The sequence below is a fragment of the Acidocella sp. C78 genome (assembly GCF_907164655.1).
Genome location: NZ_CAJQZK010000006.1, coordinates 54,616 through 108,761, shown reverse-complemented (window position 1 = coordinate 108,761; position 54,146 = coordinate 54,616). Strand labels below are relative to the sequence as shown.

Sequence of the window (54,146 nt, the reverse complement as noted above, 5' to 3'; positions counted from 1 at the left end):
CATTCGGAAAGCATACGATCACCGATCCGCCCGGATTGAGGTGGCGAAGATGCCTTGACAGCACCGCCCAGGGATCGGCCATGTGTTCGAGCACGTCGCCATAAACCAGAACGTCGACGCCATCTGACAGGTCGAAAGGAAAGTCTTCTGTCTCGATGTCGCAGAGGGCAACATCGGTCAGCCGTGTGCGGGCCAGTTCGAGCGCCGTTGCGTCGGCGTCGACACCGAGGACACGGGCGCGCGGGTTGAGCCGGAGGTAGGCGGCGCCGAGAGCGCCGCCACTGCAGCCGACATCGACGACCGTTCGCGCATCCAGCGGGATGGCGGCAAGCAACTCGGGATTGGCAAAGTCCGGATAGGCGCCAGCCATCGCGATTTCCGGCTGCGCGGCCGCGGCAGGGGCCGCGGCGATCAATTCACTCATCAAAATACTCCCTGTCCCGCTCAAATTCCGGACCGGCGGCAAAATGTGAAACGCCGCCACGGCCCACGCCATGATAAACAAAGCCGGCGGCACGAATTGCCTCCGGATCAAAAATATTCCGCAGGTCGACAATCAGTCGTCCCTGCATCCGCGCCGCCAGCCAATCTGGCGAGAGGGCACGGAATTCGTTCCACTCGGTCAGCACGACCAGAATCGCGGCACCGTCAATCGCCGCGGTAGCAGTTTCGGCATACCGAACCGAGCTTGGCAGCAACGGCTTCGCCGCTGCCATCGCTGCGGGATCATAGGCGATGATTTCGCCGCCGTCATCTGCCAGCGCCTCGATTGTGGGAATGGCGGGCGAGTCCCGCATGTCGTCGGTCTCGGGTTTGAAGGCGAGGCCGAGCACGGCGACGCGCATGCCGCGCACCGAGCCGCCGGCGGCATCGAGGATGCGGCGCCCGAGCCCGGCCTTGCGCGCCTCGTTCACCGCGACCACGGCCTCGGTCAGCCGCGAGGGGGCGCGGGCGTCCTGCGCGATGCGAGCTAAAGCGAGCGTGTCCTTCGGAAAGCAGGAGCCGCCGAAGCCGGGGCCGGGATGCAGGAATTTCGGGCCGATCCGCCGGTCGAGCCCCATGCCGCGGGCAACGCCGTGGACGTCTGCCCCTAGAGCCTCGCAGAGATCGGCCATTTCGTTGATGAAGGTGACCTTCATCGCAAGAAAGGCGTTGGCCGCGTATTTGATGAGTTCGGCGGTCTCGAGGGTGGTGATCAGGATCGGCGTCTCGATCAGGTTCAGCGGGCGATAGAGTGCGCGCAGAACCTCGCGGGCGCGCTCGGTCTCGGCACCGACGACGACGCGGTCCGGCCGCATGCAGTCGCTGATCGCGCTGCCCTCACGCAGGAATTCCGGATTCGAGGCGACGTCGATCGTGAGGTCGGGGCGGCGGGCCGCGGCGAGGGCGGCAAGGCGGCGGCCGGTGCCCACCGGAACGGTCGACTTCGTGACAAGCACTGTCGGGTGGTCGAGTGCTGCCAGCACCTGCTCGGTGGCGGCAAAAACATAGGACAGGTCGGCATGGCCGCCGCCGCGGCGGGCGGGTGTGCCCACCGCGATGAATACAGCCTCGGCTCCGGCGATGGCCTCCTCAATGTTGCCGGTGAAGCCAAGCCGGCCAGCGGCGCGGTTGCGCGCAACCAGCGGATCGAGCCCGGGTTCATAGATCGGGATCTCGCCGCGATGCAGCCGGTCGAGCCGCCTTGGGTCGGTTTCCGCGACCATCACGCTCACACCGAATTCGGCGAAACAGGCCGCCGAAACCAGGCCAACATAGCCGCCGCCGATGATCGCGATTTTCAACACGTTCAGCTCTCCTGACTCGCCTTGCGGTTGTTCTGGCAATCATGCGCGCGTGAGGCAATAGGCCGTGCCGTGCGGAATCAGGGCGGTGCCACGCCACGTTCCCAGTAGGGCGGTGTGCCGAGATAGGCGGCAAAGCCGTCGATGAAGGCGCGGACCTTGGGTGGAACCACCCGCTTGGGCGGGTAGACCGCCCAGATGAAGCGCTCGCCGGGCCAGAACATCGCCAGGTGATCGGGCAGCAGCCGGACCAGTTCGCCGGTGCGCAGCGCCGCCCCCGCGATCCAGCCCGGCAGCAGCGCCGCGCCGAGCCCGGCGCGGGCGGCGGCGAGCAGAGCCTCGCTGTCGTTCAGGCGGAGGCGACCGGCAAGCGGGATGTCGTGCCGTTGTCCTGCCGGATCGGTCAGCAGCCAGCGGTCATGCTGCTGCAGGGCGAAGAGGAGATGCGGCAGGCGGGCGAGATCGTCCGGGGTGGCGATCGGGCCGTGCCGGGCGAGCAGGGCGGGCGCGGCGCAGAGGACCCGGCGGTGCGGCGCGAGCTTGCGGGCGATCAGCCGGCTTTCCTCCAGCGCGCCGATGCGGATGGCGAGATCGGTTCCGGACTCGATGATGTCGACCACCGTATCGCTCAAGGTGATGTCGATCCGGATGTCCGGCCAGGCGGCGGCGAAGCCGGGCATGAAAGGCATGACGTGCAGCCGGCCGAAGGCGGAGGGAACGTTGAGGCGCAAAAGGCCTTGCGGTCTTGCGTTGAGATCGGCGGCGACGGCGCGGGCCTCGTCGAGTTCGGCGAGCACGCGGCGGGCGCGTTCGAGAAAGGCGAAGCCGATCTCGGTGAGATGCAGCTTGCGGGTCGAGCGGTTGAACAGCGCGGCGCCGAGCTCGGCCTCAAGCGCCGCGATGGCGCGCGAGACCGAGGAGGGCGGCAGCCGGGCCTCGCGCGCGGCGCCGGAAAAGCTGCCGAGCTCGGCGGCGCGGACGAAGGCGCGGAGGCGGGCGAGTTCATCCATCGGGCGGGCGGGCGGGCTTGTGCTGGAGGGACAAAAATGAATTGCGATTTCTGCCTCTACAGCACGGACGGCGGCGGGCGCAAATGGAATCGGGCGATGAGGAGTGAGGGACATGCGCCGGATTTCGGAATTTCGGACGAGGGGATTTGCGCCGGCGGTGCGGCTTGCGGCGGGATTCGCGGTTGTGCTCGGCTGTCTCGCGGCGGGAGGCGCCGTGGCGCCGTTGCTGCCGGTGAAGCTGCCGGGGGCGCTGGTGGGCATGGTGATGCTGGCGGCACTGCTCGCCGCGCATCGCGGATGGGTGGCGGTGGCGGCCGGTGAGGCGGGGGCGCTGCTGCTGCGCCGCTACGCGCTGTTCTTCGTGCCGGCGGGCGTGGGAGTGATGACCAGCGCCGGCGCGCTGCGGACGGCCTGGCCGGCGGTTTTGGCGGCGCTGGTCGTCTCCTCGCTGCTGGCGCTGGCTGTGACGGGGCTGACGATGCGGCTTCTGATCGGGTTGCGGGCTTCGGTGCCGCGGGCGGCGTTGCCGGCGGGGTGCGGCCATGAATGAGATATGGAGCGGCACCTTGTCGGGACTCGGGTTTGCCGCCGCCACGGTGCTGGCCTTCGAGGCGGCGCTGTGGCTGGCGCGGCGGGTCGGGCACCCGGTGCTGAACCCGACTCTCGTGGCGATCCTCGCCGTGATGGCGGGACTGGTGGCGGGGCACGTACCTTATCCGGTCTATACGCGCGGGGCGGCGCCGGTTTCCTGGCTGCTCGGGCCGGCGACAGTGGCGCTGGGCGTGCCGCTCGCGCGTAATCTCGGCGCGATCGCGCGGGACAGCCTGGCTGTTCTCGTCTCGCTCGCCGCCGGTGCGCTGACCGCGGCGATTGCGGGGCCGCTGGTTCTGGTTGCATGCGGCTGTACCGGCGCACTGGATCTGGCGATGGCGCCGAAGGCGGCGACAACCCCGATCGCCATGGCGGTGGCGCGCGAGATCGGTGTGGCACCCGCGCTCGCGGCGGTGTTTGCGATCGCCGGCGGGGTCATCGTGGCAATTGCGGCCCGGCCGCTGCTGGGCTGGCTCGGAATCGAGGATCATCGGGCCTTCGGTCTCGCGGCGGGGGTGGCAGGCAGCGGAATCGGCGCTGCGGAAGCGGTAGCGCGCGATTCGGAAGCAGGCGCTTACGCGGCCCTCGGCGTCGGGCTGACGGCGGTGGCGACCGCGCTGGCGGTGCCTGCGCTGGCGGCGTTGGGGGTGGTCTGAGCGGGCGTGGAAAAGGGGGGGGCAGGTTCCCATTTGTCGTGGCGGTACCGGCGGTTAGGCAGCGTGGACAAACCGCGGGGGGGGGGATTCCCACGACACGGTGAGAGCCGGACCGAAAAAGATAGTTGAGCGATTTCAGTAAGTTGTGATTCAGTTCGTTTGCGAAGACGGACGGAGACACGATGACCTGGACTGAAATCGCTCGGCGACGATATTGCCGGGCCGGATTGCGCTACGCAAGCGACCTCACCGACGCTGAATGGGCCATGATCGAGCCGTTCATGCCCGCTCCGCAGCATCGAGGCCGACCCCGAAGGGTGGCGCTTCGAAGGATTGTGGAGGCCATCTTCTACATGCTGGCAACCGGCTGTCAGTGGCGCCAGATCCCGAAGGAATTCGCTCCGTTCACCACCGTGCAGGGGTATTTCTACCGCTTCTGTCGTGACGGCACGTTCGATCGCATCAATCACGTCCTAGTCATGCAGGCGCGGGAAATGGCCGGACGCGAGGCTTCGCCCACAGCCGGTGTGATCGACAGTCAGTCGGTCAAGACCACCGAAGCCGGCGGGCCGCGCGGGTTCGATGCCGGAAAGAAGATCAAGGGCCGCAAGCGCCACATCATCACAGATACAATCGGCCACCTCGTCGGTGCCGTCGTTCATCATGCCGGTATTCAGGACCGCGACGGGGCGCCCGACGTGCTCAAATCCGTCAAATCCCTGTATCCCTGGTTGCGGCACATATTCGCTGACGGCGGTTATGCCGGTCCTAAACTCAATGGACGCCTCGCCAAAATCGGCAAATGGACCATACAGATCGTAAAGCGCTCCGACGCCGCGAGCGGGTTTGAACTCCTGCCGCGGCGCTGGGTGGTAGAAAGAACCTTCGCCTGGCTCGGCAGATGCCGACGTCTCGCAAGGGATTTCGAGGCCACCGTTACCAGCGCCACCGCATGGCTCTTCCTCGCCCATATCCGCCTGCTCACACGAAAAATCGCCCGTCACCGATAGTCGCACTACCATTCAGATTCGGGCTCTGAGATGTGATTCGACACTGACTTCTGGAGCGGAGGTCAGGGTTGGTTCGTGGATTGATGAGTGACGAGGAATGGGCGTTTTTCAGACCGTTTCTGGCTGAGCCTGGAGCGGCAGGGGGCCGACCGCCGTACGACCATCGCCGTGTGCTGGACGCGATTTTCTGGATTGCCCGAACCGGCGCTCCGTGGCGGGATCTGCCGTCGGAATTCGGAAGATGGAACTCCGTGCACCGACAATTCCGGCGCTGGACCGCAAGCGGGGTCTGGGACGTGATGCTCGAAGCCCTGGCCGATAGCGGTGGGCCGGCGGATACCTTGCAGATGATCGACAGCACCATCGTCCGGGCGCACCATTGCGCCGCCGGCTTAAAAAGGGGACTCAGAGCCAGGCTCTTGGTCGTTCTCGAGGTGGCTTCTCGACCAAAATCCATCTCCGAGCCAACGCCGAGGGGCTGCCCATAGGCATCATCCTGAGCCCCGGCGAGGCTCACGACAGCACGGCTTATGCCGACCTGATGGATGAGCGCGACAGTGATCCCGGCATCCTGCTGGCCGATCGGGGATATGACAGCGACGCGATCAGGCAGGACGCACGCGACCGCGGAACAATCCCCGAAATCCCGACCAAGAAAAACCGTCGTATCCAGCATTCCGTCGACCGCCCCCTCTACGCACTACGAAATCGCATCGAGCGCGGCTTCAACAAACTCAAGAATAGCCGCCGGATCGCCACCAGATACGACCAAACCGCCAACAGCTTCCTAGGTTTCACTCTCCTCGTCTCAATCCGCCTCTGGTTCAGGTTTGTCCACGCTGCCTAGTATATCAGTATTTATTAAAATTTTTCATTAAAATAAAATCTAACATAATTTTAGTACTTTGTTCCCATTTTAAAAAATTTATTTTAGAAGAATTGGGCAAAGACCCATGCTCGTAATCATGAGTCCATCTTCGAATTATATTTTCTAATTTAGAAGAATTACTTCCTGAAAAATAGAAGGCATTATCGCCTGCAACCTCTCGGAAAACAGGTATATCACGTGCAATTATCGGCATATCACGCATAGCTGCCTCAATTAAGGGCAACCCAAATCCTTCATTTATACTTGCCGCGATTAGACAATCGCAAATTTTATATATATTTTCTAATATATTATCGTCTGGTGATTCTATCCAAATTAGACGACGTTGAAATTCAGGGTGTTTACGTATGCGCACGGCAGGAATGTCGGTCTTCCAGTCAGGCCTTCCAACTATGACAAGTTGAATGTCCATTCCAGACGCCCAGAGATGCTCAAATGCATCAATTACTTGCCCATGCGCTTTTCTTAACTCAATTGTACCAACCATTAAAAATTTTAAATTCTTTGTATTTAAATTGTATTTTTGTAAAATATTAAAAATTTCATATCGATTTTTCTTTAATGAATGAATATTTGCTCCAAGATGCGCCCAACCTAATTTAATTTCATGATTTTTTTGAAAATGAAATAAATTTAACCAGTTACGAAGATCGTTCATTACAGTCTGTGATATAGCGAGCAAACCATGCGCATTTGATATAGTTTCAAGCCAAACTCTATGATTTTCAGTGACAATTGGCAATGTCGTTTCAGGGTGAAGCACCGGCATCAAATCATATACAGTAAATACAATCTTAACACCTATTTTTTTCCAACTAAAAATTTGATTTTTATTTAAAATAGTCGTATATGTTGATAAATCAAGACCCCAGAATACATCATTTTTCCAAACTTCTACTGGATCATCGTAAAGTGAACCTGGATCAAAACCAAGAAATTTTGCTGTAAAACGGCGAGCATAGCGATATCCGTGCGATGATCCTGCATATACTGGCTCAATTCGATATCCAAATAATTCATTTTTAAATAGTTCTATAAGAACTTCACGAACAACTCTTTGTATTCCTGTGTTAATATCTATACGACAGATTGCCGATACATCGACAAGAAGCTGACGATGTCTGATTTTATTTAAATTTTGTGAGAACGGAAATTTTGATGACATTTTTACCATTTTATATAAATTATTATCATTTTTTATGGTGGATTGGGAGCATAGAGAAAATTTTTAATCCAATACTCTAGATATAAGAGACGCCGCTAGTATCTCAATATCTGCCTGCTTCGCTGACTGCAAAGCCAAATCACGCATCCGATATCGGTCTCTTTCTGACAGTTCAATAGCCTTAATCATGGTTTCAAGCATACTTTCTGTATCGCCAGCATGATAAACAAGTGAATTTTCTTCTGGTCTAATAAAATCAAGAAGGGCGGGCAGATCAGGAACGATTGTAGGACGACCAAAACCATGCGCTAGAGACAAAGTTCCCGATGTCAACGCGCGCCGATAAGGAAGTATAACAAAATCAGCTGATTTTATTACATATTGCATGACCGCATCTTCAATAAATCTAGGTATAATGTGAATACAATTCTCTATAGTTATGTAACGTTCTTCAAAATATCCACCTCTTCGTCCTGCAACAACCAGGCGCGCTTGAGGAAATATTGAGTTAAGAGCAATAAAACTATTAAATAATTTATCTATTTCTTTATTGTTATTATTATTTCCAACAAAAGAAAATCCAATAGTTGATTCTTCAAATTCAAAATATTTTTTTGCTGCACTTTCATTAATATCGTTTGGATACGCTACCGCGATATTTGGAAAATATGAATTAATTATTTTTTTTTCATTTGCGCCAATATTTAATACTAAACTTTTAGCGGTGTAAGAGTGCACATGAATAGTATCAACAATTTGCGCTATTGCTTCTCTCAAGCGCGCGTAAAGATTAGGAAACCTGCCATCATGTGGTACGTCGTCATGCACAGTCCATACGATATGGCCGCCTTGTGCTTGAAATGCAATAAATTTTTCTAAAATTTTAGATATTGCTGATGATGCTTCGATTTCGCTATCGATATCAAAATACAATAAATCTTCCCAATTCAAATGAAATACAGATCGATGGGATTTAATTATATTTAACGCAATATCAATTGATCCATTGTAAACATTCACTGTTTTTTTTAATGCATTTTCTAGTATCTTCTGATAAGGCTTGCTGCCACGATATTCAGACGAAAAAATCCAACTAAGTTTTTCATTTTTCATGGTAGAATCCGGATATTTCTGGTGGCTCAAAGTGATTGTGTATATTTATATAACTTGATAATTTATTTTTTATTAAAAAATTTATTTTTATAAATCAGCATAAAGACACATCAGCGGCCGACCCTTGATGCCTTTGATCCCCCGAATCTGAATGGTAATGTGGCAGTGAACCGCCCCGGGTTTACCGGAGGCCATTTGGGTTAAGCTAAGCGGCGATCTTCATCTGGTCGAGTGTGGCGAAATATCGTTGTTCGGCTTCGGCGGGCGGGATGTTGCCGATCGGCTCGAGAAGGCGCCTGTGGTTAAACCAGTCGACCCATTCGAGCGTTGCGAACTCGACGGCTTCCAACGATTTCCACGGCCCGCGACGACGGATGACCTCGGTCTTGTAAAGGCCGTTGATGCTCTCGGCGAGAGCGTTGTCGTAGCTATCGCCGACACTGCCGACGGACGGTTCGATGCCGGCCTCCATCAGGCGCTCGGTGTATTTGATCGAGACATACTGGCTGCCCCGATGGCTATGATGGACGAGACCGCCGCTACGTACCGGGCGTCTGTCGTGAAGAGCCTGTTCCAGGGCATCGAGGACGAAACCGGCATGCGCGGTGCGGCTTACCCGCCAGCCAACGATACGCCGGGCGAATGTATCGATGACAAACGCCACATACACAAAGCCTGCCAGGTCGCGACATAAGTGAAGTCGGAGACCCAGAGCATATTCGGCGCCGGCGCCTGGAACTGGCGGTTGACGCGGTCCTGTGGGCAGGGTGTCGCCCTGTCGCTGATCGTCGTCCTGACCGGCTTGCCGCGGATCACGCCCTGCAGGCCGATGATCCGCATCAACCGCTCCACCGTGCAGCGGGCAACAGCGCATCCTTCCCGCTGCAACTGCCGCCAGACCTTGCGAGCACCGTAGACCTCGAAATTCTCCGCGAACACGCGCCGGATATCCGCCTCGAGCGCCTCATCCCGCCGGGCCCGTTCTGACCGCCTCTCGGGGTTGGCCCGCTTCGCGACATGCTCGTAGTAGGTCGATGGGGCGATCGGCAGGACCCTGCAGATCGGCTCGACCCCATAAGCCCCGCGGTGATCATCGATGAACGAGATCATGGTTTGAACCGGCGGTCGAGCTCCGCCTGGGCAAAATATGCCGACGCCTTGCGCAGGATCTCATTCGCCTGGCGAAGCTCGCGGTTCTCGCGTTCCAGTGCCTTCAGCTTCACCGACACTTCCGACGGAACACCAGGCGAGCGGCCGCTGTCGCGATCCACCTTCTGCACCCATTCACGCAGCGTATGCGGTGAGCAGCCAAACCCGACTTAAACAGTCAAACCCGGAACGATACGGTATCGTAAGTTGAGATCTTTGATTTCACTCGAGATTTTCGTAGGCACGTCGGGATTTTGCAAAAACGTGGTGCTAAATAATTGCGCAAATTGCTTCTTTTAACTTGATTTATGATTGGTTTTCGGCTGCCAATTCGGCATGTTCGTGCGCGAGAAGCGAATCAACGGCTACAGCTACCTTTATCTGGTCGAGAGCGTCCGTGAGGACGGGCGCAGCAAGCAGCGCATCATCAAGAACCTGGGCCGGAAGGAAGTCGTCCTGGCCGATGGAGGTCTCGACCGCCTCGCCGCCTCGATCGCGCGCTATGCCGACCGTGCCTCGGTCCTGGCCCAGCTGGCGGCAGGCAATCCGGACGGGCTGAGCTGCAAGCGGATCGGCGCGCCGCTGTTGTTCGGCCGACTGTGGCAGGAGAGCGGGATCGCTGCTGTGTTCGAGGAGCTGCTGGCCGGGCGGCAGTTCGAGTTCCCGGTCGAGCGCGCGGTGTTCGCCACCGTGCTCCACCGGATCATGGTCTCGGGCTCGGATCGCGCCTGCGACAAATGGCTCGAGGATTACGACATTCCCGGCACCGAGGAGCTCGGCCTGCATCACCTCTACCGCGCCATGGCCTGGCTCGGCGAAGAGCTGCCGGACGAGGAACAGGGGGATGCCACGCCCTTTGCGCCACGGACGGTGAAGGATCTGGTGGAAGAGCGTCTCTTCGCCCGACGGCATGATCTGTTCACCGACCTCTCGGTCGTGTTCATGGACACCACCTCGCTGTATTTCGAAGGTGCCGGCGGCGAGACGCTGGGCGCGCGGGGCCACTCCAAGGATTACCGCCCACAGCTCGCGCAGATGATCCTCGGCGTGGTGATCGATCAGGACGGAAGGCCAATCTGCACCGAGATGTGGCCAGGAAACACCGCCGATGTCTCGGTGCTGGTGCCGGTGATCGACCGCCTGCGGTCGCGCTTCGGCATCGGCCGGGTCTGCGTCGTCGCCGATCGCGGCATGATCAGTGCCGCGACGATCGCCGCGCTGGAGGAGCGCGGGCTGGAATACGTGCTCGGCGCAAGGGAACGCACCGACCGCATCGTCCGCGAGGTGGTGCTGGCCGATGAGCGCCCCTACACCCCGCTCTGCCTCGAGCGCGCCGGTGGCGACGAGACCCAGCTCTTCATCAAGGAGGTCAAGGTCGCGGGCAAGCGCTATATCGTCTGCCGCAACGAGGCGGTGGCCATCGAAGAGGCCGAGACCAGGCGCAAGGTGGTCGCCGCCCTCGATCGTCAGCTGACGCGCGGCGATAAGGCGCTGATCGGCAACTCCGCCTATCGCCGCTTCCTGCGCCCGGTCAGTGACGCAAAGCCCGGCCGCAAGCACAAGCTGTTCGAGATCGACGCCGGCAAGCTCGCCGAGGAAGCCCGCTTCGACGGCGTCTTCGTGCTGCGCTCCAACGCCCGGATTTCACCGCTGCAGGCGGTGATCCGCTACCGGGACCTGCAGAATGTCGAACGGCTGTTCCGTGTCGCGAAGGCGACAATGCGCACCCGGCCAATCTACCATTCCTCCGACGCCGCCATCCGCGGCCACGTCTTCTGCTCGTTCCTCGCGCTGATCCTGCACCAGGCGCTCGACGAAAAACTCCGCCGGGCCGGCAAGCGCGTCGAATGGGCCGATCTCCTGCGTGATCTCGACCGCCTCCAGGAGGTCACCATCAGCAAGCGCGGGCAGCAGATCGTCCTGCGCACCCCAGCAACCAACTCGATCGGGCCGATCTTCAAGGCCGCCGGCGTCGCCCTGCCAGCCAACGTGCGAGACGCATCCGCTTCCTGATCCAAATCCTCCCGAAAGCCGCAGGGTGTGGTGCTAAGAAACCACGCGCCCACAATACATGGCTGTTTTCATTGGACTATTTTCAGGTCGCTGTTCAAGTCGGGCCAAACTTCGCGGCTATCGACACCATCGCCGCCCACCGCGAGGGATGTTCGCCCTCGTGCTCCAGCACCATCCGCACCGCCCGCTCGCGGACTTCAGGAGAAAACTTGTTCGTCGTCGGACTCGTCATGGCTCCATCCTATTTGGGAGTTGGAGCCTCCGGTAAACCCAGGGCGGTTCACGCATCGCCATGGTGGACAGCACCTCGGTTCGGGCACATCGCGCGGCCGCGGGCGGTAAAGGGGGGCGCAAAGCCAGGCTATCGGCCGGTCGAGGGGTGGACGGACGACCAAGATCCACGCCGTCGCGGATGAGCAGGGGCGCATCGCCGCACTCCTCCTGACGCCGGGACAGGCCTCCGACATCAGCGGCGCCAGGGCGCTTCTGCCCACAATACCGCCACCAGAAGAGCTGATCGCCGACAAAGCCTACGACGCCGATGACCTGCGCGCCTTCCTCACCCGCCAAGGCACCAGGCCCGTGATCTCGCCCATGCCCAACCGCCGCGCCATTCCGCCCTTCGACCCCGTCGCCTACAGAAAGCGCAATCTCATCGAACGCGCCTTCTGCAGGCTCAAGGACTGGCGCGCCATCGCCACACGCTACGACAAAACCGCACGAAATTTCCTCGCAGGTATCTGCCTCGTCCTCGCCGTCACATCTTGGATCAGTTGAGTCCAGAACCTAGTCGAATAGGCTCTTAACGGGGTAGTCTTTCAATCATCTCTGTAATCAACTGAGCATCTGCTGATACTGGAAGAAATGGAAAAAAAAGAAGTGGTAGATCACGCATCTTAGGATTATTTGCTTTATCTAAAGGTGATGGATATACGGTCGACGAAGCGCTTCTTTTGACCAAATTTGTGCGTATAAAACTTAGCTCAAGAACGCTAGCTATTGTAAATCCTTCCACTATATATAAAGGCATACAATTATTGCCATGTACATGAAAAAGTGTAAATTGTTCGTTTATTAATTGAAGTGATTTTCGAACCTTCATATTAAAATCTGGATTTAAAATACGCTCAAGAAAGTGAATTTCTAAAACAATTTGATCAAATATAGATAATATTTCATGACTAATAGTAGAGAAAATATCCCATTCACCACCTTCAATATCCATCTTTAATAGCATAGATTTTTTATTATTTGGAATATTATCAAGATGATCAATTAACGGTATACATTTTGGTATTTTTTCATTCTCACCACAAATTCCTATTCTTTTAAAATTGAATCGTTCATGAGTTTGCGGGCATTCGTTAACGGTATGGTCATGTAAAAAGACATTTGCGCCACGTTCTGCAAGGTCAAACTCAAAACTTACATCCGGCCCTACGCCAAATGAAATTACGTTTTCGTTTAACTCTCGATCAGCAAGGACATAGCCGCCATCTCGCTCATTGCCAAACCTCACTTTTTTCAAATCAATATCAAATGGACGGAGAAGAGATAGTGTATTAAAAATTTCATTATAATTATTGATTATAGAAAAATTATTTTTTATGAAATTATTATCATTCATAATACCATTGTAAAAATTATTATTATAATTTTCTTGATTTTTTTCTAAAGAATTGAGAAAAATGTCCCATTGTTTTGATATTGTATTGATGCTAAATCTATTTATAGCATCGCTACGTCCTGATTTACTAATTTTATTTGATAAATTTTGGTCATTTAATAAAGAATATAAAACATCACGGGATTCTCCAATTGTTCGACAAATAAAACCGTTGCTTCCGTGCTTAATAAATTTTTCAATCTCAAAATAGGGACCGCATCTTTCCGGGGGGGCATATACAACAAGAGGCACGCCCATCATCCAAGCTTCTATAAAATTTAAAGTGTAAGGAATATTAAGTCCAGATGCGTAAAGATATACTGCAGCACCTCGATAAAATTCGATTTGGTCTTTTGGATCTAAATATCCTATTGAGCATGGAAATCCATCATTATCTATTCCACCAAGAATATTAGGAAATCCATCTGTTATCGAAATGTAATCAGAAGCATCTAATGGATATCGTTGTTTATAATTATTTGAAAAACTTAAAATAAAACCATTTTTTCCATTCCAATTCGAGTATAAAAGTGGATCCTTGCCAAATCTTATTATTGCGTCTTCGCCACAATAATAAGGTACTTTTTTCTCAATTTCTGAATATCTAATAATTTTTAGACCATTTTCGCGATATTTACGAATTTTTATTTCAGAATAATCTAATTTTTGGCCTATAGTACGCCAAATAACTTGTATATTACTAAATAATTCCCAGTTATTTATAATAAAATCAACATCATCCATAACGATTACAACATCAAACAAATCAATAAATGATTTCTTTAATTTTGCATATCTTGTGAAAAAATTAAATTCACATCCCATCTCACGAAATTTTTTGTAAAAATCAAGTTCTTCTAAGTTAAATTCGATATGAGGACGAAAATTTTGTACTGCGCCACGATCATTATTGACGCCAAGGACGCAAACGCTATGCCCAAGAGATTTAAACATACGTACTTCATCATCTTCTAGGATATGATGAACTGAATAGTACAGAATTTTCATCTTCACTCCTTGAGATATATAGCATTTTTTAAACGTTAACAAATCATTTATTCGTTGTATGATTTTATCATGAATGTATGAACACAAAGATAAGAGTCGTGTGCATACTGAGGTGGACTCTTTGGTGTGGACCACTGGGGGCGGGATTTAAGATGGAAGCTGATTGTCCGTCGTCAGAACATTTGGCGCAGATTGCGGCGTAGATTAGCGGAGAGGGGGCCTCGTCTGGGGGTTAATGCTAGGCGGCAAGCTTGCGGTGTTGCAAGCGCCGATGTTCGATGGTCTTCCATTTAATCCTTTCGTGCTGCTTGATGATGGCCGGGGCCCTGCCGAAGTAGGCGTCTGCGGGCGTCACGTTGTTCAGGCTTTCGTGATAGCGCCGGTGGTTGTAGTTTTCGACGAAGGCCTTGATCTGGGCCTCGAGGTCACCGGGCAGGAAGTAGTTTTCCAAGAGGATGCGGTTTTTCAGGGTCTGGTGCCAGCGCTCGATCTTGCCCTGGGTCTGGGGTGGTCTGAGTGAACCGCCCTGAACCGCCCTGGGTTTACCGGAGGCTCCAACTCCCAAATAGGATGGAGCCATGACGAGTCCGACGACGAACAAGTTTTCTCCTGAAGTCCGCGAGCGGGCGGTGCGGATGGTGCTGGAGCACGAGGGCGAACATCCCTCGCGGTGGGCGGCGATGGTGTCGATAGCCGCGAAGTTTGGCTGCTCACCGCATACGCTGCGTGAATGGGTGCAGAAGGTGGATCGCGACAGCGGCCGCTCGCCTGGTGTTCCGTCGGAAGTGTCGGCGAAGCTGAAGGCACTGGAACGCGAGAACCGCGAGCTTCGCCAGGCGAATGAGATCCTGCGCAAGGCGTCGGCATATTTTGCCCAGGCGGAGCTCGACCGCCGGTTCAAACCATGATCTCGTTCATCGATGATCACCGCGGGCTTATGGGGTCGAGCCGATCTGCAGGGTCCTGCCGATCGCCCCATCGACCTACTACGAGCATGTCGCGAAGCGGGCCAACCCCGAGAGGCGGTCAGAACGGGCCCGGCGGGATGAGGCGCTCGAGGCGGATATCCGGCGCGTGTTCGCGGAGAATTTCGAGGTCTACGGTGCTCGCAAGGTCTGGCGGCAGTTGCAGCGGGAAGGATGCGCTGTTGCCCGCTGCACGGTGGAGCGGTTGATGCGGATCATCGGCCTGCAGGGCGTGATCCGCGGCAAGCCGGTCAGGACGACGATCAGCGACAGGGCGACACCCTGCCCACAGGACCGCGTCAACCGCCAGTTCCAGGCGCCGGCGCCGAATATGCTCTGGGTCTCCGACTTCACTTATGTCGCGACCTGGCAGGGCTTTGTGTATGTGGCGTTTGTCATCGATACATTCGCCCGGCGTATCGTTGGCTGGCGGGTAAGCCGCACCGCGCATGCCGGTTTCGTCCTCGATGCCCTGGAACAGGCTCTTCACGACAGACGCCCGGTACGTAGCGGCGGTCTCGTCCATCATAGCCATCGGGGCAGCCAGTATGTCTCGATCAAATACACCGAGCGCCTGATGGAGACCGGCATCGAACCGTCCGTCGGCAGCGTCGCAAACGGCAATCCGCCGCCGCCCGCCCCGACCGACGCCGAGCCGCCGGAACCGCAAGCGCCGCACCTTACCATGTCAGACGTTACGATTGAGAAAATCGCAATGACGCTGGCCGAGGCCGCCCCTAAAGGCGTCATCATTGCACGCGATGAGTTGAGCGGCTGGCTCTTGGGCTTGAATACCTACAACGACGCGGGCCGCCAATTCTGGCTTGAGGCGCATGGAGGCCGCCCCTTCCGGGTGGATCGGCAAAAGCTGGCAAAGCCGGTCATCATCCCGCGCCTTGCCGTATCCGTCATGGGCTCTACCCAGCCGGAGAAGGTGGCGGAGATGTTCCGGCAACCGGACGATGGGCTGTTGCCCCGGTTCTGCTGGTTCTGGCCGGATCAACGCCCGTTTCGCCTGAGCCGCGCCGCGCCCGGCATCGAATGGGCAACCGAAGCCCTCGACCGGCTGCGGATGCTCGACCTCGCCCGCGATGATGAAGGGATTGCGCGCCCGGTCTATGTGCCGCTGGCCGAGGCCGCCGTTGCCATGATGGAGCAATTCGGGCGGGACATGCAGGACCGGCAACAGGAGGCCGGTGGATTGCTTCGCTCGACCTTGGGCAAGGCGCGCGGCCTGGCGCTGCGCCTCTCCCTGGTGCTGGCGATGCTGCGGTGGTGCGGAAAGGGCGGGTTTGACGCGCCGCCCTCGACCATTTCCCCGGACGATCTGGCCGCCGCCTGTGACCTGGTGGCGGATTACCTCATCCCGATGGCCGAGCGGGTTTACGGTGACGCAACCGCGACCGAGCCGGAGCGGAACGCCGCCACGCTGGCCCGGTGGATACGCAAGGCCCGCCCCGAGGCCGTTCATGTCCGAACGCTACAGCGCGAAGTGAGGTTGTCCGGCCTGAACAACGCCGCCGCGATCCATGCCGCCGCCGAAGAGCTGATAGAGGCGGATTGGCTACGCCCGCCGCCGCCTCAACGTGGTTTCCAGACCCGTCCGAAGGCAATCTATCCGGTCAACCCGCCGATTGTGGACGGTGCATCGTGAGCCGGTGGAGCGCCCGATATCGCGCTCTCTCTATAGCGGACACAGTGGGCACAGTGGACACAGTGGACACAGTGGGCGCGGAGACCCGAAAGGGCCGCCACAGAGTCCACACAGTCAACAGTGTCACTAAGGGAGATATCGCGAACGATACCGAGCGACCGATCCCCTGCACCCGCTGCGGTGCCGCATCCGATCCTATCGAGGTGGTGAATTTCGATCTCTGGCTATGTGCTGCATGCTGGCCGGGCGATCCGAACGACGCCGCCCATGACGCGACCGAGCGCGCCGCGATCATGGCCGAGGCTGGGGGAGGCCCGGCGGCGGAGGTGCTGCATCATCTGCCGGTCTCATGGGCGGACCCAGCCATAGCCCAACACCGGGCGCGCGGTGCCGGTGCTGCCGGGGTGCGTCATGGTGGTGCGAGGCGGAGAGGCGAAGGGCTAGCTGGCGCTGCATGGCGTGCCACCCGCCGCACGGTGCCGGGCCGGTGCGGGTGATCGAGACGTGACCGGCAAGCGAGGCCAAGGGCAAGGGCCAGCGAAGGGACGCGGCACCGGCAACCCCGTCGCACCGCCGTTCGATAAGACAACGGGCCGTATCGCCACCCTCCGGCGTGCTGAACTCTATGAAATGACGCGCGGCAAGGGTGGCAGATGGGCCGGTATCCGCCCCGCGCTGCCCCGCGCGCGCGTTCTGGTCACGGTGGGTAATCCGCCCCACCCTTACCTGGGGTCAGGTTTCTAGCGCACCCCCAGCACCGCCGCGCGCGGGTCCAGCCCATGCCCCCCAGTGACGCCCGCCGAAATCGGGGCGATCCTGTCCGCCGCCGGGTGGAAGCATCTCCAATGGCGGGAGAGGCGCGGAAATCCTGCAATCCGGGTGCGAGGCTACAAGGCTGGATCACTGCGGTCAGTGATCGGGCCGCCGTGACCGATCACCGCCGCGCGCGGGTTCAGCCCATGCTCCCCGTGACGTGGCGATGAATGAAAGGCAACGCCCTACGCGCGCGTAGGGTCGCTGTTTTAACAGGGGAAAAGCAGGGGCCGCCGTCATGAGCGGGGCCGCGCCCGGTGCGGACTGCGGACAGGTTTTGCGGACCTGCGCCTAGCGAAAAAAAGAGCGGGCGAAATCCCCGCCGGGCGATTGGCTGGGGAGGGACCCAAAGTTGCCGGGCATGTGCGACCTGGCCCGCCTGATCCGCGACCGGCGAGGCGGCGAATCCAGAGCAGCGGAAACGATCACGCAACCGTGATGCTGAGGCCGAAAAAGCCTATGATCCGGGCTGGTAGTATCAGGCTGGTATCGGGCGGATTTTCCGGCTTGTAGGGAAGTCTCATAAGCCATTGAAAAACCTGGCGGACCCGGCGCGATTCGAACGCGCGACCTTTGCCTTCGGAGGGCAACGCTCTATCCAGCTGAGCTACGGGTCCAATGAACTTCGCATAGCGCGGATCGGCCTGGGGCTCAATGCCTGTTGGCGCTGAACTATGTGGTTGCACGGGGGCCACCTGTGGCAACGATAGGCAGCGGTGCATTTTGGCGATATTCTCTGTGTAACGGTTTGCTGTGCGAGAGGAACTCATGGCCGATACAAGAGATGCGACTAGCTTGGAGCCAATCCTCGTGCATGAGCGGGTGGTTGCGTGTGATGGCGGTGGTGGTCCGCTGGGACACCCCAGGGTCTATCTGAAGATCGAGGGCAGCGAGATCGCCTGTCCTTATTGCTCCCGCCATTACCGCCTGGCCGGAGATGCAAGACCGGGCGCCGGACATTGACGCAGCGGCTTGTCCTGGTTGACGGCTCGGGCTTCATTTTCCGGGCTTTCCACGCCTTGCCGCCGATGACCCGCGACGATGGCACACCGGTCAATGCGGTATTCGGCTTCTGCAATATGCTGGCGCGGCTGCTCAAGGAGCATTCCGGCACCCACCTGGCCGTGATTTTCGATGCTGGTCGCACCACATTCCGCAGCCAGATCGATCCCAGATACAAGGCGCACCGTCCTGAGCCGCCCGAGGAACTCGTGCCCCAGTTCGCGCTGGTGCGGGAGGCGACGCGCGCCTTCGCGGTGCCGGCGATCGAGCTTGAGGGGGTCGAGGCGGACGATCTAATTGCAAGCTATGCCGAGGCGATGAAGCGGGCGGGAGGGGAGACGGTGATCGTCTCTTCCGACAAGGACCTGATGCAATTGCTCGATGACCGCGTTTCGATGCTCGATCCGATCAAGTCGACACCGATCGGGCCGGATGAGGTAATTGCGAAATACGGCGTCAGGCCGGTGCAGATGGTCGATGCGCAGGCCCTGATGGGCGATACGGTCGATAACGTTCCTGGCGTGCCGGGGATCGGGCCGAAGGGGGCGGCGCAGTTGATTGCCGAATTCGGCAATCTGGAAGCCATCCTCGCCGCGGCGGCGACCGGAGCGATGAAGCCTTCCAAGCGGCGAGACTCACTTGTGGCCCATGCCGAGGAGGCCCGGATCTCACGCCGGCTTGTGGAGTTGCGGCGGGATGTTCCGCTCCCCGTGCCGGTTGACGAGCTTGTGGTTGCGCCGCTGCATGATGGCGATCTGAACGATTTCCTTGATTCCCAGGGTTTCAGAAGCATCAAGGCACGCCTTGGGCTCGATGGGGTGGCACGGCGGAACGGCGAGCGGCTCGCCGCAGCGGAGAGGGGCGATGCGCCCGATCCGCCCGCCGGACCGGCGGCTGCGCCCGTTGCGACCGATATGCCCTTCGGGCCTTATGTCACGATCGATGACGAGGCCGAGCTAGACCGCTGGATCGCCGAGATACGGCAGACCGGATATTTCGCCATCGATACCGAAACCACCGGCCTCAACCCCCGTCATGCGAAACTCGTGGGGATTTCAGTGGCCACCGCGCCGGGCCGGGCTGCCTATATCCCGCTCGGGCACGAGAATGGGGCGCAGCTGCCGCGGAGCCTGGTGATCGGGCGGATGGCGCCGGTGCTTGCCGATCCGGCGATCCTGAAGATTTTTCACAACGCAAAGTTCGACATTCACATTCTGGCCGGATGCGGGCTTGCGGATGCCGCGCCGGTCGATGACACGATGCTCCTCTCCTACACGCTCGGGGCCGGACGGCATGGGCATGGTATGGACGAGTTGTCGGTTCTGCATCTCGATCACCGGCCGGTGTCCTATGACGAGGTGACCGGCACCGGTCGCAACCGGATTTCCTTTGCCGCCGTCCCCATCGACCGCGCCACCGCCTATGCCGCCGAGGATGCCGACATCACGCTCAGGCTCTGGATGCTGCTGCGCCCCCGCCTGCGCGCGGAGGGAGCGCTCGGGCTTTACGAGACGATCGAGCGCCGGCTGCTCAGCGTGCTGCTCGCGATGGAACGTGCCGGCATCATGGTCGATCGCGGTGATCTCGAGTCGATGTCGGCCGAGTTTGCCCGCCGGATGGACGATATACAGCGTGAGATCGAGCGTCTCGCCGGCCGGGCGTTCAACCCAGGCAGCCCGAAGCAGCTCGGCGAGATCCTGTTCGACGAGATGGGCTTGCCGGGCGGCAAGCGAACCAAGACCGGGGCATGGGGCACCGATGCGGCAGTGCTTGAGGATCTAGCGGCGTCCGGCCACGACCTGCCGGCCCGCGTGCTGGAGTGGCGGCAGCTGCAGAAACTCAAATCCACCTATGCCGACGCGTTGGTGGGCGAGATCGATATCGGGGATCAGCGGGTCCATACCAGCTTTTCCCAGGCGATCACGACGACGGGTCGGCTTTCGTCCAACGAGCCGAACCTTCAGAACATCCCGATTCGCACGAGCGAGGGAGCGCGAATCCGCCGCGCCTTCATCGCCGCCCCCGGCAAGGCGCTGGTCTCGGCTGATTATTCGCAGATCGAGCTGCGCCTGCTGGCGCATGTCGCCGACATACCGGCGCTGAAGGAGAGTTTCGCCAAAGGTGAAGATATCCATGCCCGCACCGCGGCCGAAGTGTTCGGCTTGCCGATGGAGGGGATGGACCCGATGATCCGGCGTCGCGCCAAGGCGATCAATTTCGGCATCATCTATGGCATTTCGGCCTTCGGCCTCGCCCGCCAGCTCGGAATCGAGAACGGCGAGGCGAAGCGCTATATCGATGCCTATTTCGCGCGCTATCCGGAAATTCGACGCTACATGAATGAAACAGCCGAATTCGCGCGCACACACGGTTATGTCCTGACGCCGTTCGGCCGGCGCTGCTATGTTCCCGGCATTGCCGAGAAAAATCCGGCGCGCCGGGGTTACGCTGAGCGGCAGGCCATCAATGCGCCGTTGCAGGGCGGTGCTGCGGATATCATCAAGCGCGCGATGGTGCGGCTGCCAGCGGCGATTCGCGATGCCGGGCTGGAGGCGGTGATGCTGCTTCAGGTGCATGACGAACTCGTCTTTGAAATGCCGCTCGACCAGGCGCAGGCGACGGCTTCACTCGCGCGGGAGGTGATGCAGGGTGCTGCGGCGCTTTCTGTACCCTTGCTGGTGGAAACCGGGATCGGTTCCAACTGGTCGGACGCGCACTGAGTGGGGATGTATCTGCGCCTAGGCGCGACGCGCGTTGCGCCGTTGCCGAAGACCGCGATGCAGCCTGGCGAGGGCATCTCCCAGATCCCCCGATGGCAACCCGGCGGGAGGCGGTTCGTCGGCCGCGGCAACTGGTGTTGCCGGGCGAATGGGGGCGGGGATTGTCATGTCGGTGAAGCGCAGCCGCTGCACCGGCGCGCCGCCGAGGGCGAGATTGATCTTGCCGATCAGTACCGGCGCAAGGTGTTGCAGGGCCAGAGAGTCCGGGCCCGCACAACCAAGGGTCAGCGTTCCGGCGACGAATTTGGTTGGCTGGCTGCGAGATGCGAGTTCAGGCCCGGCGATGTCCGGCCAATCGGCGATCAGGGTTCCGAGAATTGCACCCCGCCGGGCGAGGACCGGCCGCAACACCGGCGCCAGCAGGGCCGAGATGCCCCGCGGTGCGCCGTGGCGCGGCGGCTCCGGCGCAACCGGGCGCGGCTTCGCCAGCGTGTCGCCACCCGCTGCCTTGCTTGCCGGTATTGGGCGCGTGCGGGTGTTGCGTGAGTATGTCGCTGCCATCAGCCGATTGCCTGCTCCGCTGGTACCATGTTCATCGGCGCGTCCTGCCATGGCGGGCCGCCCCCGGAAACCGTCCTGATCCGTATCACGTCTGGCTGAGCGAAATCATGCTCCAGCAGACCGTCGTCGCAACGGTAATACCGTATTTCCACAGGTTCATCGAGCGCTACCCCACGATCGTCGATCTTGCAGCGGCGGCGGATGAGGAGGTTCTCGGCCTGTGGGCCGGGCTCGGCTATTATGCGCGGGCGCGCAACCTGACGCGCTGCGCCCGCGCCGTCGCCGCCGCGGGAGGATTTCCGGCAACGCTGGAGGAGCTGCGCCGCCTGCCGGGGATTGGTCCCTACACGGCGGCGGCTGTCGGCGCCATCGCCTTCGGTCTGCCCGTCGTGCCTGTGGATGGCAATGTCGAACGTGTTGCCGCAAGAATTTTCGCGATCGAGACTCCGCTACCGGCCGCGAAGGTGGAGATCGCCACCGCCGCGGCCCGTCTCGGCGCGCAGGAGGCGGCCTGCGCGAGCCCGGGTGATTTCGCCCAGGCACTGTTCGATCTCGGTGCCACGGTATGCACGCCGCGCAGCCCGTCCTGCATGATCTGCCCCTGGTGCGAACGGTGCGCCGCGCAAGCACGGGCGATTGCGGCCGATCTGCCGCGCAAGGCGCGGAGGGCGGCGCGGCCAATGCGGCATGGCACGGTTTTTGTGATGCGCGACCGGAGTGGCGCGATCGGCCTGCGCCGCCGGCCGCCGCGCGGGCTGCTGGGCGGCATGCTCGAATTGCCGGGAACCGGTCTCGACGCGGCGCCAGGGGACACCGATCCGCCTTGCCCGGCCGACTGGGTGGAGGCCGGGAGCATCGGACACGTCTTCACCCATTTCGAGTTGCGGCTGTTGGTGCTGGCGGCCGAGGTTTCCACGCTGCCACCGGGCCTTGAGGCAAGGCCGCCGGAGACGCCATTGCCTACGGTCATGCGCAAGGCGCTGGTTGCCGGTCTCGCGGCGCTCGATGACGATGACTCTGGCAAAAAAAATCCCGGATCGTGAGATCCGGGGTAAGGTGACAGAACGGGTGCCGGCTCGCGCCGGCACCGCGGGGGAAGGGTTCAGCGGTCGGGCGAGCTGACCGCCCAGCTGTGGTGATGCACGAGGCCGTCGTCGTGATCGTGGTCGTGGCCCGCCGCATCGTCCTGATCGTGGAACTGCTCGGTCTCGGTGCTCCCCGCCATGGCCGTGGTCGAGGCCTTGCCAGCGCTGACCGCCATCGCCACCGCATCGAAATAGGAGGTGCCGACCTCGCGCTGGTGGCGCGTCGCGGTATAGCCATCCTTCTCGGCGGCGAACTCGGCCTGCTGCAGTTCCGAATAGGCGCCCATGCCGCGCTCCGCGTAGCCCTTGGCGAGCTGGAACATCGAGTAGTTCAGCGAGTGGAACCCGGCGAGGGTAACGAACTGGAACTTGTAGCCCATCGCGCCGATCTCGCGCTGGAAGCTCTCGATCTTCTCCGGGGAGAGCTTCTTGCGCCAGTTGAAGCTCGGCGAGCAGTTATAGGCGAGCATCTTGCCGGGGAACTGCTTGTGGATCGCTTCGGCGAACTGGCGGGCTTCCTCAAGGTTCGGCTCCGAGGTTTCCCACCACAGTAGGTCGGCATAAGGGGCGTAGGCGAGGGAGCGGGCGATCGCGTATTCGACGCCGATGCCCGGCTTGATGCGATAGAAGCCCTCGGGCGTGCGTTCGCCGCTGATGAAGGGGCGGTCGCGCTCGTCGACATCGGCGGTGAGCAGCTGTGCGGCGTGGCTGTCGGTGCGGCAGAGCAGCACCGTCGGCACACCTTCCACATCGGCAGCAAGGCGAGCCGCGGTCAGGGTGCGGATGTGCTGGGCGATCGGCACCAGAACCTTGCCGCCGAGATGGCCGCACTTCTTTTCCGACGCGAGCTGGTCCTCGAAATGCACGCCCGCGGCGCCGGCCTCGATCATGGCCTTCATCAGCTCATACGCATTCAGCGCGCCGCCGAACCCGGCTTCGGCATCGGCGATGATCGGAGCCATCCAGTATTGTGACGTATCGCCTTCCATCCGGGCGATCTGATCGGCGCGGCGCAGCGCGGAATTGATGCGGCGGACCACCATCGGCACGGAATTCACCGGATAGAGCGACTGGTCGGGATACATTTCGCCCGAGAGGTTCGCATCGGCCGCCACCTGCCAGCCGGAGAGATAGATCGCCTTCAGGCCGGCCTTGACCTGCTGCATCGCCTGATTGCCGGTGAGGGCGCCGAGCGTGTTCACATAAGGCTCGGTCTTCAGCAGGTGCCACAGGCGGTTGGCGCCCATTTCGGCGAGGGTGTGGCGCACGCGGAACGAGCCCGCGAGTTTTTCGACTTCGGCCGGGGTGTAATCACGGCGGATGCCATCGAAGCGGTCGGGCGCTACGGAGAGCCCGCCCGGCAGGCCTTCGGGGGAATGGGTCGGGGTGGGGAAGTTCGACATGGTCTCTCCTTGTCGCCTCGCGGCGTGTTGTGGCGGCGTCCGGAGGCGCCGGGAACTTGCAATCCGATAGCGTCGGTAGGTGAATTATTTACGCTGCACCCGCGAAAGTCACCGGTGAAAATGGCATAAAATGATGAAAGAGGTGGCCGTATTGACTGTAAAGTTTTACAATATGTAAAAGATGAAAAATACCGCTCGTTGTCATGGAGTGCCCGCATGTCCAAGCCGCTGATTGGCCGCATCGTCCGACGCCTGCGCCAGGAACAGGGGCTGACGCAGCAGAGGCTGGCGGCGCGGCTCGGGATTTCGACGTCCTATCTCAACCTGATCGAGCACGATCAGCGGGGCATCACCGCGGCGCTGCTGATCAAGCTGACCGAAACGCTGAACGTGGATCTGGCGGCGCTGTCAGGCTCCGATGAGCGGCAAATGGAACAGGCGCTGCGCGAAGCGTTTGCCGACCCGCTGATCGGCAGCGAGCAGGTGCCGGACTCGGAAGCCCAGCTCATCGCCGCTTCGGCGCCGGCGGCGGCGCAGGCGGTGCTGGGGCTTTACCGCGCGTATCAGGCGGTGCGGGAGGAGACCGGCGGCATCACGCTGCCCTCGGGTCGGAAGATCCTGCTGCCGAATGAGGAAGTGCGGGATTTCTTTCACGAACATGCGAACCACTTCCCCGAGATCGAGGCGGCGGCCGAGGCGCTGGGAGCGGAATTGCCGGCGGCAACTCTGGGCATGAACCATGCGCTGGCGGAGCGGCTCCGGCACAAGCACGGGCTCGTTGTGTCCGTCGCACCGCTGCCTGGTGCGCTGCGAGTCTATGACCCGGCGCGGCGGCAGCTTGTTCTCTCCGAGACGCTGCCGCGGGAGAGCAGGGGCTTCCAGATGGCGTTCCAGCTCGGTCTGATCGAGGCGCGAGAGCTGATCGAGCAGATCGTCCGGCGTGCCACGCTCACCACCCACGACGCGGGCGAACTGTTGCGAATCGGGTTGATCAATTATTTCGCCGGCGCGGTGCTGATGCCCTATGCGCCGTTTCTGGGGCAGCGTCGGAGCTGCGCCACGATGTCGAGCATCTGGCGATGCGTTTCGGCGTTTCGTTCGAACAGGCCTGCCACCGGCTATCGACCCTGCAACGCCAGGGCGCGCGGGGGGTGCCGTTCTTCTTTCTGCGGGTTGATCCGGCGGGGAATGTGTCGAAGCGGTTTTCGGCAGCGGGGTTTCCCTTCGCCCGCTATGGCGGAAATTGCCCGCGCTGGATCGTGCATTCGGCCTTTGCCACGCCCGGCAGCGTGCGGGTGCAGGTGGCGCAGTTGCCCGACGGTGCCACCTATCTGTGCTTCGCGCGGACCATCACCTCATCGCCTTCGCATTGGGGCGAACCACCGGCGACGCGGGTGGTGGCGATGGGATGCGATATCGGCCGTGCCGGAGAGGTGGTTTACGCCGACGGGATCGACCTCGACAGGGCGATGGTTGGAATCGGTCTATCGTGCCGGCTCTGCGACCGGCCGGACTGCCGCTCGCGCGCGTTTCCGCCGCTGGCCCATCGCCTCTCGCTCGACGTGTCGACCACGAGCGCCAGCCCCTATCGTTTCGAACCGGCCGGGGGCGGAGGCCGAATGTCGGGAGCCGGGAAATAGGCGCGGAACCCGGATTATCAGCCGGTTCCAGCCAGTTCGGCGTTCCAACTTCTTTTCAGGCCCGGCCCCATGCCGAATTCTGCATGCCGACATCTGGTTGCCATCCTGCGCCCGCGATGGTCCTAAAATTCCCGCAGCCGCAGTTCAGCGGGCGAAGAATGGCCGCGATCCGCCCGGATAGAGGTCGCGGCTGGCAGCAGCGGTTGCTCGTTCGGCGATGGGAGTGGCGGGGAAATGCGCGAGGATCGCCAGCGTCCGGCGCGGCGGAAGGGTGAATGCCGGTCCGCCTGCGGCGGTGAGGGCCGCTGTCCGGTCGCCGTGGCGAAGGTCGAGGCTGATCGTGACCAGCGCGTCGATGACGGTCTGCGAGGCGGCGCCTGGCCTGATCCGAGTTCCGCCCGCACGACCTTGCGGGCGCGCAGCATCTCGAGCTTGGTGAGGCTGTTCATGCCAAGCCAACGGCCGACCGTGGAGAACTGGCCCGCCATGGCGTCGAGCGAAGCGGCGGCCAGCGCCATTTCCGCAGGACGCCCCCGCATTGCCGCAGGATGCGAGAACGCCCAGCGCGCCTCATTGGTTGCGGCGATCGCGGGGTCTTCGCCGATCACCCGCCCATCGAACGCATTCGCGGGCAGATATCCTGTCGATGGCGGCGGGGTAACCATCGCGCAGCCGGCGAGGAAGAGGCCGATCACCACGAGGGCGAGGGCAGAACGGAACATGCGGTGAGAGCGGAAATTCTGGCGCATGGCAGTGCCTTGACAATCGCGCCGGCCGGATCAGGCCGGGCGCAACCCCTTGCGGAAGCGTTCGGCAAGTTCGACGTAATGCGGGGCGGTCTGGTCGAAGCGGCTGCGCTCCTCGTCGGGCAGGAGACGGACAAAGCGGGCCGGCGAGCCCATCCAGAGCTCATTGCGGCCGATTCGTTTGCCGGGGGCGAGCAAGGAATGCGCCGCCAGCACACCGCCCTCCTCGATCATCGCGCCATCCAGCACCACGGCCCCCATCGCGACGAAGGCCCTGTCCTCGAGCGTGCAGGCATGGATGACCGCCGCATGACCGATCGTGACATCGGCGCCAATGCGCGCGGCGAAGCGTTCGCCGGCATTGACGTGGACGACCGTGCCATCCTGGATGTTGGTGCGCGGGCCGACCGTGATGTCGTTATTGTCGGCGCGCAGGGTGCAGTTGAACCAGATATTCGCGCCGGCAGCGATCCGCACCGCCCCGATCAGGACCGCGCCAGGGGCCACCCAGGCATCCGGGTCGATCTCCGGGTGGATGCCGTCGAGTTCGAACAGGGCCGGTTGATCGTGGCGCATCGGGCTATCCTTCCGGTTCAGCTATCCGCGAGCGGCACCCAGGGGATTTTCGCAAATGCGATCCCCTCGTCCGCCAGCGCTTCGGATTCGGCCTCGGTCGCCGCGCCGTAGATTCCGCGCGCGGGGGCTTCGCCGCGGTGGATCCGGCGTGCCTCGGCGGCGAATTCGTCCCCCACGAAGTCGCACTGAGTCTCGACCTCGCGCCGCAACCCGGCCAGCGCGGCACGAAGCTCGTCCGGTATGCGGCCGGCGACGGCGGTCGTTTGGGTTGCCTTCGCGGGCGGCTGGGCGGGGGCGGTTTCCGCGGCCACGGCTTTGCCGATCCTCGGCGCCATCAATGCGCGGTTGACGTCGTCCCCGCCGCAGCGCGGGCAGTTCAGCAGGCGGCGCTTTGCCTGGCGGTCGAAACTCTCGCTGCTGGCGAACCAGCCATCGAATTCATGGCCGCAGGAGCAGCGGAGCTGGTAATGGATCATGCCGAAAGCAGCGGATCGAGCCGGCCGCTCCGCTCCAGCTCGACCAGGTTGTCGCAACCGCCGATCGGCCGGTCGTCGATGAAGATCTGCGGCACGGTGGTGCCACCGCCGGATCTCTCGATGGCTTCGCGGCGCGCGGCGGAACCGCGGGGCGCGTCGATCTCGGTGAAGGCGAATCCCTTCTGGCGCAGAAGGCTTACCGCACGGCTGCAATAGGGACAGAAGGCCTGGGTGTAGATTTCGATTTTCGGCATGTGATGTCTCCGATGCTTCACATACGCAAGACGGAGTTTAGTGCAAGACGGTCACGAAAGTCTTAATCATCGTCCTGCGTTGCGACGCGGGCGAGAGCCAGTACGTCGACCGCTGCGGCGCCGGCGGCGAGGATGGCCTCGGCGCAGGCGGACGCGGTGGCGCCGGTCGTCAGCACATCGTCAATGAGCAGCACCGTGCGCCCGGCGAACCGCGCTGCCCGCCCGCCGCGCACGCCGATTGCGTTCTTCATTGCCTGTTCCCGGCCGAACTGGTCGAGTTCGGAGAGAGGGGGCGTGGCCCGCAGGCGGACGAGGCCGTCGATCAGCGTATCTCGCCCGGCCATGCGGCCGAGTGCGCGGGCCAGCAATCCAGCCTGGTTGTAGCCCCGCCGGGCGAGCCGTGCGCGGTGCAGCGGCACCGGCACCAGCAGATCGGCTCGGGCGAGCAAGGGCGCGCCGGGACGCAGCAGCAGCCGCGCAAGCCCCGCGGCGCGCTCTGGCCGGTCGGCATATTTGAAGGGCAGGATCAGCCTTCGGGCGGCGTCGTTGTAGACAAGAGCGGCGCGCGCAGTGCGGAATGCCGGTGGCGCCCAGTCGCATCCGGTGCAGAGCGGGGCCGGTTCTTCGAGGGGCAGCCCGCACTGGCCACAGACCGTGCCAGTGATGAACTTCACCGCCGCGAAGCAGGACACGCAAAACACGCCCTCGCCCGACACGTCCTCGTCGCAGGCGAGGCAATGCGGCGGCAGCAGGAGATCAAGCGTCGCGCGGGCAAGATGCTTCAGCATCGGCGGCTCTTTGCCGGCTGGCGCAAAAGCGGCACAAGTGGGGCCATGAGCGATATCGATATATTCGACCGCAGGGCGGTTGCCTTGCACCGCACGCGTGCGGCGCGGCACCTTGAGCGGATCAGGCCGGTGCTTGACGAGCTTGCGGAACGGGTTCTCGATCGGCTGGACGATACCGGGCGGCAGTTTCGCCGCGCGCTCGATTTCGGTGGGCGCGGCGCCGTGGCCCCGCTGCTGGCGGCACGCGGGCTCGAGGTGATTTCCGCCGATCTCGCGCCCGCGCAGCTCGCCGGCGGAGGTGGAGTTGCTGCTGACCCCGAATATCTCCCGTTCGGCGAGGGGTGTTTCGACCTCATCGTCGCGCATCTCTCGCTGCACTGGGTGAATGATCTGCCAGGCGCGCTGATCCAGCTGCGCCGCGCGCTGAGCCCGGAAGGGCTGTTCATTGCCAGCCTGCCTTTGCTCGGCACGCTCGCGGACCTCCGGGCCGCGTTGATCGAGGCGGAGGACCATCTCGCTGCGGGGGCATCGCCACGGGTCTCGCCCTTTACCACGCTCGCCGATGCCGCGGGGCTGATGCAACGGGCGGGATTCGCGCTGCCGATCGCCGAGCGGGAGATCGTGCATCTCGAATATGCCGCGCCGCTCGACCTGCTTCGCGATCTGCGGGATGCCGGGGAGACCAACGCGCTGCGCGACCGCTCACGCCGCTGCCCGCCGCGCGCGCTGTTTCCGATGGCGCTGGCGGCGCTGGCGGATGCCGATGGCCGGCTGCGGCTCGAATGGCCCATGGGCGTCATCACCGGCTGGGGCTCATAACAGGCCGAGCCGCTTCAGGCTGACCCACCTGCCATTGCCGATGATCAGATGATCGTGCAGCACGACCGAGAGTGTCGCAGCCGCGAGCTTGATCTCCCGGGTCATCGCCACGTCGTCCTCCGAGGGGGTGGGGTCGCCGCTCGGGTGATTATGCACGAGGATGAGTGCGGTTGCGTGCAGTTCGAGCGCCCGGCGCATCATTTCCCGCGGATAGACCGGGGCATGGTTCACCGTGCCGTGTGTAAGTGCCTCGTCCGCGATCAGGCGGTTGCGCTGATCAAGAAACAGAACCCGGACCTGTTCGATCTTTTCGCGGGCGAGGACGGCGGTGAGGTATTCGATCAGCCGGTCCCAATGGTTCAGGACCGGCCGATAGGCGATTTCCGCCCGGGTGAGGCGAAGTGCCGCGGCCTGGACGAGCTTGAGGGCGGCGGCGCCGGCCTCGCCCAGCCCCTCGACCCCGCGCAGCGCCTCGGCCGGTGCGGTGATGGCGCCCGCGCAGGAGCCGAAATGCCGGATGAGCTCCTTCGCCACCGGCTTGGTATCCCGACGGGGGACGGCGAGAAACAGCAGCATTTCGAGAATCTCATGGTCTGCCAGCGCGTCCGGTCCCGCTTTCAGCAGGCGCGCCCGCAGCCGGGCGCGATGGCCGGCTGCGCCGTGAGCGGGAGGGGTTGTGTCCCCGGGCCGTGAGGGGTCCTCATCCTGTAGAAGATCCGGCTGGGCGGCCGGTTCGCGCGACACATCTCCGGAAGAAATCACAACCGGAGATTGTCATATTGAGGCGATTTTGAAAAGCCGCTTTCGGCCTTGCCGGTCAGATCGTCTCGCCGGCGGCGAGAGTGAACACCTCGCAACCGGTTTCGGTGATGCCGATCATGTGTTCGAACTGCGCGGACAGGCTGCGGTCCCTGGTGACGGCGGTCCAGCCATCGTCGAGAACCTTCACTTCCGGGCGTCCCGCATTGACCATGGGCTCGATGGTGAAGAACATGCCTGGCCGCAATTCGGGCCCGTCGCCCTTGCGGCCGAAATGCAGCACGTTCGGCGGCTCGTGGAAGTGGCGTCCGATGCCGTGGCCGCAGAAATCCCGCACCACCGAGAAGCGTTGCCCCTCGACATAGGTCTGGATGGCATGGCCGATGTCGCCGAAATGCGCGCCGGGCCGGGCCGCGCGAATGCCCTCCAGCAGGGAGTTGTAGGTGACATCGATCAGTCGGCGGGCCTTGGTCGGCGCCGTGCCGGCGACATACATCCGGCTCGAATCCCCATGCCAGCCATCGAGGATGACGGTGATGTCGATATTCAGGATGTCGCCATCCATCAGCACGCGATCGCCGGGGATGCCGTGGCAGACGACATGGTTGATCGAAATACAGGTCGATTTCGGAAAGCCGCGATAGTTGAGCGGCGCCGGGATGGCGCCGCGCGCGACGATGTAGTCATGGCAGATCCGGTCGATCTCACCTGTCGAGATGCCAGGGCGGACAAGCGCGCCGACCATGTCGAGCACCTCGGCCGCAAGCGCCCCTGCGGCGCGCATGGGCGCGAAATCCTCTGGCTTGTGGATCGTGATCTGCCGCTGTTCGGAACCGCCGTCCATCAGCCGCACTCCGCCGGGTTGACCGCTTTACGTTTCATCGCCGTTAAATGACCTCCGCGCGCAGCGATGGCAAGGTGGCGAGCCGGACCGACAGTGCGAGACCGGCGAGGAGCATTGCCGCGATCGTTGCCACAACGCCATTCCAGCCCGCTTCGCTCCAGGCGACGCCGCCAAGTGAACCCGCGAGGCTGGAGCCGAGATAGTAAAGGAAAAGATACAGCGCAGCGGCTTGCGCCCTCGCGCCGCGGGCAACCGCACCGACCCAGGCGCTCGCCGTGGCGTGGCTCGCGAAAAACCCGAGCGTGACCAGCGCGATGCCGAGAACGACCAGCCAGAGCGCGCCGGAAAGGGTCAGCAATGCCCCGGCCAGTTCGAGCGTGATCGCCGCGGGGAGCATTCGTGTCCTGCCGACCCGGCCGGCAAGCTGCCCGCTCCAGGCGGAACCGCCGACACCCACCAGATAGACCGCGAAGATCGTGCCGACTTCTGCCTGCGACAAGCTGAACGGCGGCGCAAGCAGGCGAAAGGTGATGTAGTTATACACCGTCACGAAGCCGCCCATGAACAGGAAGCCCTCGGCATAGAGCAGGCGCAGAGCCGGATCGGCGAGATGCGCCGCATAGCTGCGCGCGAGGGCGCCGATCGATAGCGGCCGGCGGATGAAATGGCGAGAGGCAGGCAGGCTTGCGGTGAACAGCAGGCCCGAGGCGAGGCCGATCGCGCCGACACCGGCAAGGGCGGCGCGCCACCCGGCGGCATCGGTGAGGATGCCGGCGATCAGGCGCCCGCTCATGCCGCCGAAGCCGCTGCCCCCGACATAGAGTCCCATGGCGAGGCCCATCGATTTCGGATCGATCTCCTCGGCCAGATAGGCCATGGCGACGGCGGGCAGGCCGGAGAGCACGAGGCCGATCAGCGCCCTCAGCGCGAGAAAGGTTCCCCAATCCGGGATGGCCGCCGAGATGAGGGTGAGCAGCGCGGCACCGATGATCGAGGCCGCCATCATCGGCTTGCGGCCCCAGGCTTCCGAGAGCGCGCTCGCAACGAGCAGCGATCCGGCAAGGGTGAGGGTTGTCAGGGAGAGTGCCAGGCTCGCAGAGACCGGGCGGACACGGAAATCCGCCGCAAAGACCGGCAGCAGGGGCTGGACGCAATACATCAGCGCGAAGGTCGCGAAGCCGGCGGCGAACATCGCGAGCGTGGTCCGGCGGAATTCGGGCGTGCCCCGGCTGATGCGGGACGGGATGGCGGCCGGCGGTGTCGGGTCGTTCATCCGTCCTGAATGGCGGCAGGGCAGGGCGGTTTTCCAGCCCGGCCCGCGCAGGTCAGCCTCCCTGCCGGGGCGGAGCGGCGCCTATTTCTGCACCCAGGGCAATCCATCGTGCTTCCAGCCCGCGACGAGGCCGCGATGGCCGCGCTGGTCGTGCGGGCCCTCGAACCCGTCCCGCACATTGTAGACATGCGTAAAGCCGTGCTCCTGCGCGATGCGTGCGGCGGCCATGCTGCGCCCGCCGCTGCGGCAGATGAAATAGACATGGTGTTCCGGCCGCAGGCCCGCCCGCCGCATCTCGTCGAGGAAATGCGGGTTGTGCTGCATGCTGGGGAAGGTCTGCAGCTCGATCGGCACAATCTGCTTGCCGGCCTGGGACAGGTCCGGCAGGCCGACAAAGGTCCATTCCGCACTGGTCCGCACATCGCACAGCATGGCGTCAGGGTTGCTCATCAGCACTTCCCACACCTGTTTCGGAGCCACATCGTCAACCATATCATCCTCCGGATCATCACCGTTCTGGCGTTGCGGCATTGTTGTCCGACGGCCGGATCTGATGCAAGACGGTTACACGGGAGACAGAACAGCGTGACACTGCAAGCAGCGACCTCGATCGCCGATGGATTTGTCGGCGCCATTGGCAATACGCCCCTGATCCGGCTGCGCCGCGCCTCGGAGGCGACCGGCTGCGAGATTCTCGGCAAGGCCGAATTCATGAATCCTGGCGGATCGGTCAAGGATCGCGCCGCGCTCGCGATCATCGAGGACGCCGAGGCGCGCGGCCTGCTCATCCCGGGCACGCCTGGCACGATCGTCGAGGGAACGGCCGGCAATACCGGGATCGGTCTGACGCTGGTCGCCAATGCCCGCGGCTATCGCAGCATCGTCGTGATGCCGGAGACGCAGAGCCAGGAGAAAAAGGATTTCCTGCGCATGATCGGTGCCGACCTGCGCCTCGTGCCGGCCAAACCTTATCGCGATCCGGGCAATTACGTGCATGTGTCGCGGCGAATCGCCGAGGAGGTCGGCGGTTGCTGGGCGAACCAGTTCGACAACACCGCCAACCGCGAGGGTCATCGCCGCACCACGGGGGCGGAAATCTGGGCGCAGACCGGCGGGCGGATCGATGCCTTCACCTGCGCCTGCGGCACCGGCGGCACCTTGGCCGGCGTCGCCATGGCGCTGAAGGCACAGGATCCGGCCGTACGAATCGTGCTTGCCGACCCGGAAGGCAGCGCGCTGCACTCATGGATCAAGACGGGCGAGATCGTGGCGACCGGCTCCTCGATCTCCGAGGGGATCGGCCAGGGGCGGGTCACCGCCAATCTGGAAGGCGCGCCGATCGACGATGCGGTGCGCGTGCCCGATACGGAGATGCTCGAACAGGTATACGACCTGATGATCCATGAGGGGCTTTCCATAGGCGGTTCCGCCGGGATCAACGTTGCCGCGGCGATCCGCGTCGCGCGTGAGATGGGGCCGGGCCACACGATCGTTACCATCCTGTGCGACGGCGCCTCGCGCTATCAGTCGAAGCTCTTCAACCCGGAATTCCTGCAGAGCAAGGGACTGCCCACACCGCCCTGGATTGCCTGAACGGCGACGGACGCCTTGCGGATCGGCCGAACCGCGAGGCGCCGATGCTGGCGGGTCAGACCCTTCGGTAGGTCAGCACCAGCACGTCGCGGAAGGCTGGACGCACGGGATCGAGCGGGATGACCGGCGTCACGCCGTGAAACACCCGCTGATCGTCAACCAGGGCCGCATCTCGCGCCGCCGTCAGGGTGAAGCTGCCGAGATCGTTGCCGTGCAGATCGTGGATGGTTGTGGTGCCCTGCTCAATGTTTTCGCGGCGGACCATCAGGACCAGCACGAAATCAACGCCGTCGCGGTGCATGCCCTCCGGCGTGGGCAGGCCTGCGCCGTCCGGATTCGCCTCGATCCTGAACTGGTGCGCCTCGATATGCCAGGCGATGCTGCCGGTTCGTTCCTCGAACAGGGATCGGGTGAAGCCGAGCAGGGCCTGGAACGTGTCGCCATTGGCAATGGCGTCGGGGATCGGCTCGAACCAGCGCTCCACCCCGCCATTCAGGGCGTTGTATTCGCGGGTCTGGAAATGCGGCTGGTGCGTGGCGCGGCGGATGGGCTGATCCGGCACCGCGGCGAACACGCCGAAGCGGCGCCGGCGGTAGCGGCCGCCATCGGCCATGTATTGATCGAGCGGCATGGCGTCCCAACTCGCCGCGAACGCGCCCCACGCGGCAGGGGCGATAGCCTCGGCGGGAAGCATGCGGTCAAACGCCGCCCCTGGCAGGAAGGCAAAGCCTTCGGCGACGAGGTTCAGGCCGAGTTCACTGCGAGTGCCGACGGGGTCCATGCATCAGAAATAACACGTTCCAGGCCGGGTAACAGGGCGCGCGGCGGTAAACTCAGCCATTCCCGGACGCGGGGTCGGGCGCCGGTGAGCTGGCGGGGCGAGGCGGCGTGCCGAATGCGGCGCGGAACTCAGCGGGATCGATGGTAAGCCGCTGATAGGGGAAGGGAATCTCGATCCCCTCGGCGTCGAACCTGTTCTTCAGTCTGCGGTTGAATTCGCGGCGCACCGCATGTTGCTGCCCGGCCGGGGTGCGCATCCGGCCGACGATGTCGAGCGAGGATGCGCCGAACTGGTCGAGCCCCCAGAGCTCGATGTCGCCGAGGATGTTCGGCGCCCAGTCCGGATCGGCGCGCATGGTCGCGAATTCGTCGCGGATCACCTGGAAGACCCGGTCGATGTCTTCCTTGTAGGCGACGCCGACGCTGATCGGCGCGAAGGAGAACTCACGCGAGAAGTTGGACACCGTGCTGACCGCGCTGAACGGGATGACATTCAGCGACCCGTCGCCGGCGCGCAGCCTGATCGTGCGGATTGAGAGTTTCTCGACACTGCCGGAAACACCCGCGAGCGTCACCCAGTCGCCCACCTGCACGGCGTCTTCGAGGAGCAGGAACAGGCCGGTGATGATGTCCTGCACCAGCTTCTGCGAGCCGAAGCCGATGGCGAGGCCGAAGATCGACAGACCGCCGAGCAGCAGGGTGACATTGACGCCGATCGTGTCAAGCACCACCAGCGTCACCACCACGAGGATTGCGCCCATGAGCGTTGAGCGCAGCATCGGCATCACGGTGCGGTAGCGCGCGGCCCGCCCGGCACGGCCCTGGCGCTCAAGACGCTCGGCATGCGCCTCCAGCGCCGCGTTCGCGGCTTCCCAGACGATGAGCGCCGCGAGAATTGCCGTGGCGATGGTGACGATGGCGGAGGCGATCTGCCGGCCGATCGTGGTGCCCGTGAACCAGGCGAACACGCCGATGCCCCAGAGTTGCAGGGTGACCAGCAGGCCAAGCCCGGCGATGAGAGCCGCCGCCGCCAGCTTGAAGACCGGCAGATAGGTTCGCAGCCGCGCGTGCATGCCGGGATGCTGGAGGTGCAGCGTGCCGCGCTCGTCGAACGCATGATCGAGGGCGGAGGCGATGCTCGCCGCAATTCCGCGCGCGATGATGGTCACCAGGCCGAGCACGATCACGATGCGGAGCATGATGAAGAAAGCGTGCGGAATGCCGATCGCCCAGGCGACCCAAAGGGCGATCACGTAGAAGAGTGCGAGTATGTGCCAGGTATGCGCGAGCCCGACGCGCAGTGTCGCGGTGAACCCGGTGGCGGCGGTTTCGCCGCGGATGAAGGCCGCGACCGGCCGCCGCGCCTGCAGGATCATCACCGCGAGCATCAGATGCACCGCCAGCGAGACGATCTTGATCATCACCCTGCTGGCTGCCGGATAGAGCCCGAACAGGCCGCCGGTGGCGATCGCGGCGTAGCCGAAGGCGACAGTGCCGACGATCGTGCGCAGCCAGCGATCGAGCCATCGCGCGCGTGCATCGTCAAGGCCGGTCAGGCGGAGTTCCGGCGCATGCGGAGCAAACAGCAGCCGCAGGCACTCCATGGCGACGCGGGAGACGATATAGGCTTCCAGCGCGGCGATGATGACGAGGCGGGAGACCCGATCGTCGGCGATGTCACTGGAGATGAGGGCAAAGCCGGCCAGCGCGAAGACAAGAACGGGCGCCAGTTCAAGGCCGAAATGGGCGAGAGCGCGCGGAACCCGGCGCAGCCAGTGCCGCAGCGGTTGGCGCCGGCGGCGATGTTCGGTTTCGCCGGCTTCCGCCGCGGCAATGCCGGCATTGGCTTTCGGCGGGTCGGGCTTGTCGCCACCGCGCGCGCTGGCTGGCCCGTGCGCGAGCCGCGTTCGCGGCTTCAGCAAGGCCCGGCGGGTGACAAATTCCAGCGCAAGGCATGTGGCCATGACCACGGCGAGGCGCCACGTGGCCTTCAGCACGGTGTGGCGGAGCCAGGAATCGGTCGCGACGAAAGTGATCCAGTGCCAGATCAGCGACACGTCGGTGGCATCGCTCAGCGCCCGGCCCACGCCCTGCAAGGTCTGTTTCGTCCAGGCCTCGGCCCTCTGGGTGATGCCCAGGCCGAGCGCGGCTGCGACGGGCGCGGGGCTCACGGCCTTGCCAGCCCTCATCGCCTCGAGCGTCGCGATGAGGGCGCTGCGCTGCGCCGGGTTCTGCAACGTGGTTATCGCGGTGTTGATCTGCGCCGGCGTGAGCGCCGCCGGGGCGGCAGCCGGCGCGGCTGTGGTCCGGCCGGCGGGCGCGGCGCTTCCCGCTGCGGCCTGTGGCATGGCGGCGACGAGCATGGCGAGGAGCGGGATGACGAGCGTCAGGACGCGGACCATGGTTCGGGAGAAACGGGTCATTGCGGCCGATGTCAACAGTCACCCCCTATCAGCATCGGGATTCCCCCATTATTATGATCGTCATGCGTGATATTCTCCTGATCCTGCTTGGTATCGACATGATCGCGGTGGTGGCCGTGCTGCTGGCGGGCGCCGTCGGCATGACCCGCGGCGCCGACCCGCGTCGGCAAAACCGCCTGATGCGCTGGCGCGTCGGCCTGCAGGCCGTCGCGGTCGCGCTCGTCGTCATCCTGATCGTGACCGGCTGACGCGCATGGCACAGCCTCGCGCCGTGCTGTTCGATGTATTTGGCACGCTGGTCGACTGGCGCGGCAGCGTCATCGCCGGGCTGACCGCTTTCGGCTCCGCCCGCGGCCGCAGCGCCGACTGGGCCGAGGTTGCCGATGCCTGGCGCCGGACCTATCGCCCCTCGATGGACCGGGTGCGCCGCGGCGCCATACCGTGGACGCTGCTCGATGACCTGCACCGCGATGCGATCGTCGATCTCGCCCGGCGGCATGGCTTCGGCCCGCTGGAGGACGCCGATTGCGAGCACCTGGTCAAATTGTGGCACCGGCTGGCGCCCTGGCCCGACACGGTCGCCGGGCTCACGCGGCTGCGGCAGGCGGCGATCATCGGTCCGCTGTCGAACGGGCATGTCGCGTTGCAGGTTTCGCTGGCGCGGCGAAACGGTTTTCCCTGGGATGTCACCTTCGGGTCTGACATTTTCCGCCACTACAAGCCCGATGCCGAGGTCTATCTCGGGGCCTGCGACTATCTCGGCCTCGCGCCGCACGAAGTGATGCTGGCTGCTGCGCACAATGATGACCTCGCCGCCGCGTCCAGCTTCGGCCTGCGGACGGCGTTCATCAGTCGTCCGCTCGAATTCGGCGCCGCCACGGGGGATCGCGCCAATCCGTCCGGGCCGTGGGAGATTGTCGTCAACTCGGTTGAGGCGCTGGCTGCCGAATTCGGCGTCTGACGCGGTTCAGCGCTCGTCCCGCAAGGCGCGGCCAAGCAGCCGGTGCATGCTGGCCTCCAGCGTGCTGCGCCCTCCGATCAGATCCGTCACCGCCTCCGTGACGGGCATTTCGCACCCGGCCGCCCGCGCGCGGGCGAGCAGTGCAGGAGCGGTCGCGAGGCCTTCGATCACGCCGCCCTCCGCTGCGGGGCGCTCGCCCCGGCCAAGGGCAAGCCCGGCGCGATAGTTCCGGCTGGCGCCGCCCGTCGCGGTCAGGATCAGGTCACCCAGCCCGGCGAGGCCCGAGATCGTCTCCGCAGCGCCGCCGATGGCCTCGGTGAGGCGGGCAATCTCGGCGAGACCGCGGGTGATCAGCGCCGCGCGCGCATTCTCGCCGAGTCCAGCGCCGATCACCGCGCCGGCGGCGATGGCGATGACGTTTTTCGCAGCCCCCCCGAGTGCTGCGCCGATCGGGTCCGCACTGCCATAGACGCGCAGGCGTGGTGTTGCGAGACGTTTGACGAGGTCGCGCCGGGCTACGGCATCCGTCATCGCCAGCACGGTGGCGGCCGGCAGGCCGGCGGCGATCTCGTGCGCGAAGTTCGGGCCCGTCAGGATCGCGCAGGGCCGTCGCGGCTCCAGTTCGGCGGCGATTTCCGGCCCCAGCGCGCCGGTTTCGCGCTCCACGCCCTTTGCGCAGAGAACCAGCGTGCCATCGCCTTGCGGCAGGCGGCCGATCGTTTCCCGCAAGTGCTGGAAGGGCACGGCGAGCAGCGTGACGGGTGCTTCGGGCGGCCGTGCCGCGATGGCGAGGCCGTCAGGCAGGCGGAGGCTGGGCAAATGCGGGCTCGTGCGTGTGGCCGCGAGCGCCGCGGCTTTCGCGGCATCGCGCGCGATCAGCGTCACCCGCAATCCCTGCGCGGCGTACAGCGCGGCGAGGGCGGCTCCCCAGGCTCCGGCACCGATCACCACGATCTCGGGATGCTGCGTCATCTCACGTCCTCTCCGGCAAGCCGAATGATGGCGGTGCTGGCCTCTTCCTCGCCCAGTGTGGCGCGCAACGCTTCCAGCACCGGGGATGCCGCGGCCTCGAATCCGTAGGGTGGATTGATCACCAGCAGGCCGCTGCCGTTCAGTCGCGCCGGGTCGAGCGCCGGGCGGATCAGCATTTCGCAGGCGATGACATCGGGGATGCCCCTGGCGGCGATGTCGGCCATGAAATCACGGACCGGCGCGCGATGCTTGACAGGATACCAGGCAGCGAAGACGCCGGTGGGGAATTTGCGCCGCCCGGCATCGAGCGTCCTCGCCAGCACGGCGAACTCGTCGGGGCGTTCGAAGGGCGGATCGATCAGCACGAGGGCGCGGCGCTCGGCGGGTGGCAGCAGCGCGGAGACGGCCTCGTAACCGTCGCGGGCGTGAACCTGTGCCGTCGGGTCGCCGCGGAACCGGCGTTTCAGCGCCGCCGCATCCTCGGGGTGAAGCTCGCAAAGGGCGAGGCGGTCACCGGGACGCAGCAGGGCGCGGGCGATGGCGGGTGAGCCCGGATAGGCAAGGCCCGGTGGCACCAGCGCGAGATAGTCGGCGAGGGCGGCGGGTGAGGCGGCGCGCAGCCTGCCGATTCCGCTTTCCCATTCGCTGGTGCGGCCGGCTTCGGGGCCGGCAAGATCGTAGGCGCCGAGTCCTGCATGGGTATCGAGCACGAAGAGCGGCTTCGCCTTGCGGGTCAGCGCGCGCAGCAGCAGGACCAGCAAGGCATGCTTCAGGCAATCGGCCGCATTGCCGGCATGATAGGCGTGGCGGTAATTCATCTCGTCCCGGCTGATAATCGCCCTCGGCGGGCCGCGCCAGAGCCTGGCATTTGACGGGTGGATTTTCCGGCCTATTTCTAGAGCACTCTCCGATCCATCCGGATCGGATGTAGTGCTCTATGATATTGATATTCAGAGCATCTTTATCCGATCAGATGATTCCATCTGATCGGATGATGCTCTAAGGCCCTGCCATTGAGCGACGCGGGTGGATCCGGCTGGCGGGGGACTGAGAGATTGAACGCGCCGGCTTCGGCCCCGGATTCGAGATCCGCCGGGTTCGAGGCTCGAACAAGGCTGGCACCAAGGAGTTTTCGATGACGCTGACCCGCCCACTGGCCCTGCCCGACGACATGGCTGGCGTGACGGTGCGACCCGAGACCGGCACTGATGCCGCCTTTGCCCTGCCGTCCTGGACCCTGACGGATCTCTATCGCGGGACCGAGGACCAGGCGATCGAGGCGGACCTGGCGCGACTTGAGGCCGATGCCGTCGCCTTCGCGGCAGCGCTGCGCGGAACTGTCGCCGGGCTTGACGGGGCGGGCCTCGCGGCGGCGATCGCGCGGTACGAGGCGATCGAGCAGGGGCTGGGACGGCTGCATACATTCGCGCAGCTCAATTTCAGCGCCGATGCCACGGTGCCGACCGCCGGGCCGTTCTACCAGTCGATCGCGGAACGGGCGACCGCGATTGGCGGAAATCTCGTTTTCTTCCCGCTCGAGATCAACCTGATCGACGACACTGCCTTTGAGGCGGCGCTCGCCGATCCCGCGCTCGCCCGGTATGCGCCGTGGCTGCGCGACCTGCGTGCGCTGCGCCCGCATCAGCTCTCCGGCGAGATAGAGCGGCTGCTGCTCGAAAAGGAAGTGACCGGCCATGCCGCCTGGTCCCGCCTGTTCGACGAGACGACAGCCGCCCTGCGGGTGCCGGTGGCCGGCGAGGAACTGACGCTGTCGGCCGCGCTCAACCGGCTGTCCGATGCGGACCGTGCCCGGCGCGAGGCCGCCGGCCGGGCGATCGGCGCAACACTGCAACGCAACTCGCGGCTCTTCGCCCAGATCCTCAACACGATCGCCAAGGACAAGGCGATCGAGGATGGCTGGCGGCGCTATCCCTCGCCCGAGGCGGCGCGCCATCTGGCGAACCGGGTCGAGCCCGAGGTGGTCGAGGCGCTGGTGACGGCGGTGACGGATGCCTATCCACGGCTGGCGCACCGCTACTACGCGCTGAAGGCCGGATGGCTGGGCCTTGAGCGGTTGCAGCACTGGGATCGCAACGCGCCGCTGCCGGGCGAGCCCGACCGGCGGATCGGCTGGCCCGAGGCCCGCGAGACGGTACTTGGCGCCTATGGCGCCTTCAGCCCCGAGATGCGCACGGTCGCCGCCCGGTTCTTCGACGGCGGCTGGATCGACGCCGTGCCCCGCCCCGGCAAGTCCGGCGGTGCGTTCGCCCATCCCGCCGTGCCGGATGTCCATCCCTATGTCCTGCTGAACTATCACGGCCGCACCCGGGACGTGATGACGCTGGCCCATGAGCTTGGCCACGGCGTGCACCAGGTGCTTGCCGCGCGCCAGGGCTATCTCATGGCGTCGACGCCGCTGACGCTTGCGGAAACCGCCAGCGTGTTCGGCGAGATGCTGACCTTCCGCGCGCTGCTCGATGCCGAGACCGACCCGCAGCGGCGGCGGCTGATGCTGGCGCAGAAGGTGGAGGACATGCTGAACACGGTGGTCCGGCAGATCGCCTTTCACCAGTTCGAACAGCGCCTGCATGCGGCACGGCGGCGCGGCGAGCTGCTGCCCGATGAGATCAGCGCCATCTGGCTCGCGGTGCAGCGTGAAAGCCTTGGTCCCGCCTTCGAATTTTCCGATGACTATCGGATGTTCTGGGCCTATGTGCCGCATTTCGTGCACTCGCCGTTCTATGTCTATGCCTACGCGTTCGGCGACTGTCTGGTGAACGCCCTGTATGGCGTCTACCATGATGCCGCGGCACGGGGTGAAGCGGCCGGATTCGTCGACCGCTATCTCGACATGCTGGCCGCGGGCGGCACCAGGCGGCATCGCGAGGTGCTGGCGCCGTTCGGCCTCGACGCATCGGACCCGGCCTTCTGGCGCCGTGGGCTCGATGTCATCGCCGGCTTCATCGACGAACTGGAACACTGAGGGAAACCGGGGATACATGGCCAACGAAGCGGATAATGGCGGCACGCTGTTCGGCGAAATCAGGCGCTTCGCACGCACGTCGGGGGCCGTCTCCGGCATTGCCGCGCGGGTGGCCGGCGAGCGGGTTTTCGGCATCCGCACCGATCGCGGACGCCACGCCGAAGACTTGAAGACCATCCTCGGCGGCCTCAAGGGGCCGATGATGAAGATCGCCCAGATCCTCAGCACCGTGCCGGACGCGCTGCCCGAGGAATATGCGCGGGAACTCGCGCAGTTGCAGGCCAACGCGCCGCCGATGGGCTGGGCGTTCGTCCGCCGCCGGATGACCGCCGAACTTGGCCCGGAGTGGGAACGAAAATTCCGTACGTTCGGTCGCGAGGCGGCGGCGGCGGCCAGTCTCGGCCAGGTCCACAAGGCCGAATTGCCGGATGGCCGCATCGTCGCCTGCAAGCTGCAATATCCGGATATGCCGAGCACGGTGGAATCCGATCTCCGGCAGCTGAAGCTCGCGATGGCCGTCTACAAGCGGATGGACAACGCGATCCACCAGGACGACATCTATGTCGAACTGGCGACGCGGCTGCGCGAGGAGCTCGACTACACACGCGAGGCGGCGCAGGCACGGCTTTACGCGATCATGCTCGAGGGGCAGCCGGATATCGTCATTCCCGAACCGATCCCCGAATATTCCTCCCGCCGCCTGCTGACCATGACCTGGCTCGATGGCATCGGCATGCAGGCGTTTCTCGATACCGATCCCGACCAGGAGAGCCGCAACCGGGTCGCGCGCGCACTCTTCCGCGCCTGGTATGTCCCGTTCTACCGCTATGGCGTGATCCACGGCGATCCGCATCTGGGCAATTACCAGGTGAACGCCGCTGGCGGCATCAACCTGCTCGATTTCGGCGCCATCCGCGTGTTCGGCGCGCGCTTCGTTGCCGGCGTGATCGACCTTTTCCGGGCGATCCGCGATAGGGATGATGAGCTTGCCCATCATGCCTACACCTCCTGGGGGTTCACCGACATCACCCGCGAGAAGCTGGACGTGCTGAACGAATGGGCGCGCTTTCTCTACGAGCCGCTGATGCAGGACCGGGTGCGGGCGATCCAGGAGACCAACGACGTGACGTTCGGCCGCAGCGTTGCCGAAAAAGTGCATGAGGGGCTGAAGCGGACCGGCGGGGTTCGGCCGCCGCGCGAATTCGTGCTGATGGACCGCTCGGCGATCGGGCTCGGCAGCGTGTTCCTCCGGCTGCGGGCAGAGCTGAACTGGCACCAGCTGTTCCAGGAGACGGTTGCGGAATTCGATGCCGCATCGCTGGAGGCGCGGCAGGAGGCTGCCCTGGCCAGCGCCGGCGTGCCGAAGCCGCTCTGACCATGGCGATTCTTCAGCGCGGCCTGCGCGGCGGGCTTCTGGCACGGGCGTACAGGAAGATCCTGCACTCGTGGTATCTCAACGACCTTGCCTTCGACATCCGCCTCGCGGCCAAGCGGGAAGCGGTGGATTATGTGATGACACACATGCAGGCGGCGATGATGCTGCGCGACCGGTTCGACCTGTTGCGCTTCGCCCTGTCGCGTGCGCCGGAACATGGTCTCGTGCTCGAATTCGGGGTCGAGAAAGGGTTGTCGGTCAACTGCCTGGCGCGGGCGACGCAGCGCACGGTGCACGGGTTCGATTCCTTCGAAGGCCTGCCGGAGGACTGGGCTGGCACCGCCTCGGCCCGCGGCGCCTTCGACCGGCGCGGTGCGCTGCCGAAAGTGCCGGCCAATGTGCGCCTGCATGTCGGCTGGTTCGACGCGACACTGCCCGCTTTCCTGGCGGAGACGGTGGAGCCGGTCGCGCTGCTGCATATCGACTGCGACATCTATTCCTCGACGAAAACCGTGTTCGATCTGCTGTCCGACCGCATCCGCTCCGGCACGGTCATCGTGTTCGACGAGTATTTCAACTATCCCGGCTGGCGGCAGCACGAATACAAGGCGTTCCACGAATTCTGCGCCGGGGGCGGGCGGAGCTATCGCTATCTCGGCTATGCCGGCGAGAAGGGGCATGTCGCGGTCATCATGACCTGACCATGATGGTCAGGCGGCGTGACGCCAGATGGCCAGCCGCGCCGCGCCGTGGGCGCGTTCGGCGAGCACGGAAAGGTCGGCCGGCGGGGGGTCGGCCTTGCCGAATTCGGCGGCGATCAGCGCGCCAGGGGCGAGCCATCCGGCCTCGGCGAGTGCCCGGACCGCCCGTGGCACGAGGCCCTTGCCATAGGGTGGGTCCAGCAGGATGAGGCCATGCGGCGTGCCACGGGGCGGGGCAAGTATGTCGGCGCTGACGATCCGGCTGCGATCCGCCGCACGGCATGCGGCGACATTGCGGTGAAGTGCCGCGATCGCCGCGCGATCCTGCTCGATGAAAGTGGCGACTGCCGCGCCGCGCGACAGGGCTTCAAGCCCAAGCGCGCCGGAGCCGGCGAAGGCATCCAGCACCGACTGATCGGCGACAGCGCCCTCCGCCCAGGGCGCGTGGAGAAGGATGTCGAACAGCGCCTGCTTCACCCGCCCGGAGGTTGGCCGCGTGATGACGCCCTCCGGCACGGCAAGGGCACGTCCCCGCCAGGCTCCGGCGATGATCCGCGGGCCGCTCATCAACCGGCTTTCGGCAATTGCTCGCGGAGCACCTTGGGGTTGACCTCCGCGACCGCGCCGCGTGGCAGGTTGCCGAGCTGGAATGGGCCATAGGCGATGCGGATGAGACGGGTCGTGTCCAGCCCGAGAGCCGCCATCACCTTGCGGATTTCACGATTTTTGCCTTCGTTGAGACCAACCGACAGCCAGGAATTCGAACCCTTGGTGGAGTCGATTTCAGCCGCGATCGGGCCAAATCGCACGCCGTCGACCACGAGGCCGCCTTTCAGCGCCGCGAGCCGCGCCGGGTCGATGGTGCCATGCACCCGCACGCGATAGCGGCGCAGCCAGCCGGTCGCCGGCAGTTCGAGCTGGCGGGCGAGAGCGCCATCATTGGTGAGCAGGAGAAGGCCCTCGCTGTTCAGATCGAGCCGGCCGATGCTCACCACGCGGGGCAGTTCGGCGGGCATCCGCTCGAAGATTGTGGGCCGGCCCTCGGGATCGCGATGCGTGGTCAGCAGACCCGCCGGCTTGTGGTAGCGCCAGAGCCGGGTGCGCGCCGGGGCTGCCACCGGCGTGCCGTCGACAAGCACGATATCGCCGGCCGCGATGAAGGTTGCCGGGTGCAGAACCTTGGCGCCGTTCAGCGAGATCCGCCCGGCCTCGATCATGCGTTCGGCGTCCCGGCGGCTGGCGATACCGGCACGAGCCAGAAATTTCGCAATCCTCTCGCCACGTTCGCCATTTTCCGGATCCGTCATCGCGCCGCCTCGACAAAGGCTTCCAGCAGGCGTCGGTCGCCCGGGTCGATCAGAAATTCCGGATGCCACTGCACGCCGAGGCAGAACCGGTGCGTTGCCGATTCCACCCCCTCGATCACGCCGTCCGGCGCCAGCGCATTGACGGTGAGGCGTGGGCCGGGCGTGCGCACCGCCTGGTGATGCGCCGAGTTCACCAGCATCGTGGCTGTGCCGACAATGGCGGCAAGGCGGGTTCCGGGCGTTATGGCGATTTCGTGCCCGGGCTTGTTGCGCGGGTTGGGCTGCTCGTGGAGCAGAGCGTCGGGCACCGAATCGGGAATATGCTGGATGAGCGTCCCGCCGAGGGCCACAGCTAGCAGCTGCTCGCCGCCGCAAATACCCAGAACCGGCATGTCGCGGGCGAGCGCGCCGCCGATCAGCGCGGCCTCCGCCGCGGTGCGGCCCTCCTTCAGCGTCACGGTTTCATGCCGCCCGGCTTCGCCGTAGAGCGTGGGGTCGACATCGAACGCGCCGCCGGTAACCACCAATGCCGAAATCGCATCCAGCATGTCCGGCGCCAGCTCCGCCCGGTGCGGCAAGGCCACGGGCACACCGCCGCAATCGGCGATCGCATCCATATAGTTGGCGCGCAGGGCATACCAGGGGAATTTCGAGTAGCCGCCAGGCTGCTCAGCATCCAGCGTCAGTCCGATCAGGGGACGGTTTTTCATGGGCAGAGCTAGACCTCATCCCGCCCTCAAGGCAAGAGAGCGGATGTGACCCCGATGCGCCAAGCCCTCGCCGAGGCCGAGGCCGCCGCTCGCCGCGGCGAAGTGCCGGTCGGCGCAGTCGTCGTCGATGCCGCGGGCGCCGTGCTCGCTGCCGCCGGCAACGAGGTGGAGGCACGCGCCGATCCGACCGCGCATGCCGAGCTGCTGGCGCTCAGGGCGGCGGCGCAGCGGCGTGGTGGGAAATTTCTGCAGGGTTGCCGGCTTTATGTGACCCTTGAGCCTTGCCCGCTCTGCGCCGCCGCGATTTCGCTGTTCCGCATCCAGCGCCTGATCTTCGGCGCCTATGATCCGAAATCCGGTGGAGTCGAGCACGGGCCACGGGTTTTCGCTCAATCCTCCTGCCATCATCGGCCGGAGGTGATTGGCGGCGTCGGGGAGACGGCAGCCGCGTCATTATTGCAACAATTTTTTCGGGAGCGACGCGACTCGGCAAATTCTGCCGAGTGTTAACCGAACAGTTACTCTGTTGAGCGATGTTGATCCTGCGACAAAAAGTCGTAACCGCAGGATGGATATATGCAGTTCAACAACTGGCTGCGTCGGGACTCAAAATCAGGGTCCCACGGCCGATGAAACAGCTGATTGCGAACCTGAAGGCACTTGGCCCGGTGAAACTGGGTGCCATGGGTGCGGTGGCGGTTGCTGTGCTGGGGCTGATGGCAGCGCTGGTGCTGACCGGCGGGCCGTCCCCGTCGGCAACGCTGTATTCGGGTCTCGGCCTCAAGGATGCCGGCCAGATCACCGCGACACTGAAGGCTGCACATATCCCGTATGCGATCGGGGAGGGGGGGCATAGCGTCCTCGTGACGCCCGCCCAGCTCGACGAGGCACGGCTGCTGCTGGCGCAACACAACCTTCCGGCGGGTTCATCCGATGGTTTCGCCATATTCGATCACAAGAACCCCCTCCTTGGCTCCAGTTTTCTGAACCGGATCGACGAAACCCGCGCCCTCGATTCGGAGCTTGAGCGAACAATCGACCTGATCCATGGCGTGTCGGCATCCCGCGTGCAGGTTGTGCTGCCAAGACGGGACGAATTCAGTCTCAGCACGGCGCCGGCGCAGGCGAGTGTCATGCTCTCGCTGGCTGGCGCCGCACCGCTCGATCATGAAAGTGTCGATGCTATTCTCAACCTCGTGGCCTCGGCGGTTCCGGGGCTCAAGCCGACCAACATATCGATCGTCGACAACCGGGGCGATCTGCTTGCCCAGGCCGGACGCACCGATGACTCCCTGCTCAACGCCCGCGATGCGGCGCTGAAGCGCTCGACCGAACGCCAGTTGTCGGACGCGGTGCGGTCGATGTTGGCCGCCGTCGTCGGGCCGAACGCGGTGCGGGTTGTTACTGCCGTCTCGATGGATTTCGACCGCAGCGACCAGACCTCGACCACCTACGATCCGAACGGACAGGTCGTGCGCAGCCAGGAGCAGACGCGCTCGAAGAGCTCGCGCAGCAACGGGGCGAACAAGACCGTTTCCGTTTCGAACAACCTGCCTGGTGCCCAGGCGAAGAGTTCGTCGCCGACGCGGCTGGATACGCAAAGCAAGTCGACGCAGACAACGAATTACGAGATCAGCCAGAGCGTGAAACATATCGTGCACGCGACACCGCAGATCACCCGGATCAGCGTTGCCGTTATGCTTGATGAAGTGCCGACCAAGGGGGCCAAGGGGCAAGTGACTTGGAAACCCCGCACGGCCGCGCAGATCGCGCAGATCCGCGACCTCGTCAAAACCGCCATCGGGTACAACAAGGCGCGTGGCGATGTCGTCGACGTCCAGTCGCTGCAGTTTGCGCCGAACCAGCTACCGGCGGTGCACGCGCCGTCGTTCCTCGACCGGTTCCTTTCGAGCGGATTGCTGATGCCGTTGCTGCGCCTGGTTCTGGCGGCCGGCGTTGCCATCGCGGCACTGCTGGTGGTGTTCAAGCCGATGGTCCGCCGAATTCTTGAACCGGCCGTGGTCGCGATCGAACAACAATCGGCGGCGGATGGCGATCAAGTTGCGGCCATTGCGGGCCCGGCCGGCGTTGAGGAGACCAACCCGGTGAAGGTGATTGCCGACCTGATCGAGCGGCATCCCGACGCGAGCGTAGCTGTGCTGCGTGACTGGATCGGCCAGGAACCGGTGCAATGAGCGAGACGGATGAGCTCCAGCTCAAGGGGCCTGCGCGCGCGGCGGCGCTGATTCTTGCCCTGGGCGAGGAAGCCGGCGGAAAGCTGATGGCGATGCTCAATGACGACGAGCTGCGCGAGGTGTCGCGCGCCATGGTAGCCCTTCGTTCGGTGCCCGCGACGACCATTGAGGCGCTCTGCCTTGAATTTGCCGGGCGAATGGGGCGGACTTCGGGTGTATCGGGCTCGGCGGAGCTGGCCGAGAGGCTGCTGCGCAAGATGATCCCGCCAGGCAGGGTCGACCAAATTCTTGAGGATATCCACGGGCCGGCGGGAAAGAACATCTGGGACAAGCTCGGCAAGGTGAACGAGTCGGTCCTGTCCGATTATCTCTGCCATGAACACCCGCAGACGGCGGCAATGGTTCTGTCCCGGGTGACAGCCGAGCATGCCGCCCGGGTCATCGCATTGCTGCCGGAACCTCTGGCGATCGAGGTGATCGAGCGGATGCTGACGATCGAAGGGCTGCAGCGCGAAGCGGTCGATGATGTCGAGCGGACCCTGAAGGTCGACTTCATGGTCAACCTCGCCTCGAGCATTCAGCGCGACCCCCACGAGAAGCTCGCAGAAATCTTCAACTCCTTCGATCGTACCGTCGAGAGCCGCATGTTCAGCGCGCTGGAAAGCCGGAATCAGGAAGCCGCAAGCCGCATCCGCTCGCTGATGTTTACCTTCGAGGATCTCATCCGCCTCGCGCCGCGCGACATCCAGACCGTCCTGCGCTCGGTCGACAGTGACATCATGCCGCTTGCCCTGAAGGGGGCTTCGGAAAAGATCCGCGACCTGTTCATGAGCAACATGACCGAACGCGCCGCGAAGATGCTGCGCGAGGATATCGAGGCACTTGGTCCCGTCAGGCTGCGGGATGTCGATGCTGCACAACTCACGATCGTGAATACCGCCAAGGAACTCGCAGCCCAGGGCGAAATCGAGATCGGTACCGGAAAGGAAGACGACCTTGTCATCTGACATCACTGAGCCGACCCCCAACGGGCAGACCTTGTCGGATCTGCAACTCGCCCCCGTTTCCCGCCGACCGGCAGGTGAGGGCGGCGACTCCCAGCGTCCGAATCGTGATCTGGAAGCGGTTTACGACATCCCCGTGCTTGTCAGCGCCGTTCTGGGGCGGTCGACCATGCAGGTCAGCCAGTTGCTCAAGCTGGGTCGCGGCGCCGTTGTCGAGCTTGACCGCAAGGCGGGCGACCCGATCGACATCTTTGTCAACAACCGCCTGATTGCCCGCGGCGAGGTCGTGATGCTGGATGAAACCAAGCTTGGCATCACGATGACCGAAATCGTCAAGTCCGACCGTAACGGGTAAGACGGCCATGCGGGTTCTCATCATCGGTTCCCTGTCGGGTGAACTCGGCGTCGCGGCGCGGATTGCCGCCGCCCGCGGTGCGACGCTTTCCCAGGCGGAGACCATCGATGCGGCCCTGCACAGCCTGCGTACGGATGCACGAACCGACCTCATTATCTGCGATGTCGCACATAATCTGGGCGATCTGATGAAGCGGCTGGCGGCCGAGCGGTTTACCACAACAGTGGTCGCAGCCGGCGCCGAGGATGACGAGGATGCAGCGGTTGATGCAATCCGTGCCGGAGCGCGGGAGTATTTGCCTCTGCCGCCGGATTCCGACCTCATCGCGGCCATTCTGTCGGCAGTTTCGGCAGAGCAGCAGGGTGAGTTCATTGCGCGCGATCCGGCCATGCGGGCGGTTCTGGCCCAGGCGGATCAGGTGGCGCAGTCCACCGCGTCGATCCTGATTACCGGCGAGAGCGGCACCGGCAAGGAGGTGCTGGCGCACTACATCCATGGCCGCTCACGGCGCAGCAAGGGGCCTTTCGTGGCTCTCAACTGCGCCGCGATCCCCGACACGCTCCTGGAATCGGAGCTGTTCGGTCATGAAAAAGGGGCTTTCTCAGGTGCCGTCGCGCGGCGCGCCGGCAAGTTCGAGGCGGCTGATCGCGGCACCCTTCTGCTTGACGAGATCGGCGAGATGGATGTGCGCCTGCAGGCCAAGCTGTTGCGCACGTTGCAGGAACGAACGGTCGATCGCCTGGGTGGCGACCGCCCGGTGCCGGTGGACGTGCGTATCCTCGCCGCCACGAATGCCGACCTTGGTGCCGCGATTGCGGATGGCCGTTTCCGCGAGGATCTGTTCTTTCGTCTCAATGTCGTCGCCCTGCGGATTCCGCCGCTGCGTGAGCGTCCGGGTGATATTGCGCCGCTCGCGCATCATTTCGTCGCGCATTATGCCCGGTTGAACGAGGCGGGGGTGAAGCACCTGAGCAGCCGCGCGGTGGAGCGGCTGATTGCCCATTCGTGGCGCGGCAATGTGCGCGAGCTTGAAAACATCATGCACCGTGCGGTGCTGCTGTCACCGGGGCCGATGATCGATGTCGAGCATATCGGACTCTCCGGTGAAGCGAGAGAGCCGCCGGGCATGAATGAAGCCGGCGAAGCCCGTTCGTCCGGTGGCACGATCGGCGCGCTGGTCGGGCGGCGGGTCGAGGATGTCGAACAGGCGCTGATCCTGGAGACGTTGAACCGCTGCCTCGGCAATCGCACGCATGCGGCAACCATTCTGGGCATCTCCATCCGCGCGCTGCGCAACAAGCTGCGTGACTATGCCGCGCGCGGCGCCGATGTTCCGGCGCCGCATAACGGTGTTGCCGCCTGATGGCCGCGACGGACATCGCGACCCTGCGGGGGCGTCTGCAGGAAATCCGGATCGGCACCGATATCGGTCTCGCGATCGGAGTGGTGTGCATCATCACCATCCTGATCGTGCCGCTGCCGCCCTTCCTGCTCGATACCGGCCTGTCGCTGTCCTTTACCGGCAGCATCCTCGTGCTCATGGTCGCGCTGTTCATCCGCCGGCCGATCGATTTCACGAGCTTTCCGACAGTCCTCCTGCTGACGACGCTGCTTCGCCTCTCGCTCGACATCGCGGCGACACGCGAAATTCTCTCGCATGGTAATGAAGGCCCCGAAGCCGCCGGCCACGTCATCGCGGCGTTCGGCGGCTTCCTCATGGGGGGGGACCTGCTGATCGGGCTGATCGTCTTTGCGATCCTGATCGTGGTGAATTTCATCGTGATCACGAAGGGTTCAACCCGCATCGCCGAGGTCGCGGCGCGGTTCACCCTGGATGGCATTCCCGGCAAGCAGATGGCGATCGACGCCGAGCTCAATTCCGGCGCGATCAACGAAGTGACAGCCCGCCGCAAACGTGCGGACCTGGAGCAGGAGAGCGGCTTTTACGGCGCGATGGACGGTGCCGCGAAATTCGTGCGCGGCGACGCGATCGCGGCGCTGATCATCACCTCGATCAATATCGTTGGCGGCTTTGCCATTGGCGTCGTGCAGCGCGGCATGTCCGTGCATGACGCGGCATCGGCATTCACCACCCTCTCGATCGGTGAGGGGCTGGTGTCGCAGATCCCGGCGCTGCTGGTTTCGGTGGCCGCTGGTATCGTGGTGACCAAAGGCAGCGCTGAAGGCACCGCGGATGCGGCGCTGGTGGCCCAGCTCAGCCGCTCGCACAAGCCGCTCGCGATCGCATCGGCAGGTGCTTTCGTGCTCGCAATCCTGCCGGGGCTGCCGTTCATCCCGTTTCTCGCCTTGTCCGGCCTTGCGGGATGGGGGGCCTATTACCGTTGGAAGAATCCGCCGCCGTCCGGCCATGAGGAGGCGACGCCGGAACCCGCCATTCCGGCGGAGCCGCCGATTACCGATGCGCTGAAGATCGACCAGATCAGGCTTGAACTCGGCTATGCGCTGCTTGTGCTGGCGGGTGGCGACACGCCCCGCCTGACCGAGCAGATCAAGGCGCTGCGCAGGGCCATTGCCACCGAAATGGGCTTCATCCTGCCGCCGGTGCGGATTCAGGACAACATGCAACTGGCCGCAACGACCTATTCCGTGCGGATCAAGGAGATCGAGGCGGCATCCGGCGTTCTGCAGCCGACCCGGTTGCTGGCAATGACGCCTTCGGGGACCCTGCCGGAACTGCCAGGCGACCCGACCACGGAGCCTGCCTTCAACTTGCCGGCGATCTGGATCGATCAGGTCGACCGTGAACGGGCGATCGGTCTCGGCTGCACCGTGGTCGACCCGGCAAGCGTGCTGACCACGCATCTGACAGAGGTGGTCAAGGACAACATGGCCGAGATGCTCTCCTTCGCCGAAACCCAGAAGCTGCTCGACGATCTGCCGCGTGAACAGCAGCGTCTGGTTACCGACCTCATCCCGACTCATTTCTCCGTCGGCGGGGTGCAGCGCGTGCTGCAAGCCCTGCTGGCCGAGCGTGTATCGATCCGCGATCTCCCGACAATCCTCGAGGGCATTCACGAGGCGGTCTCGATGCAGTTGCGGGCGATCCCGGTCATTGCCGCGCATGTCCGCACCCGCCTCGCTCGCCAGCTCACAGACGCCCATACCGGCATGCACGGATATGTGCCGCTCGTGATTATCGGCCCGGAATGGGAAACCGAGCTCAGCGAGGCGCTGGTGGGGCCTGCGGAGGCGCGGCAGCTTTCGCTTCCGCCAAACCGGCTGACCGAGTTCACCCGCCGGCTCGCCCAGGTTTTCGAGGCCGCTGGCGCCGAGGGCGAGACGCCCGTGCTGCTCACCAGTCCGCAACTTCGCGCCCATGTGCGGGCGATCCTCGAACGTATCCGCCCGTCCACCCCGGTGCTTGCCCAGACCGAAATTTTCCCGCGCGCGCGCATCAGAACCGTTGGAGCGATTTGAATGAAAGTCAAAGTGATCAGGTCGGCCTCCATGCGCGAGGCATTCGCCGAGGCCCATCGCCTCCTCGGTCCCGATGCGCTGATCCTCGACAGCCGCCGGCGCGGACGCGAGTTCGAAATCACCGTCGCACTCGATCCTGAAGTGCCGCAGGATGCGGCCAATCCCTGGCGGCAGGCGCTATCGTTTCACGGCGTGCCGGCCGAGATCGCGACTGCGTGGGCGGATCAGTCACCGGACGAAGCCGTCTCGGGCGCCTTTGCCTTCGGCAAGCTTGATTTCGATCGGCCGCTGATCATCGCCGGGCCGCCGGGCGCCGGCAAGACGATGACAACGGTAAAACTCGCCACGCGCTTTACACTCTCCGGCATCCGGCCGACCGTGATCAACGCCGATCAGAACCGCGCGGGGGCCTCTGCCCAGCTGGCGGCGCTTTGTCGGATCCTGCGGGCCGAATTCATCGACACTGCGGCAAATACCAAGGCCATCCGGCGGCGGCCGGCCGCGCTGCGGCCGACACTGATCGATCTGCCGGGCATGGATCCGTTCGACAACGCGGAGATGGACACACTCCGTTCGATGGCAGAGGAGGTTGGCGGCACCGTGGCGCTGGTGCTGCCGGCCGGCCTCGATGCGACCGACAGCGTCGAGATCGCCTCGCGGTTTCATGAGGCGGGTGCAACCTCGCTGATCCCGACCCGGCTCGACATATCCCGCCGTCTCGGCGGCCTGGTGGCGACGGCCGGGGCCGTGCCCCTCACCTTGACCGAGGCCGGAACCTCCGGCCGCGTCAGCGATGCGCTTGAGCCTGTAACTCCCGCCTTCATCGTCGAGCGCCTGCTCGCCGCCAGCACCGCCAGCGACGCTGTTGCTCATGCGGCCTGAGCCCGTCTTTCTCCGCCCCGCCGGCATGTCTGCTC

General features: G+C 63.4%; 48 protein-coding genes, 1 tRNA gene, 6 pseudogenes and 2 other annotated features (1 of these 57 running past the window's edge). Of the genes and pseudogenes, 27 read left to right on the top strand and 28 right to left on the bottom strand.

Annotated elements, in window-relative coordinates:
• The 3 genes from ACIDOCELLA78_RS000000102385 to ACIDOCELLA78_RS000000102375 form a co-directional block, all read right to left on the bottom strand.
• Positions 1 to 424, bottom strand: a 424-nt coding sequence (locus tag ACIDOCELLA78_RS000000102385) for a bifunctional 2-polyprenyl-6-hydroxyphenol methylase/3-demethylubiquinol 3-O-methyltransferase UbiG (RefSeq protein ID WP_201728219.1), incomplete at its 3' end; no start/stop codon positions are given.
• The gene (locus ACIDOCELLA78_RS000000102380; protein ID WP_249675436.1) at positions 417 to 1,784 is read right to left on the bottom strand and encodes a UDP-glucose/GDP-mannose dehydrogenase family protein; all 1,368 of its coding nucleotides are present in this window, start codon (positions 1,782 to 1,784) and stop codon (positions 417 to 419) included. The genes ACIDOCELLA78_RS000000102380 and ACIDOCELLA78_RS000000102385, both read right to left, overlap by 8 nt.
• A gap of 80 nt (positions 1,785 to 1,864) precedes the next feature.
• Positions 1,865 to 2,794, bottom strand: a complete 930-nt coding sequence (locus ACIDOCELLA78_RS000000102375; RefSeq protein WP_201728217.1) for a LysR family transcriptional regulator — start codon at positions 2,792 to 2,794, stop codon at positions 1,865 to 1,867.
• Between the two features lie 112 nt (positions 2,795 to 2,906).
• Here ACIDOCELLA78_RS000000102375 and ACIDOCELLA78_RS000000102370 point away from each other — a divergent pair, with 112 nt between their 5' ends.
• The 4 genes from ACIDOCELLA78_RS000000102370 to ACIDOCELLA78_RS000000102355 all read left to right on the top strand — a co-directional run bounded on the left by ACIDOCELLA78_RS000000102370 (position 2,907) and on the right by ACIDOCELLA78_RS000000102355 (position 5,898).
• Positions 2,907 to 3,344: a CidA/LrgA family protein gene (locus tag ACIDOCELLA78_RS000000102370; protein WP_201728216.1), complete on the top strand. Its 438-nt coding sequence runs from the start codon at positions 2,907 to 2,909 to the stop codon at positions 3,342 to 3,344.
• On the top strand, positions 3,337 to 4,041 hold the full coding sequence (locus ACIDOCELLA78_RS000000102365) for an LrgB family protein (protein ID WP_201728215.1): 705 nt from the start codon (positions 3,337 to 3,339) through the stop codon (positions 4,039 to 4,041). The genes ACIDOCELLA78_RS000000102370 and ACIDOCELLA78_RS000000102365 overlap by 8 nt, the downstream gene beginning before the upstream one ends.
• A gap of 182 nt (positions 4,042 to 4,223) precedes the next feature.
• Positions 4,224 to 5,051: an IS5 family transposase gene (locus ACIDOCELLA78_RS000000102360; RefSeq protein ID WP_201727504.1), complete on the top strand. Its 828-nt coding sequence runs from the start codon at positions 4,224 to 4,226 to the stop codon at positions 5,049 to 5,051.
• Between the two features lie 83 nt (positions 5,052 to 5,134).
• Positions 5,135 to 5,898 (top strand): IS5 family transposase gene (locus tag ACIDOCELLA78_RS000000102355; protein WP_201728214.1). Its coding sequence is split into 2 segments (ribosomal slippage): positions 5,135 to 5,444 and positions 5,444 to 5,898, totalling 765 coding nucleotides; the frame shifts between segments, so codons are not numbered across the junction.
• Between the two features lie 4 nt (positions 5,899 to 5,902).
• Here the strand turns inward: ACIDOCELLA78_RS000000102355 and ACIDOCELLA78_RS000000102350 are convergent.
• From ACIDOCELLA78_RS000000102350 to ACIDOCELLA78_RS000000102340, 3 genes and pseudogenes are all read right to left on the bottom strand, one after another.
• Positions 5,903 to 7,114 (bottom strand): glycosyltransferase family 1 protein, encoded by a 1,212-nt coding sequence (locus ACIDOCELLA78_RS000000102350; RefSeq protein ID WP_201728213.1) that lies wholly within the window; start codon positions 7,112 to 7,114, stop codon positions 5,903 to 5,905.
• Between the two features lie 54 nt (positions 7,115 to 7,168).
• Positions 7,169 to 8,218, bottom strand: a complete 1,050-nt coding sequence (locus tag ACIDOCELLA78_RS000000102345) for a glycosyltransferase (RefSeq protein ID WP_201728212.1) — start codon at positions 8,216 to 8,218, stop codon at positions 7,169 to 7,171.
• A 205-nt stretch (positions 8,219 to 8,423) separates the two neighbouring features.
• Positions 8,424 to 9,510, bottom strand: a pseudogene (locus tag ACIDOCELLA78_RS000000102340) (IS3 family transposase).
• Positions 9,254 to 9,370, bottom strand: a sequence feature (AL1L pseudoknot). Its footprint overlaps the pseudogene before it by 117 nt.
• A gap of 193 nt (positions 9,511 to 9,703) precedes the next feature.
• Between ACIDOCELLA78_RS000000102340 and ACIDOCELLA78_RS000000102335 the strand changes: the two are divergent.
• Positions 9,704 to 11,380 carry an IS1634 family transposase gene (locus ACIDOCELLA78_RS000000102335; protein ID WP_201727475.1) on the top strand — a complete coding sequence of 559 codons (1,677 nt, stop codon included), beginning with the start codon at positions 9,704 to 9,706 and terminating at the stop codon, positions 11,378 to 11,380.
• Positions 11,381 to 11,483: 103 nt separating this feature from the next.
• Here ACIDOCELLA78_RS000000102335 and ACIDOCELLA78_RS000000102330 read toward each other — a convergent pair.
• Positions 11,484 to 11,612, bottom strand: a pseudogene (locus ACIDOCELLA78_RS000000102330) (IS3 family transposase); the annotation flags it as partial.
• 131 nt (positions 11,613 to 11,743) lie between these two features.
• On the opposite strand from ACIDOCELLA78_RS000000102330, the gene ACIDOCELLA78_RS000000102325 reads away from it, so the two are divergent.
• Complete coding sequence (locus tag ACIDOCELLA78_RS000000102325; RefSeq protein WP_201728226.1) at positions 11,744 to 12,157, top strand: IS5 family transposase; 414 nt, start codon at positions 11,744 to 11,746, stop codon at positions 12,155 to 12,157.
• Positions 12,158 to 12,182: 25 nt separating this feature from the next.
• Here the strand turns inward: ACIDOCELLA78_RS000000102325 and ACIDOCELLA78_RS000000102320 are convergent, their stop codons facing one another.
• Together ACIDOCELLA78_RS000000102320 and ACIDOCELLA78_RS000000102315 are read right to left on the bottom strand one after the other, a co-directional pair.
• Positions 12,183 to 14,054, bottom strand: a complete 1,872-nt coding sequence (locus tag ACIDOCELLA78_RS000000102320) for a glycosyltransferase (RefSeq protein ID WP_201728211.1) — start codon at positions 14,052 to 14,054, stop codon at positions 12,183 to 12,185.
• 238 nt (positions 14,055 to 14,292) lie between these two features.
• Positions 14,293 to 14,562 (bottom strand): annotated as a pseudogene (locus ACIDOCELLA78_RS000000102315) (integrase core domain-containing protein); the annotation flags it as partial.
• A gap of 70 nt (positions 14,563 to 14,632) precedes the next feature.
• Between ACIDOCELLA78_RS000000102315 and ACIDOCELLA78_RS000000102310 the strand changes: the two are divergent.
• A pseudogene (locus ACIDOCELLA78_RS000000102310) lies at positions 14,633 to 15,638 on the top strand (IS3 family transposase); the annotation flags it as partial.
• Positions 14,917 to 15,032, top strand: a sequence feature (AL1L pseudoknot). (Overlaps the previous pseudogene by 116 nt.)
• Positions 15,639 to 15,677: 39 nt before the next feature.
• Positions 15,678 to 16,673, top strand: a pseudogene (locus ACIDOCELLA78_RS000000102305) (DUF3987 domain-containing protein); the annotation flags it as partial.
• A 1,353-nt stretch (positions 16,674 to 18,026) separates the two neighbouring features.
• On the opposite strand, the gene ACIDOCELLA78_RS000000102300 reads toward ACIDOCELLA78_RS000000102305, so the two are convergent.
• Positions 18,027 to 18,103, bottom strand: a tRNA-Arg gene (locus tag ACIDOCELLA78_RS000000102300).
• 151 nt (positions 18,104 to 18,254) lie between these two features.
• Here ACIDOCELLA78_RS000000102300 and ACIDOCELLA78_RS000000102295 point away from each other — a divergent pair.
• Both ACIDOCELLA78_RS000000102295 and polA read left to right on the top strand, forming a co-directional pair.
• Positions 18,255 to 18,449 carry a zinc-finger domain-containing protein gene (locus ACIDOCELLA78_RS000000102295; protein ID WP_201728210.1) on the top strand — a complete coding sequence of 65 codons (195 nt, stop codon included), beginning with the start codon at positions 18,255 to 18,257 and terminating at the stop codon, positions 18,447 to 18,449.
• Positions 18,446 to 21,208, top strand: coding sequence for a DNA polymerase I (gene polA / locus ACIDOCELLA78_RS000000102290; protein ID WP_201728209.1), 2,763 nt, complete (start codon positions 18,446 to 18,448; stop codon positions 21,206 to 21,208). The genes ACIDOCELLA78_RS000000102295 and polA overlap by 4 nt, the downstream gene beginning before the upstream one ends.
• Positions 21,209 to 21,226: 18 nt before the next feature.
• Here polA and ACIDOCELLA78_RS000000102285 read toward each other — a convergent pair whose 3' ends face one another.
• Positions 21,227 to 21,769 (bottom strand): DUF721 domain-containing protein, encoded by a 543-nt coding sequence (locus tag ACIDOCELLA78_RS000000102285; RefSeq protein WP_201728208.1) that lies wholly within the window; start codon positions 21,767 to 21,769, stop codon positions 21,227 to 21,229.
• On the opposite strand from ACIDOCELLA78_RS000000102285, the gene ACIDOCELLA78_RS000000102280 reads away from it, so the two are divergent.
• Positions 21,757 to 22,812: an A/G-specific adenine glycosylase gene (locus tag ACIDOCELLA78_RS000000102280; protein ID WP_201728207.1), complete on the top strand. Its 1,056-nt coding sequence runs from the start codon at positions 21,757 to 21,759 to the stop codon at positions 22,810 to 22,812. The genes ACIDOCELLA78_RS000000102285 and ACIDOCELLA78_RS000000102280 overlap by 13 nt on opposite strands.
• Positions 22,813 to 22,871: 59 nt before the next feature.
• On the opposite strand, the gene aceA is transcribed toward ACIDOCELLA78_RS000000102280, so the two are convergent.
• The gene (gene aceA / locus ACIDOCELLA78_RS000000102275) at positions 22,872 to 24,257 is read right to left on the bottom strand and encodes an isocitrate lyase (protein WP_201728206.1); all 1,386 of its coding nucleotides are present in this window, start codon (positions 24,255 to 24,257) and stop codon (positions 22,872 to 22,874) included.
• Between the two features lie 216 nt (positions 24,258 to 24,473).
• On the opposite strand from aceA, the pseudogene ACIDOCELLA78_RS000000102270 reads away from it, so the two are divergent.
• Positions 24,474 to 25,897, top strand: a pseudogene (locus tag ACIDOCELLA78_RS000000102270) (short-chain fatty acyl-CoA regulator family protein).
• A gap of 122 nt (positions 25,898 to 26,019) precedes the next feature.
• Here ACIDOCELLA78_RS000000102270 and ACIDOCELLA78_RS000000102265 read toward each other — a convergent pair.
• The 5 genes from ACIDOCELLA78_RS000000102265 to ACIDOCELLA78_RS000000102245 all read right to left on the bottom strand — a co-directional run bounded on the left by ACIDOCELLA78_RS000000102265 (position 26,020) and on the right by ACIDOCELLA78_RS000000102245 (position 28,737).
• Positions 26,020 to 26,619, bottom strand: coding sequence for a hypothetical protein (locus ACIDOCELLA78_RS000000102265; protein WP_249675424.1), 600 nt, complete (start codon positions 26,617 to 26,619; stop codon positions 26,020 to 26,022).
• Positions 26,620 to 26,676: 57 nt separating this feature from the next.
• A complete protein-coding gene (locus ACIDOCELLA78_RS000000102260) occupies positions 26,677 to 27,219 on the bottom strand; it encodes a gamma carbonic anhydrase family protein (protein WP_201728205.1) in 543 nt (180 codons plus the stop codon).
• A gap of 17 nt (positions 27,220 to 27,236) precedes the next feature.
• The gene (locus ACIDOCELLA78_RS000000102255) at positions 27,237 to 27,695 is read right to left on the bottom strand and encodes a DUF1178 family protein (protein WP_201728204.1); all 459 of its coding nucleotides are present in this window, start codon (positions 27,693 to 27,695) and stop codon (positions 27,237 to 27,239) included.
• Positions 27,692 to 27,949: a glutaredoxin 3 gene (grxC, locus tag ACIDOCELLA78_RS000000102250; RefSeq protein WP_201728203.1), complete on the bottom strand. Its 258-nt coding sequence runs from the start codon at positions 27,947 to 27,949 to the stop codon at positions 27,692 to 27,694. Before grxC ends, ACIDOCELLA78_RS000000102255 begins: the two co-directional genes overlap by 4 nt.
• A 62-nt stretch (positions 27,950 to 28,011) precedes the next feature.
• A complete protein-coding gene (locus ACIDOCELLA78_RS000000102245) occupies positions 28,012 to 28,737 on the bottom strand; it encodes a ComF family protein (RefSeq protein ID WP_201728202.1) in 726 nt (241 codons plus the stop codon).
• A gap of 45 nt (positions 28,738 to 28,782) precedes the next feature.
• Between ACIDOCELLA78_RS000000102245 and ACIDOCELLA78_RS000000102240 the strand changes: the two genes are divergently transcribed.
• On the top strand, positions 28,783 to 29,556 hold the full coding sequence (locus ACIDOCELLA78_RS000000102240) for a methyltransferase domain-containing protein (protein ID WP_201728201.1): 774 nt from the start codon (positions 28,783 to 28,785) through the stop codon (positions 29,554 to 29,556).
• Here the strand turns inward: ACIDOCELLA78_RS000000102240 and radC are convergent.
• The 4 genes from radC to ACIDOCELLA78_RS000000102220 all read right to left on the bottom strand — a co-directional run bounded on the left by radC (position 29,551) and on the right by ACIDOCELLA78_RS000000102220 (position 32,924).
• Positions 29,551 to 30,300, bottom strand: a complete 750-nt coding sequence (gene radC / locus ACIDOCELLA78_RS000000102235; protein ID WP_201728200.1) for a DNA repair protein RadC — start codon at positions 30,298 to 30,300, stop codon at positions 29,551 to 29,553. The two genes, ACIDOCELLA78_RS000000102240 and radC, sit on opposite strands and share 6 nt — an antisense overlap.
• Before the next feature lie 73 nt (positions 30,301 to 30,373).
• The gene (gene map / locus ACIDOCELLA78_RS000000102230) at positions 30,374 to 31,159 is read right to left on the bottom strand and encodes a type I methionyl aminopeptidase (protein ID WP_201728199.1); all 786 of its coding nucleotides are present in this window, start codon (positions 31,157 to 31,159) and stop codon (positions 30,374 to 30,376) included.
• 43 nt (positions 31,160 to 31,202) lie between these two features.
• Positions 31,203 to 32,432: an MFS transporter gene (locus ACIDOCELLA78_RS000000102225; RefSeq protein ID WP_201728198.1), complete on the bottom strand. Its 1,230-nt coding sequence runs from the start codon at positions 32,430 to 32,432 to the stop codon at positions 31,203 to 31,205.
• Positions 32,433 to 32,513: 81 nt separating this feature from the next.
• A complete protein-coding gene (locus ACIDOCELLA78_RS000000102220) occupies positions 32,514 to 32,924 on the bottom strand; it encodes a rhodanese-like domain-containing protein (protein WP_201728197.1) in 411 nt (136 codons plus the stop codon).
• Between the two features lie 93 nt (positions 32,925 to 33,017).
• Between ACIDOCELLA78_RS000000102220 and ACIDOCELLA78_RS000000102215 the strand changes: the two genes are divergently transcribed.
• Positions 33,018 to 34,025, top strand: a complete 1,008-nt coding sequence (locus tag ACIDOCELLA78_RS000000102215) for a cysteine synthase A (protein WP_201728196.1) — start codon at positions 33,018 to 33,020, stop codon at positions 34,023 to 34,025.
• 55 nt (positions 34,026 to 34,080) lie between these two features.
• On the opposite strand, the gene ACIDOCELLA78_RS000000102210 is transcribed toward ACIDOCELLA78_RS000000102215, so the two are convergent.
• Positions 34,081 to 34,806 (bottom strand): 2OG-Fe dioxygenase family protein, encoded by a 726-nt coding sequence (locus tag ACIDOCELLA78_RS000000102210; protein WP_201728195.1) that lies wholly within the window; start codon positions 34,804 to 34,806, stop codon positions 34,081 to 34,083.
• Between the two features lie 52 nt (positions 34,807 to 34,858).
• The gene (locus ACIDOCELLA78_RS000000102205) at positions 34,859 to 37,228 is read right to left on the bottom strand and encodes a mechanosensitive ion channel domain-containing protein (protein WP_249675421.1); all 2,370 of its coding nucleotides are present in this window, start codon (positions 37,226 to 37,228) and stop codon (positions 34,859 to 34,861) included.
• Positions 37,229 to 37,236: 8 nt separating this feature from the next.
• Between ACIDOCELLA78_RS000000102205 and ACIDOCELLA78_RS000000102200 the strand changes: the two genes are divergently transcribed.
• The gene (locus ACIDOCELLA78_RS000000102200) at positions 37,237 to 37,476 is read left to right on the top strand and encodes a twin transmembrane helix small protein (protein WP_249675403.1); all 240 of its coding nucleotides are present in this window, start codon (positions 37,237 to 37,239) and stop codon (positions 37,474 to 37,476) included.
• Between the two features lie 5 nt (positions 37,477 to 37,481).
• Positions 37,482 to 38,189 carry a haloacid dehalogenase type II gene (locus ACIDOCELLA78_RS000000102195; RefSeq protein ID WP_201728194.1) on the top strand — a complete coding sequence of 236 codons (708 nt, stop codon included), beginning with the start codon at positions 37,482 to 37,484 and terminating at the stop codon, positions 38,187 to 38,189.
• A 6-nt stretch (positions 38,190 to 38,195) separates the two neighbouring features.
• Here ACIDOCELLA78_RS000000102195 and ACIDOCELLA78_RS000000102190 read toward each other — a convergent pair whose 3' ends face one another.
• Both ACIDOCELLA78_RS000000102190 and ACIDOCELLA78_RS000000102185 read right to left on the bottom strand, forming a co-directional pair.
• Positions 38,196 to 39,161 (bottom strand): NAD(P)H-dependent glycerol-3-phosphate dehydrogenase, encoded by a 966-nt coding sequence (locus ACIDOCELLA78_RS000000102190; RefSeq protein WP_201728193.1) that lies wholly within the window; start codon positions 39,159 to 39,161, stop codon positions 38,196 to 38,198.
• On the bottom strand, positions 39,158 to 39,979 hold the full coding sequence (locus tag ACIDOCELLA78_RS000000102185) for a 23S rRNA (adenine(2030)-N(6))-methyltransferase RlmJ (protein ID WP_201728192.1): 822 nt from the start codon (positions 39,977 to 39,979) through the stop codon (positions 39,158 to 39,160). The genes ACIDOCELLA78_RS000000102190 and ACIDOCELLA78_RS000000102185 overlap by 4 nt, the downstream gene beginning before the upstream one ends.
• A 317-nt stretch (positions 39,980 to 40,296) precedes the next feature.
• Here ACIDOCELLA78_RS000000102185 and ACIDOCELLA78_RS000000102180 point away from each other — a divergent pair, with 317 nt between their 5' ends.
• Genes ACIDOCELLA78_RS000000102180 through ACIDOCELLA78_RS000000102170 form a run of 3 tightly spaced genes read left to right on the top strand, consistent with a single transcriptional unit; the run spans position 40,297 to position 44,220 of the window.
• The gene (locus ACIDOCELLA78_RS000000102180) at positions 40,297 to 42,144 is read left to right on the top strand and encodes a M3 family oligoendopeptidase (protein WP_201728191.1); all 1,848 of its coding nucleotides are present in this window, start codon (positions 40,297 to 40,299) and stop codon (positions 42,142 to 42,144) included.
• Between the two features lie 16 nt (positions 42,145 to 42,160).
• Positions 42,161 to 43,519, top strand: a complete 1,359-nt coding sequence (locus ACIDOCELLA78_RS000000102175; protein ID WP_201728190.1) for an AarF/ABC1/UbiB kinase family protein — start codon at positions 42,161 to 42,163, stop codon at positions 43,517 to 43,519.
• Between the two features lie 2 nt (positions 43,520 to 43,521).
• A complete protein-coding gene (locus ACIDOCELLA78_RS000000102170; protein WP_201728189.1) occupies positions 43,522 to 44,220 on the top strand; it encodes a class I SAM-dependent methyltransferase in 699 nt (232 codons plus the stop codon).
• A 9-nt stretch (positions 44,221 to 44,229) separates the two neighbouring features.
• Here the strand turns inward: ACIDOCELLA78_RS000000102170 and rsmD are convergent, their stop codons facing one another.
• Genes rsmD through ACIDOCELLA78_RS000000102155 form a run of 3 tightly spaced genes read right to left on the bottom strand, consistent with a single transcriptional unit; the run spans position 44,230 to position 46,237 of the window.
• Positions 44,230 to 44,787: a 16S rRNA (guanine(966)-N(2))-methyltransferase RsmD gene (gene rsmD, locus ACIDOCELLA78_RS000000102165; RefSeq protein ID WP_201728188.1), complete on the bottom strand. Its 558-nt coding sequence runs from the start codon at positions 44,785 to 44,787 to the stop codon at positions 44,230 to 44,232.
• Complete coding sequence (locus ACIDOCELLA78_RS000000102160; protein WP_201728187.1) at positions 44,787 to 45,527, bottom strand: pseudouridine synthase; 741 nt, start codon at positions 45,525 to 45,527, stop codon at positions 44,787 to 44,789. The genes rsmD and ACIDOCELLA78_RS000000102160 overlap by 1 nt, the downstream gene beginning before the upstream one ends.
• Complete coding sequence (locus ACIDOCELLA78_RS000000102155) at positions 45,524 to 46,237, bottom strand: gamma-glutamyl-gamma-aminobutyrate hydrolase family protein (protein WP_201728186.1); 714 nt, start codon at positions 46,235 to 46,237, stop codon at positions 45,524 to 45,526. Before ACIDOCELLA78_RS000000102155 ends, ACIDOCELLA78_RS000000102160 begins: the two co-directional genes overlap by 4 nt.
• 54 nt (positions 46,238 to 46,291) lie before the next feature.
• Here ACIDOCELLA78_RS000000102155 and ACIDOCELLA78_RS000000102150 point away from each other — a divergent pair, with 54 nt between their 5' ends.
• The 8 genes from ACIDOCELLA78_RS000000102150 to ACIDOCELLA78_RS000000102115 all read left to right on the top strand — a co-directional run.
• On the top strand, positions 46,292 to 46,747 hold the full coding sequence (locus ACIDOCELLA78_RS000000102150; RefSeq protein WP_201728223.1) for a nucleoside deaminase: 456 nt from the start codon (positions 46,292 to 46,294) through the stop codon (positions 46,745 to 46,747).
• 119 nt (positions 46,748 to 46,866) lie between these two features.
• The gene (fliF, locus tag ACIDOCELLA78_RS000000102145) at positions 46,867 to 48,432 is read left to right on the top strand and encodes a flagellar basal-body MS-ring/collar protein FliF (RefSeq protein ID WP_201728185.1); all 1,566 of its coding nucleotides are present in this window, start codon (positions 46,867 to 46,869) and stop codon (positions 48,430 to 48,432) included.
• Positions 48,429 to 49,439: a flagellar motor switch protein FliG gene (locus tag ACIDOCELLA78_RS000000102140; RefSeq protein ID WP_201728184.1), complete on the top strand. Its 1,011-nt coding sequence runs from the start codon at positions 48,429 to 48,431 to the stop codon at positions 49,437 to 49,439. The genes fliF and ACIDOCELLA78_RS000000102140 overlap by 4 nt, the downstream gene beginning before the upstream one ends.
• A gap of 40 nt (positions 49,440 to 49,479) precedes the next feature.
• On the top strand, positions 49,480 to 49,791 hold the full coding sequence (gene fliN, locus ACIDOCELLA78_RS000000102135; RefSeq protein ID WP_374223238.1) for a flagellar motor switch protein FliN: 312 nt from the start codon (positions 49,480 to 49,482) through the stop codon (positions 49,789 to 49,791).
• Positions 49,792 to 49,798: 7 nt separating this feature from the next.
• Positions 49,799 to 51,154 carry a sigma-54 dependent transcriptional regulator gene (locus ACIDOCELLA78_RS000000102130; RefSeq protein ID WP_201728182.1) on the top strand — a complete coding sequence of 452 codons (1,356 nt, stop codon included), beginning with the start codon at positions 49,799 to 49,801 and terminating at the stop codon, positions 51,152 to 51,154.
• Positions 51,154 to 53,229: a flagellar biosynthesis protein FlhA gene (gene flhA, locus ACIDOCELLA78_RS000000102125; RefSeq protein WP_201728181.1), complete on the top strand. Its 2,076-nt coding sequence runs from the start codon at positions 51,154 to 51,156 to the stop codon at positions 53,227 to 53,229. The genes ACIDOCELLA78_RS000000102130 and flhA overlap by 1 nt, the downstream gene beginning before the upstream one ends.
• Before the next feature lie 30 nt (positions 53,230 to 53,259).
• Positions 53,260 to 54,111, top strand: a complete 852-nt coding sequence (locus ACIDOCELLA78_RS000000102120) for a GTP-binding protein (protein WP_249675400.1) — start codon at positions 53,260 to 53,262, stop codon at positions 54,109 to 54,111.
• Positions 54,112 to 54,136: 25 nt separating this feature from the next.
• Positions 54,137 to 54,146 carry the beginning of an AAA family ATPase gene (locus ACIDOCELLA78_RS000000102115; protein WP_249675397.1) on the top strand. Its footprint extends 800 nt past the window's final position, so 10 of the gene's 810 nt are visible here — the first part of the coding sequence; it begins with the start codon at positions 54,137 to 54,139; its stop codon lies beyond the right edge, outside the window.

Coding starts and splice junctions, on each gene's coding strand:
- ACIDOCELLA78_RS000000102220 (WP_201728197.1), bottom strand. CDS start 32,924: ATGGTTGACGATGTGGCTCCGAAACAGGTGTGGGAAGTGCTGATGAGC.
- fliF (WP_201728185.1), top strand. CDS start 46,867: ATGAAACAGCTGATTGCGAACCTGAAGGCACTTGGCCCGGTGAAACTG.
- ACIDOCELLA78_RS000000102280 (WP_201728207.1), top strand. CDS start 21,757: ATGTCGCTGCCATCAGCCGATTGCCTGCTCCGCTGGTACCATGTTCAT.
- ACIDOCELLA78_RS000000102245 (WP_201728202.1), bottom strand. CDS start 28,737: ATGCTGAAGCATCTTGCCCGCGCGACGCTTGATCTCCTGCTGCCGCCG.
- ACIDOCELLA78_RS000000102320 (WP_201728211.1), bottom strand. CDS start 14,054: ATGAAAATTCTGTACTATTCAGTTCATCATATCCTAGAAGATGATGAA.
- aceA (WP_201728206.1), bottom strand. CDS start 24,257: ATGTCGAACTTCCCCACCCCGACCCATTCCCCCGAAGGCCTGCCGGGC.
- ACIDOCELLA78_RS000000102265 (WP_249675424.1), bottom strand. CDS start 26,619: ATGTTCCGTTCTGCCCTCGCCCTCGTGGTGATCGGCCTCTTCCTCGCC.
- ACIDOCELLA78_RS000000102170 (WP_201728189.1), top strand. CDS start 43,522: ATGGCGATTCTTCAGCGCGGCCTGCGCGGCGGGCTTCTGGCACGGGCG.
- ACIDOCELLA78_RS000000102140 (WP_201728184.1), top strand. CDS start 48,429: ATGAGCGAGACGGATGAGCTCCAGCTCAAGGGGCCTGCGCGCGCGGCG.
- ACIDOCELLA78_RS000000102205 (WP_249675421.1), bottom strand. CDS start 37,228: ATGACCCGTTTCTCCCGAACCATGGTCCGCGTCCTGACGCTCGTCATC.
- map (WP_201728199.1), bottom strand. CDS start 31,159: ATGGACGGCGGTTCCGAACAGCGGCAGATCACGATCCACAAGCCAGAG.
- ACIDOCELLA78_RS000000102360 (WP_201727504.1), top strand. CDS start 4,224: ATGACCTGGACTGAAATCGCTCGGCGACGATATTGCCGGGCCGGATTG.
- ACIDOCELLA78_RS000000102260 (WP_201728205.1), bottom strand. CDS start 27,219: ATGCGCCACGATCAACCGGCCCTGTTCGAACTCGACGGCATCCACCCG.
- ACIDOCELLA78_RS000000102200 (WP_249675403.1), top strand. CDS start 37,237: ATGTCAACAGTCACCCCCTATCAGCATCGGGATTCCCCCATTATTATG.
- grxC (WP_201728203.1), bottom strand. CDS start 27,949: ATGCCGAAAATCGAAATCTACACCCAGGCCTTCTGTCCCTATTGCAGC.
- ACIDOCELLA78_RS000000102160 (WP_201728187.1), bottom strand. CDS start 45,527: ATGACGGATCCGGAAAATGGCGAACGTGGCGAGAGGATTGCGAAATTT.
- ACIDOCELLA78_RS000000102130 (WP_201728182.1), top strand. CDS start 49,799: ATGCGGGTTCTCATCATCGGTTCCCTGTCGGGTGAACTCGGCGTCGCG.
- ACIDOCELLA78_RS000000102345 (WP_201728212.1), bottom strand. CDS start 8,218: ATGAAAAATGAAAAACTTAGTTGGATTTTTTCGTCTGAATATCGTGGC.
- ACIDOCELLA78_RS000000102190 (WP_201728193.1), bottom strand. CDS start 39,161: ATGACGCAGCATCCCGAGATCGTGGTGATCGGTGCCGGAGCCTGGGGA.
- ACIDOCELLA78_RS000000102155 (WP_201728186.1), bottom strand. CDS start 46,237: ATGAAAAACCGTCCCCTGATCGGACTGACGCTGGATGCTGAGCAGCCT.
- ACIDOCELLA78_RS000000102335 (WP_201727475.1), top strand. CDS start 9,704: ATGTTCGTGCGCGAGAAGCGAATCAACGGCTACAGCTACCTTTATCTG.
- ACIDOCELLA78_RS000000102150 (WP_201728223.1), top strand. CDS start 46,292: ATGCGCCAAGCCCTCGCCGAGGCCGAGGCCGCCGCTCGCCGCGGCGAA.
- ACIDOCELLA78_RS000000102370 (WP_201728216.1), top strand. CDS start 2,907: ATGCGCCGGATTTCGGAATTTCGGACGAGGGGATTTGCGCCGGCGGTG.
- ACIDOCELLA78_RS000000102365 (WP_201728215.1), top strand. CDS start 3,337: ATGAATGAGATATGGAGCGGCACCTTGTCGGGACTCGGGTTTGCCGCC.
- ACIDOCELLA78_RS000000102240 (WP_201728201.1), top strand. CDS start 28,783: ATGAGCGATATCGATATATTCGACCGCAGGGCGGTTGCCTTGCACCGC.
- ACIDOCELLA78_RS000000102225 (WP_201728198.1), bottom strand. CDS start 32,432: ATGAACGACCCGACACCGCCGGCCGCCATCCCGTCCCGCATCAGCCGG.
- ACIDOCELLA78_RS000000102350 (WP_201728213.1), bottom strand. CDS start 7,114: ATGGTAAAAATGTCATCAAAATTTCCGTTCTCACAAAATTTAAATAAA.
- ACIDOCELLA78_RS000000102185 (WP_201728192.1), bottom strand. CDS start 39,979: ATGAATTACCGCCACGCCTATCATGCCGGCAATGCGGCCGATTGCCTG.
- ACIDOCELLA78_RS000000102175 (WP_201728190.1), top strand. CDS start 42,161: ATGGCCAACGAAGCGGATAATGGCGGCACGCTGTTCGGCGAAATCAGG.
- ACIDOCELLA78_RS000000102180 (WP_201728191.1), top strand. CDS start 40,297: ATGACGCTGACCCGCCCACTGGCCCTGCCCGACGACATGGCTGGCGTG.
- rsmD (WP_201728188.1), bottom strand. CDS start 44,787: ATGAGCGGCCCGCGGATCATCGCCGGAGCCTGGCGGGGACGTGCCCTT.
- flhA (WP_201728181.1), top strand. CDS start 51,154: ATGGCCGCGACGGACATCGCGACCCTGCGGGGGCGTCTGCAGGAAATC.
- ACIDOCELLA78_RS000000102210 (WP_201728195.1), bottom strand. CDS start 34,806: ATGGACCCCGTCGGCACTCGCAGTGAACTCGGCCTGAACCTCGTCGCC.
- ACIDOCELLA78_RS000000102120 (WP_249675400.1), top strand. CDS start 53,260: ATGCGCGAGGCATTCGCCGAGGCCCATCGCCTCCTCGGTCCCGATGCG.
- ACIDOCELLA78_RS000000102255 (WP_201728204.1), bottom strand. CDS start 27,695: ATGATCCATTACCAGCTCCGCTGCTCCTGCGGCCATGAATTCGATGGC.
- ACIDOCELLA78_RS000000102375 (WP_201728217.1), bottom strand. CDS start 2,794: ATGGATGAACTCGCCCGCCTCCGCGCCTTCGTCCGCGCCGCCGAGCTC.
- ACIDOCELLA78_RS000000102295 (WP_201728210.1), top strand. CDS start 18,255: ATGGCCGATACAAGAGATGCGACTAGCTTGGAGCCAATCCTCGTGCAT.
- ACIDOCELLA78_RS000000102195 (WP_201728194.1), top strand. CDS start 37,482: ATGGCACAGCCTCGCGCCGTGCTGTTCGATGTATTTGGCACGCTGGTC.
- ACIDOCELLA78_RS000000102285 (WP_201728208.1), bottom strand. CDS start 21,769: ATGGCAGCGACATACTCACGCAACACCCGCACGCGCCCAATACCGGCA.